Origin of the sequence: Altererythrobacter sp. KTW20L (assembly GCF_023501975.1) — a bacterium.
Lineage (GTDB): Bacteria > Pseudomonadota > Alphaproteobacteria > Sphingomonadales > Sphingomonadaceae > Alteraurantiacibacter.
In genome coordinates this window covers 1-54656 of record NZ_JAMFLH010000004.1, presented here as the reverse complement: position 1 = coordinate 54656, position 54656 = coordinate 1, and the positions used below count along the sequence as shown (strand labels likewise).

Annotated in this window: 57 protein-coding genes, 1 tRNA gene and 2 pseudogenes (1 of these 60 running past the window's edge); 24 read left to right on the top strand and 36 right to left on the bottom strand. The window is 64.8% G+C overall.

Going from position 1 to position 54656, the window contains the following annotated elements; genetic code table 11:
* Both M3P36_RS04715 and M3P36_RS04710 read left to right on the top strand, forming a co-directional pair.
* On the top strand, positions 1 to 74 hold the end of the coding sequence (locus M3P36_RS04715; protein WP_249702101.1) for a nuclear transport factor 2 family protein. 490 nt of this gene lie to the left of the window's left edge; 74 of the gene's 564 nt are visible here — the last part of the coding sequence; the start codon falls outside the window, past its left edge; its stop codon occupies positions 72 to 74.
* A gap of 2 nt (positions 75 to 76) precedes the next feature.
* Entirely contained in the window at positions 77 to 2242 is a 2166-nt protein-coding gene (locus tag M3P36_RS04710) for an outer membrane protein assembly factor BamB family protein (protein WP_249702100.1), read from the top strand.
* 12 nt (positions 2243 to 2254) lie between these two features.
* Here the strand turns inward: M3P36_RS04710 and M3P36_RS04705 are convergent, their stop codons facing one another.
* The 4 genes from M3P36_RS04705 to M3P36_RS04690 form a co-directional block, all read right to left on the bottom strand.
* On the bottom strand, positions 2255 to 2410 hold the full coding sequence (locus M3P36_RS04705) for a hypothetical protein (protein WP_249702099.1): 156 nt from the start codon (positions 2408 to 2410) through the stop codon (positions 2255 to 2257).
* Between the two features lie 327 nt (positions 2411 to 2737).
* On the bottom strand, positions 2738 to 4204 hold the full coding sequence (locus M3P36_RS04700) for an aldehyde dehydrogenase (RefSeq protein ID WP_249702098.1): 1467 nt from the start codon (positions 4202 to 4204) through the stop codon (positions 2738 to 2740).
* Between the two features lie 28 nt (positions 4205 to 4232).
* Positions 4233 to 6431, bottom strand: coding sequence for a PQQ-dependent dehydrogenase, methanol/ethanol family (locus M3P36_RS04695; protein WP_249702097.1), 2199 nt, complete (start codon positions 6429 to 6431; stop codon positions 4233 to 4235).
* A gap of 11 nt (positions 6432 to 6442) precedes the next feature.
* Complete coding sequence (locus M3P36_RS04690) at positions 6443 to 7357, bottom strand: SDR family oxidoreductase (protein WP_249702096.1); 915 nt, start codon at positions 7355 to 7357, stop codon at positions 6443 to 6445.
* A 73-nt stretch (positions 7358 to 7430) separates the two neighbouring features.
* On the opposite strand from M3P36_RS04690, the gene M3P36_RS04685 reads away from it, so the two are divergent.
* Entirely contained in the window at positions 7431 to 7928 is a 498-nt protein-coding gene (locus tag M3P36_RS04685) for a nuclear transport factor 2 family protein (RefSeq protein WP_249702095.1), read from the top strand.
* A gap of 171 nt (positions 7929 to 8099) precedes the next feature.
* Positions 8100 to 9677, top strand: coding sequence for a tannase/feruloyl esterase family alpha/beta hydrolase (locus M3P36_RS04680; RefSeq protein WP_249702094.1), 1578 nt, complete (start codon positions 8100 to 8102; stop codon positions 9675 to 9677).
* A gap of 67 nt (positions 9678 to 9744) precedes the next feature.
* Here M3P36_RS04680 and M3P36_RS04675 read toward each other — a convergent pair whose 3' ends face one another.
* From M3P36_RS04675 to M3P36_RS04660, 4 genes are read right to left on the bottom strand one after another with little or no spacing between them, the layout of a single operon-like run.
* Positions 9745 to 10275 (bottom strand): hypothetical protein, encoded by a 531-nt coding sequence (locus tag M3P36_RS04675; protein ID WP_249702093.1) that lies wholly within the window; start codon positions 10273 to 10275, stop codon positions 9745 to 9747.
* Positions 10272 to 10712 carry a c-type cytochrome gene (locus M3P36_RS04670; protein ID WP_249702092.1) on the bottom strand — a complete coding sequence of 147 codons (441 nt, stop codon included), beginning with the start codon at positions 10710 to 10712 and terminating at the stop codon, positions 10272 to 10274. Before M3P36_RS04670 ends, M3P36_RS04675 begins: the two co-directional genes overlap by 4 nt.
* A complete protein-coding gene (locus tag M3P36_RS04665) occupies positions 10709 to 12268 on the bottom strand; it encodes an FAD-binding oxidoreductase (RefSeq protein WP_249702091.1) in 1560 nt (519 codons plus the stop codon). Before M3P36_RS04665 ends, M3P36_RS04670 begins: the two co-directional genes overlap by 4 nt.
* Before the next feature lie 12 nt (positions 12269 to 12280).
* Positions 12281 to 13060 carry an SDR family NAD(P)-dependent oxidoreductase gene (locus M3P36_RS04660; RefSeq protein WP_249702090.1) on the bottom strand — a complete coding sequence of 260 codons (780 nt, stop codon included), beginning with the start codon at positions 13058 to 13060 and terminating at the stop codon, positions 12281 to 12283.
* Between the two features lie 93 nt (positions 13061 to 13153).
* Between M3P36_RS04660 and M3P36_RS04655 the strand changes: the two genes are divergently transcribed.
* Together M3P36_RS04655 and M3P36_RS04650 are read left to right on the top strand one after the other, a co-directional pair.
* Entirely contained in the window at positions 13154 to 14017 is an 864-nt protein-coding gene (locus M3P36_RS04655; protein ID WP_249702089.1) for a DUF8021 domain-containing protein, read from the top strand.
* A gap of 67 nt (positions 14018 to 14084) precedes the next feature.
* The gene (locus M3P36_RS04650; RefSeq protein ID WP_249702088.1) at positions 14085 to 15377 is read left to right on the top strand and encodes an MFS transporter; all 1293 of its coding nucleotides are present in this window, start codon (positions 14085 to 14087) and stop codon (positions 15375 to 15377) included.
* 263 nt (positions 15378 to 15640) lie between these two features.
* Here M3P36_RS04650 and M3P36_RS04645 read toward each other — a convergent pair whose 3' ends face one another.
* Both M3P36_RS04645 and M3P36_RS04640 read right to left on the bottom strand, forming a co-directional pair.
* Entirely contained in the window at positions 15641 to 16066 is a 426-nt protein-coding gene (locus tag M3P36_RS04645; protein WP_249702087.1) for a nuclear transport factor 2 family protein, read from the bottom strand.
* 5 nt (positions 16067 to 16071) lie between these two features.
* The gene (locus tag M3P36_RS04640; protein ID WP_249702086.1) at positions 16072 to 16551 is read right to left on the bottom strand and encodes a MarR family winged helix-turn-helix transcriptional regulator; all 480 of its coding nucleotides are present in this window, start codon (positions 16549 to 16551) and stop codon (positions 16072 to 16074) included.
* Between the two features lie 118 nt (positions 16552 to 16669).
* Between M3P36_RS04640 and nov2 the strand changes: the two genes are divergently transcribed.
* The 4 genes from nov2 to M3P36_RS04620 all read left to right on the top strand — a co-directional run bounded on the left by nov2 (position 16670) and on the right by M3P36_RS04620 (position 20791).
* Entirely contained in the window at positions 16670 to 18145 is a 1476-nt protein-coding gene (gene nov2, locus M3P36_RS04635; protein ID WP_249702085.1) for a lignostilbene-alpha,beta-dioxygenase NOV2, read from the top strand.
* A gap of 61 nt (positions 18146 to 18206) precedes the next feature.
* The gene (locus M3P36_RS04630) at positions 18207 to 19235 is read left to right on the top strand and encodes a hypothetical protein (protein WP_249702084.1); all 1029 of its coding nucleotides are present in this window, start codon (positions 18207 to 18209) and stop codon (positions 19233 to 19235) included.
* Positions 19232 to 19699 carry a DoxX family membrane protein gene (locus M3P36_RS04625; RefSeq protein WP_249702083.1) on the top strand — a complete coding sequence of 156 codons (468 nt, stop codon included), beginning with the start codon at positions 19232 to 19234 and terminating at the stop codon, positions 19697 to 19699. The genes M3P36_RS04630 and M3P36_RS04625 overlap by 4 nt, the downstream gene beginning before the upstream one ends.
* Before the next feature lie 108 nt (positions 19700 to 19807).
* Positions 19808 to 20791, top strand: coding sequence for a DUF8021 domain-containing protein (locus M3P36_RS04620; RefSeq protein WP_249702082.1), 984 nt, complete (start codon positions 19808 to 19810; stop codon positions 20789 to 20791).
* Positions 20792 to 20871: 80 nt separating this feature from the next.
* Here the strand turns inward: M3P36_RS04620 and M3P36_RS04615 are convergent, their stop codons facing one another.
* From M3P36_RS04615 to M3P36_RS04590, 6 genes are all read right to left on the bottom strand, one after another.
* On the bottom strand, positions 20872 to 21369 hold the full coding sequence (locus M3P36_RS04615; protein WP_249702081.1) for a DUF1097 domain-containing protein: 498 nt from the start codon (positions 21367 to 21369) through the stop codon (positions 20872 to 20874).
* A gap of 155 nt (positions 21370 to 21524) precedes the next feature.
* Entirely contained in the window at positions 21525 to 22136 is a 612-nt protein-coding gene (locus tag M3P36_RS04610) for a GyrI-like domain-containing protein (protein WP_249702080.1), read from the bottom strand.
* 92 nt (positions 22137 to 22228) lie between these two features.
* The gene (locus tag M3P36_RS04605) at positions 22229 to 22759 is read right to left on the bottom strand and encodes a DUF3237 domain-containing protein (RefSeq protein ID WP_249702079.1); all 531 of its coding nucleotides are present in this window, start codon (positions 22757 to 22759) and stop codon (positions 22229 to 22231) included.
* Positions 22759 to 23511 (bottom strand): SDR family oxidoreductase, encoded by a 753-nt coding sequence (locus M3P36_RS04600; protein WP_249702078.1) that lies wholly within the window; start codon positions 23509 to 23511, stop codon positions 22759 to 22761. The genes M3P36_RS04605 and M3P36_RS04600 overlap by 1 nt, the downstream gene beginning before the upstream one ends.
* 7 nt (positions 23512 to 23518) lie before the next feature.
* Positions 23519 to 23908 (bottom strand): nuclear transport factor 2 family protein, encoded by a 390-nt coding sequence (locus M3P36_RS04595; protein WP_249702077.1) that lies wholly within the window; start codon positions 23906 to 23908, stop codon positions 23519 to 23521.
* Complete coding sequence (locus M3P36_RS04590; RefSeq protein WP_249702076.1) at positions 23905 to 25548, bottom strand: GMC family oxidoreductase; 1644 nt, start codon at positions 25546 to 25548, stop codon at positions 23905 to 23907. Before M3P36_RS04590 ends, M3P36_RS04595 begins: the two co-directional genes overlap by 4 nt.
* 86 nt (positions 25549 to 25634) lie before the next feature.
* On the opposite strand from M3P36_RS04590, the gene M3P36_RS04585 reads away from it, so the two are divergent.
* The 3 genes from M3P36_RS04585 to M3P36_RS04575 all read left to right on the top strand — a co-directional run bounded on the left by M3P36_RS04585 (position 25635) and on the right by M3P36_RS04575 (position 28015).
* The gene (locus M3P36_RS04585) at positions 25635 to 26030 is read left to right on the top strand and encodes a nuclear transport factor 2 family protein (protein ID WP_249702073.1); all 396 of its coding nucleotides are present in this window, start codon (positions 25635 to 25637) and stop codon (positions 26028 to 26030) included.
* 69 nt (positions 26031 to 26099) lie between these two features.
* Positions 26100 to 27248, top strand: a complete 1149-nt coding sequence (locus M3P36_RS04580; protein WP_249702064.1) for a cobalamin-independent methionine synthase II family protein — start codon at positions 26100 to 26102, stop codon at positions 27246 to 27248.
* Positions 27248 to 28015 (top strand): IclR family transcriptional regulator, encoded by a 768-nt coding sequence (locus M3P36_RS04575; protein ID WP_249702058.1) that lies wholly within the window; start codon positions 27248 to 27250, stop codon positions 28013 to 28015. Before M3P36_RS04580 ends, M3P36_RS04575 begins: the two co-directional genes overlap by 1 nt.
* Before the next feature lie 12 nt (positions 28016 to 28027).
* On the opposite strand, the gene M3P36_RS04570 is transcribed toward M3P36_RS04575, so the two are convergent.
* The 3 genes from M3P36_RS04570 to M3P36_RS04560 all read right to left on the bottom strand — a co-directional run bounded on the left by M3P36_RS04570 (position 28028) and on the right by M3P36_RS04560 (position 30946).
* Positions 28028 to 28675 (bottom strand): hypothetical protein, encoded by a 648-nt coding sequence (locus M3P36_RS04570; protein ID WP_249702056.1) that lies wholly within the window; start codon positions 28673 to 28675, stop codon positions 28028 to 28030.
* A gap of 111 nt (positions 28676 to 28786) precedes the next feature.
* On the bottom strand, positions 28787 to 30211 hold the full coding sequence (gene desA / locus M3P36_RS04565) for a syringate O-demethylase (protein WP_249702055.1): 1425 nt from the start codon (positions 30209 to 30211) through the stop codon (positions 28787 to 28789).
* 33 nt (positions 30212 to 30244) lie between these two features.
* The gene (locus tag M3P36_RS04560; RefSeq protein WP_249702049.1) at positions 30245 to 30946 is read right to left on the bottom strand and encodes an alpha/beta fold hydrolase; all 702 of its coding nucleotides are present in this window, start codon (positions 30944 to 30946) and stop codon (positions 30245 to 30247) included.
* A 142-nt stretch (positions 30947 to 31088) separates the two neighbouring features.
* On the opposite strand from M3P36_RS04560, the gene M3P36_RS04555 reads away from it, so the two are divergent.
* The 4 genes from M3P36_RS04555 to M3P36_RS04540 all read left to right on the top strand — a co-directional run bounded on the left by M3P36_RS04555 (position 31089) and on the right by M3P36_RS04540 (position 35232).
* A complete protein-coding gene (locus tag M3P36_RS04555; RefSeq protein ID WP_249702043.1) occupies positions 31089 to 31961 on the top strand; it encodes a methylenetetrahydrofolate reductase in 873 nt (290 codons plus the stop codon).
* Between the two features lies 1 nt (position 31962).
* Positions 31963 to 32877: a bifunctional methylenetetrahydrofolate dehydrogenase/methenyltetrahydrofolate cyclohydrolase FolD gene (folD, locus tag M3P36_RS04550; RefSeq protein ID WP_249702041.1), complete on the top strand. Its 915-nt coding sequence runs from the start codon at positions 31963 to 31965 to the stop codon at positions 32875 to 32877.
* 84 nt (positions 32878 to 32961) lie between these two features.
* Complete coding sequence (locus tag M3P36_RS04545; protein ID WP_249702034.1) at positions 32962 to 34458, top strand: flavin-containing monooxygenase; 1497 nt, start codon at positions 32962 to 32964, stop codon at positions 34456 to 34458.
* Positions 34459 to 34467: 9 nt separating this feature from the next.
* Positions 34468 to 35232 (top strand): competence/damage-inducible protein A, encoded by a 765-nt coding sequence (locus tag M3P36_RS04540; protein ID WP_249702032.1) that lies wholly within the window; start codon positions 34468 to 34470, stop codon positions 35230 to 35232.
* Here the strand turns inward: M3P36_RS04540 and sthA are convergent.
* Positions 35213 to 36682, bottom strand: coding sequence for a Si-specific NAD(P)(+) transhydrogenase (sthA, locus tag M3P36_RS04535; RefSeq protein ID WP_249702025.1), 1470 nt, complete (start codon positions 36680 to 36682; stop codon positions 35213 to 35215). The two genes, M3P36_RS04540 and sthA, sit on opposite strands and share 20 nt — an antisense overlap.
* Positions 36683 to 37011: 329 nt before the next feature.
* Between sthA and M3P36_RS04530 the strand changes: the two genes are divergently transcribed.
* Complete coding sequence (locus tag M3P36_RS04530; protein WP_249702022.1) at positions 37012 to 37347, top strand: GIY-YIG nuclease family protein; 336 nt, start codon at positions 37012 to 37014, stop codon at positions 37345 to 37347.
* 436 nt (positions 37348 to 37783) lie between these two features.
* On the opposite strand, the gene rplA is transcribed toward M3P36_RS04530, so the two are convergent.
* From rplA to secE, 4 genes are all read right to left on the bottom strand, one after another.
* Complete coding sequence (rplA, locus tag M3P36_RS04525) at positions 37784 to 38476, bottom strand: 50S ribosomal protein L1 (RefSeq protein ID WP_249702013.1); 693 nt, start codon at positions 38474 to 38476, stop codon at positions 37784 to 37786.
* 4 nt (positions 38477 to 38480) lie between these two features.
* Positions 38481 to 38912: a 50S ribosomal protein L11 gene (gene rplK, locus M3P36_RS04520; RefSeq protein ID WP_249702012.1), complete on the bottom strand. Its 432-nt coding sequence runs from the start codon at positions 38910 to 38912 to the stop codon at positions 38481 to 38483.
* 237 nt (positions 38913 to 39149) lie between these two features.
* Positions 39150 to 39686 carry a transcription termination/antitermination protein NusG gene (nusG, locus tag M3P36_RS04515; RefSeq protein ID WP_249702011.1) on the bottom strand — a complete coding sequence of 179 codons (537 nt, stop codon included), beginning with the start codon at positions 39684 to 39686 and terminating at the stop codon, positions 39150 to 39152.
* 46 nt (positions 39687 to 39732) lie between these two features.
* Positions 39733 to 39939: a preprotein translocase subunit SecE gene (secE, locus tag M3P36_RS04510; protein ID WP_249702010.1), complete on the bottom strand. Its 207-nt coding sequence runs from the start codon at positions 39937 to 39939 to the stop codon at positions 39733 to 39735.
* A gap of 285 nt (positions 39940 to 40224) precedes the next feature.
* Between secE and M3P36_RS04505 the strand changes: the two genes are divergently transcribed.
* Positions 40225 to 41724, top strand: coding sequence for an alanine/glycine:cation symporter family protein (locus M3P36_RS04505; protein WP_249702006.1), 1500 nt, complete (start codon positions 40225 to 40227; stop codon positions 41722 to 41724).
* A gap of 35 nt (positions 41725 to 41759) precedes the next feature.
* On the opposite strand, the gene M3P36_RS04500 is transcribed toward M3P36_RS04505, so the two are convergent.
* Together M3P36_RS04500 and M3P36_RS04495 are read right to left on the bottom strand one after the other, a co-directional pair.
* A complete protein-coding gene (locus M3P36_RS04500; RefSeq protein WP_249702001.1) occupies positions 41760 to 41906 on the bottom strand; it encodes a hypothetical protein in 147 nt (48 codons plus the stop codon).
* A 227-nt stretch (positions 41907 to 42133) separates the two neighbouring features.
* Positions 42134 to 42209, bottom strand: a tRNA-Trp gene (locus M3P36_RS04495).
* Between the two features lie 114 nt (positions 42210 to 42323).
* Between M3P36_RS04495 and aat the strand changes: the two genes are divergently transcribed.
* Positions 42324 to 43103, top strand: a complete 780-nt coding sequence (gene aat / locus M3P36_RS04490) for a leucyl/phenylalanyl-tRNA--protein transferase (RefSeq protein WP_249701999.1) — start codon at positions 42324 to 42326, stop codon at positions 43101 to 43103.
* Positions 43104 to 43138: 35 nt separating this feature from the next.
* Here aat and M3P36_RS15240 read toward each other — a convergent pair.
* The 4 genes and pseudogenes from M3P36_RS15240 to M3P36_RS04470 all read right to left on the bottom strand — a co-directional run.
* Positions 43139 to 43321: pseudogene (locus tag M3P36_RS15240) on the bottom strand (DUF2155 domain-containing protein); the annotation flags it as partial.
* Between the two features lie 227 nt (positions 43322 to 43548).
* Positions 43549 to 43956: an NADH:ubiquinone oxidoreductase subunit NDUFA12 gene (locus tag M3P36_RS04480; RefSeq protein WP_249701987.1), complete on the bottom strand. Its 408-nt coding sequence runs from the start codon at positions 43954 to 43956 to the stop codon at positions 43549 to 43551.
* 51 nt (positions 43957 to 44007) lie between these two features.
* Positions 44008 to 44520 (bottom strand): DUF192 domain-containing protein, encoded by a 513-nt coding sequence (locus tag M3P36_RS04475; protein ID WP_249701985.1) that lies wholly within the window; start codon positions 44518 to 44520, stop codon positions 44008 to 44010.
* The gene (locus M3P36_RS04470; protein WP_249701983.1) at positions 44507 to 45091 is read right to left on the bottom strand and encodes a regulatory protein RecX; all 585 of its coding nucleotides are present in this window, start codon (positions 45089 to 45091) and stop codon (positions 44507 to 44509) included. Before M3P36_RS04470 ends, M3P36_RS04475 begins: the two co-directional genes overlap by 14 nt.
* Before the next feature lie 187 nt (positions 45092 to 45278).
* On the opposite strand from M3P36_RS04470, the gene M3P36_RS04465 reads away from it, so the two are divergent.
* Positions 45279 to 47012, top strand: coding sequence for a fatty acyl-AMP ligase (locus tag M3P36_RS04465; protein ID WP_249701978.1), 1734 nt, complete (start codon positions 45279 to 45281; stop codon positions 47010 to 47012).
* Between the two features lie 10 nt (positions 47013 to 47022).
* Here the strand turns inward: M3P36_RS04465 and M3P36_RS04460 are convergent, their stop codons facing one another.
* The 3 genes from M3P36_RS04460 to M3P36_RS04450 all read right to left on the bottom strand — a co-directional run bounded on the left by M3P36_RS04460 (position 47023) and on the right by M3P36_RS04450 (position 50219).
* On the bottom strand, positions 47023 to 47910 hold the full coding sequence (locus M3P36_RS04460; RefSeq protein WP_249701973.1) for a hypothetical protein: 888 nt from the start codon (positions 47908 to 47910) through the stop codon (positions 47023 to 47025).
* Positions 47911 to 48288: 378 nt separating this feature from the next.
* Positions 48289 to 48684 carry an MAPEG family protein gene (locus tag M3P36_RS04455; RefSeq protein WP_249702305.1) on the bottom strand — a complete coding sequence of 132 codons (396 nt, stop codon included), beginning with the start codon at positions 48682 to 48684 and terminating at the stop codon, positions 48289 to 48291.
* Positions 48685 to 48698: 14 nt separating this feature from the next.
* A complete protein-coding gene (locus tag M3P36_RS04450) occupies positions 48699 to 50219 on the bottom strand; it encodes a DUF389 domain-containing protein (protein ID WP_249701959.1) in 1521 nt (506 codons plus the stop codon).
* Positions 50220 to 50341: 122 nt separating this feature from the next.
* Here M3P36_RS04450 and M3P36_RS04445 point away from each other — a divergent pair, with 122 nt between their 5' ends.
* Genes M3P36_RS04445 through M3P36_RS04435 form a run of 3 tightly spaced genes read left to right on the top strand, consistent with a single transcriptional unit; the run spans position 50342 to position 52627 of the window.
* Positions 50342 to 51550: a toxic anion resistance protein gene (locus M3P36_RS04445; protein WP_249701946.1), complete on the top strand. Its 1209-nt coding sequence runs from the start codon at positions 50342 to 50344 to the stop codon at positions 51548 to 51550.
* A gap of 3 nt (positions 51551 to 51553) precedes the next feature.
* On the top strand, positions 51554 to 52318 hold the full coding sequence (locus M3P36_RS04440; protein WP_249701930.1) for a hypothetical protein: 765 nt from the start codon (positions 51554 to 51556) through the stop codon (positions 52316 to 52318).
* Positions 52319 to 52627 carry a polyhydroxyalkanoic acid system family protein gene (locus M3P36_RS04435; protein ID WP_249701917.1) on the top strand — a complete coding sequence of 103 codons (309 nt, stop codon included), beginning with the start codon at positions 52319 to 52321 and terminating at the stop codon, positions 52625 to 52627.
* 185 nt (positions 52628 to 52812) lie between these two features.
* Here M3P36_RS04435 and M3P36_RS04430 read toward each other — a convergent pair whose 3' ends face one another.
* The 3 genes and pseudogenes from M3P36_RS04430 to M3P36_RS04420 form a co-directional block, all read right to left on the bottom strand.
* Positions 52813 to 53253, bottom strand: coding sequence for a DUF2721 domain-containing protein (locus tag M3P36_RS04430; protein ID WP_249701902.1), 441 nt, complete (start codon positions 53251 to 53253; stop codon positions 52813 to 52815).
* 16 nt (positions 53254 to 53269) lie between these two features.
* On the bottom strand, positions 53270 to 54304 hold the full coding sequence (locus tag M3P36_RS04425; protein WP_249701885.1) for a mannose-1-phosphate guanylyltransferase: 1035 nt from the start codon (positions 54302 to 54304) through the stop codon (positions 53270 to 53272).
* Between the two features lie 50 nt (positions 54305 to 54354).
* Positions 54355 to 54656 (bottom strand): annotated as a pseudogene (locus M3P36_RS04420) (energy transducer TonB); the annotation flags it as partial.

Below are 54656 nucleotides of genomic sequence, written 5' to 3'. Positions count from 1 at the left end.
AGATCGCCGAGCATTGGGACCCGATGCTCAAGACCGACACGCCGATCGACCCCAACGACAAGCGGATCGACTGACCGTGCGCATCGGCAAATGGGCCATCGGCTGCGCCCTTGCAGCGCTGGCCCTGTCGCAGGCGGGCGCGCAGGAGGCTGCCCCGTTCGAGCCCGTCACCGATGCCGAAATCCAGCAGCCGGACCCGGCTGACTGGCTGAGCTGGCGGCGTACGCTGGATAGCTGGGGCCATTCGCCGCTGACCCAGATCGACCGCGGCAATGTCGGCACCCTGCGCATGGTCTGGGCGCGGCCGCTGCCGCCGGGGCACCAGGAAGGCACGCCGCTGGTCCACGACGGGGTGATCTATTTCCCCGGCCCCAGCGACGTGATCGAGGCGATCGATGCGCGGTCCGGTCAGCTCCTGTGGCAATACCGCCGGCAATTGCCCGAGGATATCGGCCAGTACCTTCCGGTCTATGACACCAACCGCAACCTCGCCATCTATGGCGACAGGATCATCGGGCAGTCGGCCGACAACTTCCTCTATGCGCTCGATGCCCGCACCGGCGAACTGGTGTGGGAAACGAAGATCGCCGACTATTCGAGCGGGGCAAAGATCAGCTCCGGCCCGATCATTGCCGATGGCCTCGCCATCACCGGCAGAAGCTGCGAGCCCGAGGGCGGCCCCGATGCCTGCGTGATCGTGGCACACGATGCCGTGACCGGCGCGGAGCGCTGGCGCACCTCGATCATCGCGCGGGGCGACGATCCAAACGATGCATCATGGGGCGGGCTTCCGCTGGAACAACGCCAGCAGGTCGGCGCGTGGATGATCGCCAGCTACGATCCGGAACTCAAGCTGATCTACATGGGCACCAGCGTCTCCGCGCCCGCGCCCAAGATCAGCCTTGCAGGTGTCGAGCACGACTACCTCTATCACAATTCCACCCTGGCGCTGGACGTGGCGACGGGGGAAATCCGCTGGCATTACCAGCACATGGTCGATCACTGGGATCTCGACCATCCCTTCGCCCGCATGCTGGTGGACCAGCAGGTCGCGCCCGATCCCGCCGCCGTGGCGTGGATGGCGCCCGATATCGAACAGGGACGCACCTATCGCACCGTCACCGGTATTCCCGGCAAGCCCGGCATAGTCACCACGCTGGACCGCGAAACGGGGCGCTTCCTGTGGGCGCGGCCGACCGTGCGCCAGACGGTGATCGAGCGGATTGACGGGGTGACGGGCCGCGCCCATCTCAATCCCGCCAGCGTGCCGCACGAATATGGCACGGTCCACGAGGTCTGCCCCGGCCCCACCGGCGGGGCGAACTACATGACCGGCAGCTACAGCCCGCTCACCCAGACGCTGTTCCTGCCGCTCGCCAACCTTTGCGCACAAATGACTGCAGTGGACCCGGCCAACAGCCCGGGCGTCTATGGCATGAGCCAGCAGATCTCGATCGTGCCCGAGGTCGAAGGCCTGCTCGGCAGCCTGTTCGCGGTCGATGCGGTGACCGGCGAAACGCGGTGGGAACACCGCCAGCGCGCTGGCTTTCAGTCGCTCATCACCACCGGCGGCGGACTGGTGTTTGCAGGTGACGCAGGCGGCTGGTTCATGGCGCTGGACCAGGCTACGGGCGAGGAGCTGTGGGCGATGAACTTGGGGTCCACGGTCAGCGGCTATCCCGCCAGCTTTGCGGTGGATGGCCAGCAATATGTCGCCGCCTCCACCGGGCGCTGGCTGTCGGATGCCTTCACCCCCGAACTGACCCACGGCACGCAAAACACGCTGTTCGTCTTCGCCCTGCCGGAGGCGGGGATCGGCGCACGGGGGCCGACGCGAGCCTTCCGCAGCAATGCACGAGGAGCGGGCTTTGACGATCCGGCGCTGGCCCAGGGCTTCACCCGCAGTGCCTCTGCCGGTGTGTTCAGCGCGGCACAGGCGATGGAGGGCCGCGGCGTCTACATGCGCGCCTGCGCCGCCTGCCACGGGGTGGATTTCCAGCCTGCGCCGGGATCGCCGGTGGTGAAGGGCGCGGCCTTCATGGCCAACTGGCGGGGCAAATCGGTGGGCGAGCTGTTCGCCTATACCCGCCAGACCATGCCGGTGGGCATGGGCGGATCGCTGCCCGATGCACAATATGTGGCAGCGATTGCCTACCTGCTCAGCGAAAACGGTTTTCCGGCAGGCGACACGCCGCTCGATTCCGATGAAGCATTATTGCGTTCGATCGGGATCGAGAGCTGACGTTCTTTCCGGTCAGTCCACCATCGTGGCGACCAGCTGGCGCAGTTCAGCCGTGCTGAGGCGCGAGGCGCAATGCTGTTCGCCGATGGCAGTGGCACGGGGCGGGATGCCCGCAATGGATTGCGGGAAGGTGCGGCGCAGGGCGCTCGCGATAGTCTGAATTGTCATGGTATTCCTCTGCGGGCGGCGCCTCGCGCCTGCCCTGATTAAAAGTCAAAGTCCGAAGTTCCCGGCCTTGCGCCCATTGGATGATCCGGCGCGGACAGTGTCGCGCGGTTCAAATCAGGTTGCGTAGGTGGCGGGAAAGTCGGGCCGGTCGTTCAGACCGGCAGCGATTCCATGGCGACGAAAATTCGGGCGCCGGGATATCGGTTGAAAGAAATGTAGGAGCGAGGCGCACAAATACAAGGGGCTCGGCCGGCCCGTCTATCGTCGCGCGATTTCAACAGCGGCGGGGGCAGGCCGGGAATGGCCGCCCCCGCATCCGTGCAAGGTTCAGGCAGGCGCGCCGTCGAGCAGGATGGTCTTGGTCTCCGTGTAGGCCCAGACGCCCTCGTCCCCGCCTTCGCGGCCGATGCCCGATTTCTTGTAGCCGCCGAACGGCGCGGTCCATTCCATGCGCATGCCGTTCTGGCCCACCACGCCGGTCCGCACGCGGCGGGCGATGTCGTAGGCGGCCTGCGGATCACTGGTCAGCACGCTGCCGTTGAGGCCGAAGTCGCTCTCGTTGGCGATGCGGATCGCGTCTTCCTCGTCCTCTGCCGGGATCAGGCACAGGACCGGGCCGAAGATTTCCTCCTGCGCGATCTTGCTGCGGTTATCGACATTGGCGAACAGTGTGGGCTCGATGTAATAGCCCTTGTTCATATGCGCCGGACGCCCGCCGCCGGTGATGAGGTCCGCGCCCGACTGGCGGCCTGCCTCGATATACATCTCCACCCGGTCCAACTGGCGCTTCATGGCGAGCGGGCCAAGCTGGGTGTCGGCAGCTTCCGGATGGCCGATCTTCACCCCCTGCATGACGCGGGCGATGGCTTCGGCCAGCTCGTCATGCCGCGCCCGGGGCACGATGGCGCGGCTGAGCATGGCGCAGACCTGTCCGCTCATCACGGTAATGGTATTGCCGAGGATGCCGGCGGCTGCCTCGATGGGGAAATCGTCGCGGATGATCGCCGCGCTCTTGCCGCCCAGTTCCAGCGTGCAGCGGGTCAGCTTGGACCCGCAGACGCTGGCGATGTGCATGCCCGCCGCGCTGGAGCCGGTGAAAGTCACCTTGTCGATGCCGGTGCTGTGGACCAGGTGGTCGGCCGCCTCGCGATCGCTCGGCACCAGGTTGACCGTGCCCGGCGGCAGGCCAGCCGCTTCGGCTGCTTCGGCCAGGATATAGGCCTCCAGCGGGGTTTCGGGGCTGGGCTTCATGATTACCGGGCAACCGGCGATCAGGGCATAGAACACCTTGTTGGCCATGATCGGGAACGGTCCGTTCCACGGCGCGATGGCGGCGACAACGCCCACCGGCTCGCGCAGGATACACACGGTATCCACCGCCATGCCGGGGCGGCGTTCCTCCCACTGGAACCGCTCGCCCAAAGACGCGATGCCGCGCAGGCCCATCACCGAACCGCCGTGCATCGGCCCTGCGGCAGAGGCGAGACCGCCGATCTGCGCTGTCCAGGCAGCAGCCAGTTCGGGCACGCGCTTTTCCAGCTCGTCGATCATCTGCATCAGTTTTGCCTGCCGCTCCAGCGGGGGCGTAGTGGGCCATGGGCCGTTGTCGAACGCGGCGCGGGCGGCGGCCACGGCGCGGTCCATGTCCTCGTTATCGGCATGGGCCACGCGAGCGATTACTTCCTCGCTGGCGGGGTTCACCACTTCGATCTGGGCGGTGCCGTGGGGCTGCACCCATTCGCCGCCGATGAACAGCTTGTCGGGGTGTTTGATGTTCACGCCTTGGGGGGTCATGGTTCTCTCCTTGGAAATTCGACAGGCCTCAGAAATTCGACAATATGGTCAGGGCCTGGGTATCGAGCGGCAGGCCGCGCCGTTGCAGTTCGAGTTCGCGCCGCCGCAACTGGCCTTGCGTATCGATCAAGAAGGCGTGGATCGCCTTGACCTCATCGGGGCTCAAGCGGTCATCCCATTTCGGCATTCCGCGCGGCACCAGCAGGCCGCCAAGCACGATCTGTTCGAAGCCCGAATGTACCCCCTCGCTCATCCGCCGCAAGTCCGGCAGGGGCGCGCGCGGCTGGTTGGAATGGCAGATGGAGCAGTTGCCGGTGAACAGCCCGCTGCCCAGCGCAACCATTTCCGGCGTGGCATCGGCATATTGCGCGGGCGGCTCGGGCGCAGGTTCCAGCGCGGGGAGATCGGCCGGAATCGGTACTTCGCCGCCGCCCAGCCGGAAGACCAGCAGGCGGTTGGCATTGCCCTTGGAATAGGCGGCGGAATAGCCTGGGACGAAGCCCCAGCCGCCGCCGCCCCAGCCGGTCTGCACGGCGACATATTGCACGCCGTCCACCGCATAGGTCATCGGCGCGGCCATGATCGAGGAGCCGGTTTCCGCCCGCCACAGTTCCTCGCCCGTATCGGCATCGCGCGCAAACAGCGTGCCCGCCAGGTTGCCGTGGAACACGATCCCGCTCTGCGTGGCGAGCGCGCCGTGGCGATCCTGCCAGCCCAGCGAGGGGACAGCCCACTTGGTGGCGCCGGTCATCGGGTCGATGGCGCGCAGTTCGCTGGTGAACGGCTGGTCCTTGACCCACTGCCAGTGCGGATGGCTTTCCACCGCCTCGCGCACTGGCGGCGGCAGGGTAGGCGCAGCGGCCTCAAGATCGGGCGTAAACAGGATCGCCGCGCCTGCATTGAGGAAATTCACCTGCCGTTCGACAGCGTCAACCGGCCCCGGCAGCCACATGAGGTTGCCCATGTCGAGCACGTGGGCGAAATAGGTGTTGCGGGTGGGATCGTAGGCGGCAGGATACCAGTTCCTCGCGCCCGGCGAGCCGGGAAACACGATCTTGGGGCCGGTGGTATAGTCGGCCGCCGCCATGTTGAGGTTCGGTCGCTGGGTTTCGAGGTTCCAGCTATCCGCCCAGTTCACCCGCACGATGGGATTGGCGGCCAGTGCCCGGCCGGTTTCACGGTCGATCACGAAGAAGAAGCCGTTCTTGGGCGTGTGCAGCACGACGGGGCGCAGCTCGCCGTCCACTTCCATTTCGGCAAGGGTCATCGGCTGGGTGGCGGTGAGGTCCCAGTTGTCCTGCGGGGTTTCCTGGAAGTGCCAGTTCATGCGGCCCGTCTTGCGGTCCAGCGCCACCAGCGAATTCAAATAGAGGTTGTCGCCCCCGCCGGGCGAACGGATCGCCTGCGGGTATGGTCCGCCGTTGCCAGTGCCGATGATGACCTGGTCGAACACCGGATCATAGTTGATCGCATCCCACACCGTGCCACCGCCGCCGATATCCCAGCGCGTGTCCTCGCTCCAGGTCTCCAGCGCGGCGTCGAGTTCGGCGTGTTCCTGCGGGCCCTCTGCCGGATCGCGCGGTACGGTCCAGAAGCGCCATGCCTCGGCCCCGTTGGCGAGGTTATAGGCCGTGACGTAGCCGCGGGTATCGTATTCCGCCCCGGCATTGCCGATCACCACCACATCGCCCGCCACTTCGGGCGCGCCGGTCACGGTATAGGCGCGGGTCTTGTCTACCACGGTATCGACCGACCAGACGATGGCGCCGGTCGCGGCATCGAGCGCGTAAAGCTGCCCATCGAGCGCGGCGACCAGCACTTTCCCATCCGCGACAGCCAGCCCGCGATTGGCCCAGTCACAGCAGGCGGACCGCGCCACCTGCATGTCCATCTCGGGCACGAAGCTCCACAGTTCCTCGCCCGTGACGGCATTGAGCGCATAGACCCGGCCGAGGTTGCCGCTGGCGTACATTACCCCGTCGATCACCAGCGGTGTCGATTCCTGCACCCGCGCCGTGCCGAGGTCATATTCCCACGCCAGCCCTAGTTCGCCCACGTTGGCTGGCGTCAGCCCGTCCAGCCGCGAGAAATGGCTGCCCGCCCAATCGCCGCCGGTCGTCTCCCAGTTCTCGCCCGCACCATAGGTGGAGGTGTCCACCTCGGGCGCATCGGCCCCGCAGGCGGCCAGCGCCAGTGCGGCCAGCCCGATTGCCAGACGCTGCATCATTGCGGCCCGGATCATTGCGGCCATGTGTGCTGGAACTGCTCGAACACGCTGCGCAGGGAGCGCGGCTTCCTGCCGGTGATATTCTCGACATCCTGGCTCAGTACATCGAAGAACCCTTCGCGGATCGACTGGCCGAAGGTCACCATGCCTTCGCTCGCCCAGGGGATCGGACCATCGGGCACCACGTCCGATGCCTTGCGCGGCACACCCAGCGAATCGAAATAGAGGTACATGCCTTCATCATCGACATGCTGCAGGTCGATCGGCTTGCCCGCCATTTCGGCAATCAGCGCCACGGCTTCCGGCACCGACCACAGGTCCGGCCCGGTGATGTCATAGGCCTTGTTGCGATGCCCGTCCTGCGTCAGCACGCCGACCGCCGCTGCCACGCAATCGTCGCGGCTGACGATGGCGACCTTGCCGTGACCGGCGTTGTCGGGCTTGGTCCCCGCCATCAGCGCGGGGATCGCCATGGCCGTGGCCACGGCTTCGGCATAGAGGCTGTTGCGCAGGAAGGTGAAATCGGCGCCCGACTCGCGGATGAGCTGTTCGGTTTCGTAATGGTCCTTCTGCTCCACCCCCGGATGGTCCGCCAGCCCGCCGCCGACGACCGAGGTATAGACGATATGGTCCACGCCATTGGCCCGCGCCGCTTCCACCGCGGCGCGGTGTTGTTCGACCCGCGTGCCTACGCGCAAGGTGGAGATGAGCAGCATCTTTTCGCCGCCTTTCATTGCCGCCGCAAGCGATGCCGGATCGTCGAAATCGGCAAAGCGCACGTCCGCGCCCAGCGCCGCAAGGTCCGCCAGCTTGTCGGGCGTGCGGCTGAGGCACACTACGTCCTGCGGATTGCACAGGTCCAGCAACTGCCTGGCCGCTGCATGGCCGAATTGTCCGGACGCGCCGGTCACGATGATCTTGCCCAAGATTCCCTCTCCTCTTCTTGGCCGCGATACTAACGAGTGTTACGGTCGAGGCAACACAAGAGAGGGAGAGACCATGAGCAAACTGTCAATCGAAGACCGCCTGGGCTTGCAGGACCTGATCGCCGACTATTCCTGGGCGCTGGATACCGGCGATGCCGATGCCCTGGTCGAATGCTTCACCGAAGACTGCCTGATGAGCGAGGAAGTGTTCGATGATCCCGACATCTGGAACGGTCATGATGGCATCCGCGGGCTGATGAAGCACTATGCCAATGCCCCCGGCTTTTCCGGCCGCCAGCACCACGTGACCCAGGTGAAGTATTTCCCGCAAGCCGACGGATCGGTCCGCCTGAAAAGCTTCGCCTTCGTCACCGAATGCGAGGGCGAACCGCCCTACACGCTGCGCTTTGCCGGCTGGTACGATGACCATGCGGTCAAGAATGCGGAGGGCAAGTGGCGCTTCCAGACCCGCATCGTGCGGCTGTGGGACGGCGAAGTGCTGAAGAACTTCCCCGGCCGCGGCCAGTGGGTGCCGAGGAAGAGGCCGGATTCGCTGATTATCAAGCGCTAGTAGTCGCTGCGGAACAACAGGCCCTCCCCTAACCCCTCCCGCAGGCGGGAGGGGGATAGCACAGGCTGGTCGCTCCCCTCCCGCTTGCGGGAGGGGCCGGGGGTGGGTCTGTCCCGGCTTGCCGCGAGGCCAAACCCTCGTCAAAAGGACTCCCAAACAGGGAGAGACCACATGCACGCAAAAACCATCCTCGCCATTGGCGGTTCGCTCGCCGCGCTTGCCCTTTCCAGCCCGGCACTTGCCGCCTGCGAAGACCTGGCGGGGATGCGGATTGCCGATGGGCGGGTGGACAGCGCGCAGGTGGTCGATGCGGGCGGGTTTACCCCGCCTGCCAGCGGCATGGGACCGCCGCCGGGCGTGGCGGCATCGCCCTATGCCGATGTGCCGGCCTTCTGCCGCGTCCGGCTGACCCTCACCCCCTCCAGCGATTCCGACATCAAGAGCGAGGTCTGGCTGCCGCTCAACGGCTGGAACGGCAAATATGTCGGCGTAGGCAACGGCATCTGGGCGGGCACGATCTCGTTCACCGAGATGGGCCGCAACGTGGTGCGCAGCTATGCCACAGCGGCCACCGATACCGGCCACACCGGCAGCGGCATGACTGCCGAATGGGCCATCGGCCACCCGGAAAAGCTGGTCGATTTCGGCCACCGCGCGGTCCATGTCACCACGGTTGCCGCCAAGGCCGTGGTCGAGCAGTTTTATGGCCGCGCGCCGACGCAATCCTACTGGAGTTCATGCTCCACCGGCGGACGGCAGGGGCTGATGGCGGCATACCGCTATCCGAACGATTTTGACGCGATCAGCGCCATGGCCCCGGCCAACCCGATGACCGACCTGATGACGCAGAGCATGTGGCAGGGATGGCAGCCGCACCGCTTCGGCGTGCAGATCACCCCGGCGGTGCTGGGCCTGGTCAACAGCGCTGTCACCCGCCAGTGCGATGCGCTGGACGGGGTGGAGGATGGCCTGATCGCCAATCCCATGAAGTGCAGCTTCAACCCCGCCAGCCTGCAATGCGCGCCCGGCCAGACGGAAGGCTGCCTGAGCACCGGACAGGTCCAGGCAGTCGCCAATATCTACGGCGGCGTGCGGGCCAATGATGGCACGCTGCTGCTTCCGGGCTGGCCCTATTCCAGCGAAATGCAGCTGGCCGCGCTGGTCATGGGGCAGGAACCCTTCCCCGTGGCGATGAGCTATTTCCGCGACCTGGTGTACCAGGGCCGCACCGACTGGAACTGGCGCACCACCGATTATCGCGAATATACCAATGTGGGCCGCGAATATGGCGCCGACATCCTCAACGTGCCCGCTGACGGGCTGTCCGCCTTCTTCGCGCGCGGCGGCAAGCTGCTGCTCAGCCATGGCTGGGCCGACGGGCTGATCCCCGCGACCAACACGCTGGCCTTCCACCACGGGCTATACAACGCGCTGCCTGCGACACAGGCACAGAACCAGCTCCGCATGTTCTTTGCCCCGGGCATGGGCCACTGTTCGGGCGGCGACGGCCCCAGCGAGTTCGACGTGCTGGGCACGATCGACGACTGGGCGACGACCGGCAAGGCGCCCGATCGCATCCTCGCCACCCGTCCCACCCAGGGCGGCGGCGGCTTCGGTGCCCCTCCCGGCCCGCCCCGCGCACCGATGCAGCGCCCGCTGTGCGCCTGGCCGATGGAAGCGGTGTACGATGGTGTGGGGGATACCGCCGTGGCGGCCAGCTTCCAGTGCCGGGTTCCGGGGAGCGCATGAGGCAGGCCGGTCACCTGTGAGTCCTACCAAGTCACCCCGGGTGGTAGGGTGGTGGCGTAATTCCGCCCTACCCGCGCGGGACCAGCAGCCAGCCCAAGGCCATCTCGCGGTCGGTGAACCAGCCTCCACTGGCCGGTTCCGGCAGCACCTGGCCTTGCGGGTTGGCGGCCCAGGTGGCGAAAGCCTCGGCCCACATGCCGCCAGCGCCGACGGCCATGCGGGTGAGCGCGACGAGGCCGCTCTGGCAGGTGTTGCCGCTGCATCCCGCATCGTTGCCGCTGAGTTCGGCGGCCAGCACATAGCCCGCCTCTGCAGCGACATCGGCGATCAGCACCGCGTCGGCCTGGCGGGTTACGCCGGCGATCAGGGAGGGCGCGGTGGCGACGAGGTCGCGGGCGAAGCGGATCCTGTCGCCGTGGACTTCCATGCTCGCCCTGCCCGCAGCCGACCCGGCTTCGGCAAATCGGCGTCCGGCGGCCAGGCTGCCATCGTGGACCAGGCCGGTGTGGCTGCCGTGCTGCCAGCGCCAGCGGGCGAGGCCCGCCACGGTCGGCACGGCCAGCGCGCCTGCTATCATGGTACGGCGGGTAACTTTCATGGCGCGACTCCGTGCGGTCCTGCGGCCAGATATTCGGCAATCGCCTGCATCTGCTCGTCACTCACCTCGCCGCGCGGAATGGAGGGCATGTTGCCGATGCCGTTGCGTGCTGCGGTGACATAGAATGCGGCAGGCAGGCCGCTGCGCATTTCCAGCAGCGGCTCGGGCCGACCAGCGCGTTCGAGCAGGCCGGTGCCCATGCCGTTGGGGCCGTGGCACACCATGCAATGCTCGATATAGAGCGCCTCGCCGCCGGTGGCCGCGGGGCGCTTTGCCATGGTGATCGGCTGCGGCATCCCCGGCGGGGGACCGGCAGGCGGCGGAGTGGCCGGAGCGACATCCTGGAGGGCATCGGGCGCGTTCTGGGCGACAGCCACTCCCGCACATCCGGCCAGCACCAGCCCGGCCAGCGCGGTAAAGGCAACAGTCCTGCTCATGCTCCGCGCTCCCCTGAATAGGTACCCCAGATGCCGCTCTTGCCCGGGGCGATGATGCCGTTGGGGTCGAGCGCGTTCTTCACCTTCTCGTTCAACCGCCGCATCGCGCCGTTGTTGAAATCATAGCTGTCGGCAACCAGGTCCATATAGTCGAGATGGGTGCGGTATTCGCCATAGCCGTGCTCCTTCGCATCGGCCACCAGCGTGCGGAAGAACGGATCGACCTTGGCCATCATCGCCGGATCGTCCTTGTTGAACACCATGGCGTTGACATTGGTCAGGTGCCGCTCGCCAAAGGCGAAGCTGCCCTGGTAGTCCATGCCGTATTCCTGGTAGCGGGCATAGGTGCGGTTGAACTGGGCCAGCGCCGCATCGCCGTCCTGCGGGATGATGGGCGAAAAGCCGATATGCCCGCCGCGTCCGCCGTACCAGTTCACGTTCTGCATGGGGAAGGTCATCGGCGTGCCGGTCCAGCCGGTATATTCCAGCGGCTCGCCCCGGCGCCAGGTGGTCGGCTGGATGGCCATCGGCCTGGCATTGCCCATCGCGGTCTCAAGAATCTTGTAGGCCGCCTTGTTCACATCCTCGCGGCCATAGAGCCTGAGCGATACGCCCCACCAGCCGATGTTGAAGCGCTGGCGGATGGCGTCGATCACGTCATCGGTGATGGCACCGGGCTTGTCGGTCCAGTCGGTCCGGCGGGTGAGCACGGCGGCGGCGCGCATCCAGTTGCCGATGGAGGGGCTCTGGGTCAGCACCCGCTCGCGCCGCAACGGCGCGATGGTATCGACCATGACCTTCAGGTCTTCCGGCCGGTCGAATTCGACATCCATGCCCATCAGGCTTTCGGGCTCGGGCATCAGCCACATGCCCATCTTGGTGACGATGCCGAAGTTCGATTGCACGAACATCTGGTCCCACCCCGGCCCGAAGCCGAAGGGATAGGCCTGCCACGTCGGCGCATTGGTGAAAGCGCCCATGCCGGTGCGCACCAGGTCGCCATCGGGCATGACCACTTCCATGCCGCAGATGTTCTTCACATGCTCGCCATAGGGAGTGTAGCCGACCCCGCGATCGAGTGCGTTGCCCATCACACTGCCCCAGGAATTGCCGGGGGTGGACAGCCAGTAGGGCAGGTTGTTGCGCTGGATATAGTCGTACAGGTCATAGAACCCGACGCCCGGTTCCAGCACCACGGTGCCGAGTTCCGCATCGAACTCGATCTTCTTCATGCGCGACAGGTCGAGCACGACCGAGCCCGCCATCACCGGCGCGCTGCCGCCATAGCCCAGGTTCTTGCCGCGGCTGATGGGGAACAGCGGCAGGCGGTACTGGTTGGCGATCCGCACCACCGCCTGGACTTCCTCCACGCTTTCGCAGGCCACCGCGCCCGCCGGATGGTGCAGGCTGTCATCGACCGAGAACTTGTCCTGATAGGTCAGCCGGTCGAGGTCTTCGAAGAACACCTTGCTCGCACCCAGCACGGCCTCCAGCGCGCGGCGCGCCTGGTCCATCTTCTGCGTGGTGAAATCGGGAGGAAGGGGGATATCGGCCATTGTCTATTGTCCTTACTGGCCAGAAGCCGAATTTGATGCCCATTGTGTCCGGGCGGGCGGTCGCGCCCCGCCATCCAGCCGCAACACTTCGCCGTTTACCAGCGGCGTGCGGATGAGGAAATCGACCGCGGCGGCAAAATCCTCTGCCGTGCCGGCGCGCTTGGGAAATTCCACGTCGCGCAGCAGTTCTTCCACGAAATCGGGCGGCAGCATGGCCACCATCGGCGTTGCCATGAAGCCCGGCGCCACGCCACACACGCGGATCGCATGGCGCGACAGGTCGCGCGCCCAGACCAGCGTCAGCTCCTTCAGCGCAGACTTGGCGGCGGTATAGGCGCCCATGCCTTCCTGCCCTTCGAAGCTGGCGATGGAGCAGGAATTGACGATCACCCCGCGCTCGCCATCCGGCCCGCTGGGGTGGTTACCGGTCATGCGGTGCGCCACGTGGGCCGCCACGTTCACCGCGCCCATCAGGTTGACCGCGATCACGCGCGAGAACGCCTCCAGGTCGCCCGGACCTTCCGCCGTGGCAATCGGCCCGATCCCGCCGATCCCGGCATTGTTGAGCAGGATATGGATTTCGCCGAACCGTTCCACCACTTCGGCCACGGCAGCTTTCACCGATGCCGCATCGCTGACGTCGCATTGGATGAAATGCGCGCCTGCAGGAGCGTCGTCCGCCACATCGAGGCTGATCACGGTCGCGCCATCGGCCAGCAGGCGACGGGCAGCGCCCTCGCCCAGTCCCGAATTGCCGCCGGTCACGACGGCCAGTTTCCCACGCGGATCCATCAGCTCTCCAAATCTGCGCGATTCTGCGTCGCGACTTTAACGAACGTTACTTTTGAGGTAGCAGGCTATGAAGTCAAGGAGAGGGAGACAATCTTGGCCACCCGCGAAGAACTCTACGCCGTGCTCGATGCCTGGCTGGCGGCGCTGGCAACGCGCGACATATCCGCCGCCCCGCTGGCCGCTGGCGCTTTCATGACCGAGAACAACGTGGTGCTGGAACCCGGCGACGGCTGCTGGAACACCGTGACCGCGCTCCACCCCTACCAGTTGCGGGTGGCCGAACCGGACGCCCGGCAGGTTGCCGTGTTCACCGCCATCGAGGAGACCGATTCGCTCAATCCGTGCTGCATCAGGCTGGAGGTGGGCGAGGACGGCCTTGTAACCGGGGTGGAAACCGTGGTCGCCCGCAACAAGGACGAAGGCTTCCCCTTCGGTCCGCAGTTCTTCGAAACCAAGCCCGTCATGGAAGCCGAAATCCCCGCAGCCGAGCGCGCCAGCCGCGACGAGCTGGTACGCGTGGCCAACGGCTATTTCGAAACGATCGAGCGCAACGACGGGACCATCGCCACGAAGTTCTGGCCGCAGTGCAACCGGGTGGAAAACGGCGTGCAGACCACCAACAACGCCGATTTTCCGCTGCCCATCGCCAAACTAGGTTGCGAGGAACAGTTCGCGCTTGGCTGGTACCGCTATGACGACGACTTGCGCGCCCGCCGCTTCCCGCTGGTGGACGTCGAACGCGGCACCGTGCTGGCCTATGGCTTCATCGACCATTCGGGCCGCCTGGGCGACTACACCCTGACCGACGGCACGCCTGCCCGCAGCCCGGTGCGCCGCCCGCACAGCTATTACCTTGCCGAAGCCTTCCGCATCAGGGACCATGCCATCGAGCAGGTCGAGGCCGATTTCCTTACCGTGCCCTATCGCATGCCCAGTCCTTGGGATAATCGGAGCTGACAACACAATAACAGCCGCTCGCCCCGAGCTTGTCGAAGGGCGCCGAGCGGGAGGGGAGAGATAAGGGATGTTTTCAAGGCGCAACCTGGTCGCGCTCGGCCTGATGACGGGCGTGTTCGTGATGGAAGGCTTCGATATTGCCGCCATGGGACTGGTCGTCCCGCGGCTCGAAGGCCCGCTGGGCATTCCGCCGGAAAACTTCGGCTGGGTCTTCACCGCGATCCTGCTGGGGCTTGGTATCGGCGGGGCGACGATTGCGCCGCTGGGAGACCGTTTCGGCAGGCGCGCGCTGATCGTGGCCGGGTGCCTCGCCACCGGCCTTGTCACCCTGGCAACGGCAACATCCACCACGACGACCGAATTCCTGATCTGGCGCTTCCTCACCGGCCTTGCCCTGGGAGCCTGCCTGCCCAACGTCAGCGCCCTGTCGAGCGAACTGGCACCGGCCGGGATGCGCGCGACGATCATGGCCGTGGTTTCCGCAGGCATCCCGGTGGGCCTGGCCCTGGCCGGATTTGCCGCCCCGGCGATCATCGGCCTGATCGAATGGCAGGGCCTGTTCTACGTCCCCGGCATAACCGCGATAACCCTGGCCTTCCTGCTGTGGTTCATGCTCGATGGCGGAGTTCCGCAATCGTCCGAACCCAAGGTGGTGCCAAGCACTGCCAGTGAAGATGCAGGTGGAGATCCCGCCACTGCCACCAAGCCCGCCGGGGGCCTGGTCGGCAAGTTGCCGCAACTGGGGCTGTTCCTCAGCCCCTGGGCTTTTCCGTTCGCGGTATTCGCCTCGATGCTGGCGCTCAATGCGATGGTGCTGTGGAAGCTCAATTCCTGGCTGCCGACCATCCTTCCGCAAGCGGGTCTGTCGCTCGACGTGGCAGCGCAGGTGGCGGGCGTGGCGAACCTTGCGGGCCTGGTCATCGGCATCGGGGCGTCCATGCTGATGGATCGCTGGAAGAAGGGCCTCACCCTGATGCTGCTGTTCGGATCGATGACGGCCAGCTTTGCCGTGATCGCCCTGACTGCGCCAGACACCACCCGGTGGACGCTGATGCTGATGGTCGGCGTGGGCGGAGCCAATGCCGGTGGCATGGTCCTGCCGGGGCTGGCCGCCTACCTGTTCCCCGCGCGGCTGCTGTCGAGCGCGGTCGGCATGGGCGTGCTGGTGGCGCGACTGGGGGCCTTTGCCGGGCCGCCGCTGGGTGCCGCGATGATCGGGGCCGGGATGCCCGCCCAGACGATCATCGGCGTGGCCGCTTTCCCCGCAGTAGCCTGCGTGGTGGTGGCGCTGCTGGTGAGCCGGGCACTGCTGGTAAAGGGGCGCGAGGAAGCCCGCGTTGCTGCATCCGCAACAGGCTGACAGGGCACTTTCCTACACGGGGCCGGTGTGCACAGGGTGCACCGGCTCTTTCACACCGTCGATCCTCTCGTTTCTATCGCGGGCCATGCTGCTGGCTCGTGCGGGAAATTATCCTGCACAGCCGGCACGGAATCTGTCGCGCTCCCCGGGGGTGTGTCACTTTGTCCCCACTCAGGTTTCAGCAAGTTTTTCCGGTAGTTAGGGCCAGATGCGAAAGTGACACCCTGTCACTTGTGTCACCTTTGTCCGGTGTGCAAGCGAGCCTAGGGCCGGAAGTCCAGCCCGCCCACCCGCTCGGCAAAGCGCCAGCCTTCGGTCGTCCTGACGCACAGGTCGGTGAAGGTGCCGACCAGCGGGCTTTTCACATCCTGCACGGGAAGGCCATCGGGTGCAGCGTCGCCCATGTAGAGCACGATCACGCTGCGGGCGCGGGCGGTATTCTCGTCCACCACGTCCACCAGCACATTGGCAATGGCATGGCGCTGGACCCGCGGCGCGCGGGCGAGGAAGCCTGCCAGGATTGCCTCGCGCCCGACAATGGCCTCGCCCCCGCTGGGGCGGCTGAACCGGGCATTGTCGGTGTAGAGTGCGGCGCAGGCGTGCCAGTCGGCATCGTCGTTGGCCCAGGTGTAGGCGTGGATCAGCCGCGTAACATCGGCCTCGATCGCGCGGCGCTGCCCCTCGTCCATCGTGCTCAATCCTCTTCAGGCCGGGTCACTTCGAGGAAGCGCGTGCGGCCCTTCTCGTCGGTCGCTTCCAGCCGGTCGGTCAGCCGTTCGACAAGGTTGGCCAGATTGGCCAGTTCGTCCTTGTCGAGCCCGTCGAACAGGTAGTCTGCCACCTTGTCGCTTTGCGGGCGCATGACCTCATACAGGCGCTGGCCCTCCTCGGTCAGGGTCAGCCATTTGCGCCGGCGGTTGGCTTCGTCGCGCACCACCTCTACCCGGTCGCTCCGCTGCAGTGTTGCGACCGCGCGGCTCACGCTCATCACGTTGACGCCGGTCAGGTCGGCCACCTCGTGGCTGGCAGTGCGGCCCAGTGCGCCGATGGTCATCAGCAGGCGGAATTCGTTGAGGCTGATGCGGTAGCGGTGCGACAGGTGCGTGCTGAACGGGGCCATCAGCCGGTTGTTCAATTTCAGCATGTCGTGCAGCAACTTTGCCTTGCCCGTCATGTCGTCCCCTGCCCTGTCCACTCTGCTTGTGCCCCTAAACATGCCGAAACGCTGTTTCCGCCCACCATAACACCTGTTAGCATTATGGCGAGGAATCAAAAGAGAGGACAAGAGGGCCATGACTGCCTTTCCGCAGACAATCCATTTTATCGGCACCAACACCCCGCGGCGGGTGGAAATGTCGGTTCGCGACCTCGCCGTGGAAGGCACGATCCCGGCCGATGTCGAAGGCGCTTTCTTCCGCGCCGTGCCCGACAATGCCCATGCGCCGATGTTCGACGATGACATTGCGTTGAACGCCGACGGGATGATCGCCAAGTTCGACTTTTCCGGCGGCGCGGTCGATTTCGCTATCCGGTATGTCGAGACCGAACGCTACAAGCTGGAGCGCGAGGCGCGGCGGGCGCTGTTCGGGCAGTACCGCAATCCCTTCACCGACGATCCGGCGGCAGAGGGCAAGGACCGCACCGTCGCCAACACCACGCCGGTATGGCACGCCGGCCGCCTGTTCATGACCAAGGAAGACGGGCGCGGTTACGAGGTGAACCCCCACACGCTGGAGACTGTCGGCAAGTGGGACTATGAAGGAAAGCTGCGCAGCCAGACCTTCACCGCACACCCCCGCGTCGATCCGGTCACGGGCGAGCTGTTCTTCTTCGGCTATGAAGCGGGCGGACTGTGCGATCCCAACGTGGCCTATTGCATCGCCGATGCGCAAGGCAACCTGGTCAAGGAACAGTGGTTCGAGCAGCCCTACCTTTCCACCATCCACGACTTCGTGATTACCGAGAATTACGCGATCTTCCCCATCTTCCCGACTCTGGCCGATCTCGACCGCTTGAGGGCTGGCGGCGCGCACTGGGCGCATCATCAGGACAAGCCATCCTATATCGGCATCATGCCGCGCTATGGCGATGTGAGCGAGATGAAGTGGATCGAAGGGCCGGTCGGCGTGTCATGCTTCCACGAGGTCAACGCCTACGATGACGGCGACCTGGTCCACATCGACCTGTGCCTCACCGATACCAATGCCTTTGCCTTCATGCGCGAGGCGGGTGGCATCCACCGCGACCAGCGCGAGATCCAGGGCGCGCTGACCCGCTGGACGATCGACATGGGCAAGGACGCGCCCGCTATCGAGGAACGCCCCATCGGCCCTCCCGGCGACCTCTGCCGCCTGGCCGATGCCGACCAAGGCCGCCCGTACAACCGGGCCTGGTATCTCTCGATGAACCCGCAAGCCAAGGGTCCGCCGATGCTGGGCGGCCCGGTGGGCGCCAATTTCAATGCCCTGCTCAGGATCGAGCCGGGCAATGGCCGGGTGACCATGATGGAACTGCCGCCCGGCGCAGGCATCAGCGAACCGGCGCACGTGCCGTCGAGCGAGGCGGGCCACGGCGGCTGGCTGCTCACCGTGGTGGACGTGCCCAACAGCCCCAACCCGGCGGACTATTCCAGCGAGGTCTGGATCGTGGAAGCCGATGCGGTGGAGAACGGGCCGGTAGCGAAAGTCAAAACGGGCCTTGCCCTGCGCAGCCAGGTCCACGGCACCTGGGTCAGCCGCGAGCGGCTGGATGGTAGCCGGGTCAAGTAGCGTCGCGCACTTGCCACGGGGCATGCCTCGGGCATAGTCTGGCGCAGAGGGGAGAGATGCGATGAACAAGCGATTGCTCGCGGCCGCGATCTGTCTGGCGCTGGCCCTGCCCTCCGCGCCGAGTCTGGCGCAGGATGCCAGTGTGGAGGAACAGATGGCGGCCCGCTTCCAGCCGCCACCGCCCGGCTGGCAGATGCCGCGCACCCAATGGGGCGATCCCGACCTGCGCGGCAAGTGGCCGGTCGATTACCTCGGCCAGACCCCGCGCGAGCGGGCGGCCCATTTCGGCACCCGCGCCTTCTTCACCGACCAGGAATACAACGCCGCCTTCCGCGACGCTCAGGAACAGCTCGACCGCTATGACGAGGAGATCGAGGTCGGCGTGATGTCCATGGGCCACTGGGCCGAGCGCGGCCACCCGCTGCGCCAGAACTCGATGGTGGTGGAACCCGCCAACGGCCGCTACCCGCCGCTCACCGCCATCGGCCAGCAATGGCGCAGCGAAGAGCGGACCAGCTGGAATACCGAGGTGTTCGAGGACATGAACGACTTCGGCATCTTCGACCGCTGCCTGACCCGCGGCATGCCAAGCTCGATGCTGCCCGGTGCCTACAACGGCGGGATCCAGATTTTCCAGTCGCCCGGCCTCGTGGTGATCAGCCTGGAGATGATCCACGAGACGCGGATGGTCCATCTGGATGGACGCGCCCCGCCGCCGCCCGAAGTGCAGTTCGACCTCGGCTATTCGGTTGGTCGCTGGGAAGGCGATACCCTGGTGATCGAGACGACCAATTTCCGCCCCGGCATGTCGATGGGGCCCGCGCCCAATTCGGACCAGCTCAAGGTTGTCGAACACCTGACACTGATGAACCCCGACCAGGTGCGCTATGAAGCCTGGGTAAGCGATCCGGTGGTGATGGAAGGCCACTACAAGCTCGACCTGCCGTGGCTGCGCGAATCCGATTACGGCATGTTCGAATATGCCTGCCACGAAGGCAACGTGCAGGTGCGCGGCTATATCATGTCGACCTCGCCCCGGTTCGAGGAACATCGCCAGGCAGTCTGGGCAGCGCAAGGAGGCGGACAATGACGCGAGAACAGCAAATCCCGGACGAACTGCCGGGTCCGACAATCAAGTGGATCTACCACCTCAGCCGGATCATCTTCGGCGGCTGGTGGCTCTATTCCGGCGTGATGCCGTTCATCAATCCGGCATGGCAGCCGCTGGGGCAAGAGCAGCCGGCGATCGATTTCAGCGTGGCGATGATCGACAGCGGCCTGATGACCTGGGTCAAGGTGGCCGAGATCGTGCTCGGCCTGCTGATCCTGGCCAACCGGATGATGCCGCTGGCGGCAGCCGCGATCATCCCGATCAACTTTGTCATCATCTACTGGAACTTCGTGCTCGACGAAGGGATCGTGGAATGGACCTTTGGCGGGCTGACGATCCTGTTCAATGCGATCCTGCTGTGGCCGTGGCGGCGCTATTACTGGCCGCTGCTGGCATGGCGCGGGCGGCCGGACTTCTCGACCAAGCCGGGAATACAGGATTGATCGAAAGCCCGCACTGGCGGGACGCTTTATCCTGGATCAAAGCAATCGGGCCGACGGAGGGGCATCGCAAGCCTGTGTGACGACACTTCGTTTCAAAGGGGAGGCTGAATGATGAAGTCGATGACCGCAGGCTTGCTGGCCGCCAGCGCAATAGTGCTGGCCCTGCCCGCTACCGCCCAGGCGCAGTCCGGGGCGCAATCCTGCGACCGGGACTGCCTGATCGCGCTGGCCGACAGCTATGCCCAGGCGCTGATCGATGACGAACCGGGCGCGGTGCGTTGGGCGCCAGGCGCGGTGGTGATGGAAAACCTCGCTCCGTCCAGCGCGGGGGCCGGGGCCTTCGACACGATCACCGGCGATGGTGAAGACAACTATGCCATCCACGTGCCCGATCCGGTCAGCCAGCAGGTCGGCCTGCTCAAGATGATGGTCGAAGGCGATGCGCCGGTGCTGGTGGGTATTCGCCTCAAGCTGGATGCCAGCGGCGCGATCAGCGAGGCCGAACACCTGGTGGCGCGCAACCTGACGGAAGGCCAGCTCGCCAACCTGCAAAGCCCGCGCGTGCAGATCATGATGCCGGTGCCCGAAGCCTATGCCGACAGCCGGGCGCGCCTGCTGTGGCTGGGCCGTGCCTATTACGATGCGCTGGATCTCAACAACTCGCGCCTGACAGTGATGGCCGACGACTGCGTGCGGCACGAAAACGGCTACCAGACCGCCCGCAACAGCTTCACCCGGCCCGGGCAGGTGTTTTCCGACAGCGAGTTCGCCTATCTCGGCGGGCTCGGCTGCGCGGCGCAGATGGACACCAACATGTGGGAGTACATCGACACGATCGAGAACCGCCGCGTGGATATCGTCGATCCGGTTACCGGCCTGGTCTGGGGGATGAGCCATTTCCACCACGCGATGGACAAGGACCACACGCCGCTGCTTGGCGTGCCGTGGTTCGAAAGCCGCGACATGAGCAGGTTCAATGCCTTCGATATGCCCGCGATCCACATCTACAAGGTGTGGGGCGGCGCGATCCACGAGATCGAGGCGTTGGGCCTGGTCATGCCCTACCAGTCGGAGCACAGCTTCTCGGACTAGGCCCCTGCGGCAGGGCACAAAAAAGGGCGGGGAAGCAGCACGCTTCCCCGCCCTTTTTGTTGGCGGTCACTGGAAGACGATCAGGCCTTCTTGGTCAGCGCATTGGCGAGCAGTTCGGACACATAACCGAATACCGCACCGATAATGATTGCGACGATGGTTGGCAGCACGGCTTCTTCCGGGGCCTTTCCGGCCAGGACCATCGAACCGGCAATGGAAGCAAAACCATAGACGCTGGCCGGAATGGTCGAGAGCAGCGGAACCTTGCTCGACAGGCAGATCACTGCCGCGCCGATGCCGACGGCAATTGCCAGGGCGACCGGTACGTCGAGACCGCCCAGCGGGCCGTTGGCCAGCATCACCGATGCCATCCCGACAACCGCACCCCATGACATGCAGGCAACGGTGGTCGTCGCCCCTTTGGTGCCGCCGCCCGAATGGTAAAAGCAACCCCAGGCGATAAAGGAAACCCAGACCAGCCCGGCGACCAGCGTGGCCGACAGCGGCCCGAAGAACAGCCAGGTATCGAGTACGGCCAGCAAGCCGACCGAAACTGCAAGCGCGAGATATGCAGACATAAAGTAATCCCTCCCGAAACGATTATCTGTTCGTTCAACCGCTCCGGTTCCCCCCGGATGCAGGCGCAGGAAGGTAGATCAGGTCTGTCGTGGCGACAATAGTGCTGGTGGATAAATCCTACACTCGAACAACAGCGACATGGATCATCCGCAGTTCAAAGGCGCCGGACAGGTTGCCGCAAGATGGTCTTCAGCTTCTCGGGCACGGTGCGGCGCGGATCGGACAGGTAGATTTCGTGGTGCTGGCCATTGAAGGCATATCCGCCCTGCGGGATCAGTTCGTGGTGGAGCCGGTGGAGCACCGGGGCTTCGTCGGCAAAAGGTCCGAGATGCAGCCTCGACAGGGATAGCCCTTCATCCAGCCGCCCCATTCGCACCATCGACAGGTCCATCCCGTACTTGGCGGCTCGCGCCTCGGCGACATGTTCGCCTTCGATCCAGTCGGGCAGCATCAGCATCAGGGTCCAGCGCCATTCGTCGCGCCTTCCCGGCTGGGTATAGGCCGCCATGTCATGGGCAAACCACAGTCCTTCGAGAGGTGGCACTACATAATCCCGCCCCAGCGCTGCCTTGCTGAGAAACTTGGTTGCATAGGCAAGCGGGTAGAGTGCTTCCAGCGCCTGGCGGTATTCGGCCGAATCCCCCGGCGAGCCCTGGCCGTCCACCATCAAATAGCTGTAAGGACGGAATATGCCTTCGGCGAAGTCGGCAACAGGAGCACTGAAGTAGTCCTTCTCGGCCCGCTTTAGATCGGTTTTGTCCGCCATTTTGCTGCCCCCTCACCCAAGGGGAACTACGGGAGGCACCTGCCCGATCAAGCTGCGCTGCGCCAGGCCGCAATCAACTTACGACAAACCGCTCACACAAGCGCGTAATACCGCAGGCAGTTGCCGTCGCTGCGCCGCTCGCCCACGCCGATGAACACGTGGCGGGTCAGCCAGTCGTGCTTGCCCACGGCGCATTCGAAGGTGGGGTTGCCGCGCAAGTAATAGTCCTCGTGCGGGACCGGCGCGCCGCCGTTGAAGGCCCAGTCGCGCAGGCGGGCCATGGTGTCGGGCTTGCGGCCCCACAGGAAGCCCTTGTTGTGCAGCAGGATCACCGTGCCGTCGTCCTCCTCCAGCAGGTAGCGCGCATCGAACACGGCGGTATCGTCGGGCCGGAAATAGGCATAGTCGCCGCCCGATCCCGGAATGGCGCGGCCCTTCAGATGCGGGCCTTCGAAAGTGCCGCCCTGGACCAGCACCGCGCTGCGCATTCCGCCATTAGGGTGCGGGGCCATGGTATAGACTTCGGGGAAGGTCAGCCGCACTTCCATCACGAATTCGAGGCGCGGGTTGTCGATTTCCGAGAACGGCGGGGTGAACGGAGTGGTGTCGGAAAACTGGGTCATCAGCTCAACTCTATCAGGCCGCCATCGACCAGGAGGTCGGTGCCGGTAATGAAACTGGCATCGCTGCTGGCAAGGAACAGGACGGCTTTGGCCACCTCGTCACTCTCGCCCATGCGGCGCATCGGGATATTGGCGATCATCATGTCCTTCAGCCGCGCCACATCGTCCGGCCCCATGCCGGGATTGCGGTGGAGCAGCGGGGTGTCGATCGGACCGGGCGAGACCATGTTTAGGCGGATCTTGCGCGGCAGCAGTTCCTTCGCAAACACTTTCATGGCCATGGCAAGCCCGGCCTTGGCGGCGGCATAGGTGCCGTTGCCTTCAAGCGGACCATGCGCGCCGATGGACCCTGTCACCACGATCGCGCCGCCCTCGCCCATGATCCGAACCGCCTTTTGCAGCGCGAAGACACAGCCTTTCAGGTTGATGGAGTGGACATGGTCCCAGTCGGCCTCGGTAATGCCTTCGAGCGGCGCGAAGCCGCCGACCCCGGCATTGATGAACAACACGTCGATCCGGCCGTGGGCCTGTTCGACCGCGCGAACTACCTGTTCGGTCGCGGGGATGTCGGCGATGTCGGACATGTGGCCCGTAGCGCCGGGAATGGACGCCACGGCCTCGTCGATCGTCGCCCGGTTCCGGCCCGTCAGGTGGACCGTCGCACCTTCCGCCGCAAAGGCCTGCGCCGCCGCCAGCCCGATGCCGCTGTTGCCGCCCAGTACCAGCACGATCTTGTCGGTGAATCGCATCATTCTCTCCTCAGAAGGGCGAGGCGGGATTGGGTCCGCCCTCGACCACATCCTGCATCACGTCCCAGTGTTCGGCGATCATGCCGTTCTCGATGCGGAAAATGTCGATCACCGCCCAGCCAAGGTCATCCGGCCAGCGGCGTACGTGGTAATGGACCGTCACATGGTCGCCATCGACGAAGGCGCGCTTCACATCGTGGACGGCTTCGGGCGTTGCCGCGCGGATCATGTCGAGGAAGCGCTTGAGCCCCTCACGCCCCGGCTCGGCGGCCTGGTTGTGCTGGATGTAACCGGGCGCGATGAACCGGTCCACTGCACCTGAATCCATCGGGTTCAAAACATGGGCGAACATGTCGAGCACCAGCGCGAGGTTTGCTTCTTCCTGCGGGGTGCGGCTCATGCGGCGGCCTCCGCCAGCTCGGCAGCGGGCAATTGCCGCCCGCGCATCATGTCGGCCGCCTTTTCCGCCACCATAGTGACCGGCAGGGCGGTATTGCCTCCGGGCACGGTGGGCATGACGCTGGCATCGACCACGCGCAGGCCTTCCACGCCAATCACGCGGCACTGCTCATCCACCACCGACCGCGCGCCCATGGCCATGGCGCAGGTGCTGGTGGGGTGCATGCCGACATAGCAGTTGGCGCGGATCAAGGCGTCGAGTTCGTCGTCGGTCTCCGCCCCGGCACTCGGCGCGCGTTCGGCACCGATCAGGCTGGCCATCGGCTCGGTGCGGTAGATCAGCCTCGCGGTGCGGATCGCGCGGCGCATCTGCACAAGGTCCGCCTCCTCCGACATGATGTTGAGCGTCACGGCAGCGACCTCGTTTGGATCGGCGCTTTTCAGCTCCACCCAGCCGCGGCTTTCAGGATGGAGCTGGACGATCCCGGCCCAGAACACGTGGTCCTGTTCCGCCCTGATCCCGGGGAACCACGGGGCGGCATCGAAGCGGATGGGGTTGACCATGATCTGCATGTCGGGCCGATCAAGGTGGTCTGCGGTGCGCACCACCACGTTACAACTGTTGAGCTGGCTCGCCATCGTGCCGGTGCCGGTGACAGCCCAGCGCGCGGCGTTGAACAGGATGCGGTCCCACCTCAGCTGGCGCAGGAAGGTGACCTTCTCCTTCGCTTCGAATTCGAGGCTGGCGGTGGGATGTTCCTGCAGGTTGCGGCCCACACCGGGGCTGTCATGCACCACCGCGATGCCATGGTCTTTCAGGTGCGAAGCGGGGCCAACGCCCGACAGCATCAGCAGGTGCGGCGAATTGTAGGCCCCGCCCGACAGCACCACCTCGCGCCGCGCGCGGAAAAGCTGCGGACCGGCGGGGGTATCAACCTCGACACCCACCGCCCGCTTGCCTTCGAATACCACACGCCGCACCAGCACGCCCTGGCGCACATCGAGGTTCCGGCGACCCAGCGCGGGCCTGATATAGGCCGATGCCGAGCTGACCCGGCGGCCCCGCTCGTCCACCGTCTGCTCGCCGCGGGCAAAGCCTTCGGGGTTGGCACCGCCGAGATCGTCGGTCGTGGCAAAACCGGCGTTGGCGGCGGTTTCCATCATCTCTTCGTGCAGCAGGTGGGGGCTGTCGATCGGGCGGATCTTCACCGGCCCGCCGGTCCCGTGGTACTCGCTGTCGCCGCGCCAGCTGTCCTCCATCTTGCGGAAATAGGGCAGGCAGTCGGCGTAGGACCAGCCGCGCGCGCCCATCTGCGCCCACTGGTCATAGTCCGCCGGGTGTCCGCGCATGGCGAACATGCCGTTGATGGAGCCCGATCCGCCCATCACCTTGCCACGCGGCAGGGGCATGCGGCGCCCGTCCAGATGCGGTTCGGGTTCGGTCCAGTAGGTCCAGTTGAGTGAAGGCAGGACCATGGCGCGCAGGAAGCCCAGCGGCATACGGATAAAGGGATGGTCGTCACTGCCGCCGGCTTCCAGCAGCAGGACATTGTCCTTGCCGTCCTCGCTCAGCCGCGCGGCCATCACGCAGCCCGCGCTGCCGCCGCCCACGACGATATAATCGAATTGCGCTTCGTCCATGCTGGCAAACCTCTCCTTGCCGCATTGCTAACGCCCGTTACAATCCTATGCAAGGACAGGCGCATGCAAGCAATGGGAGCCAATCCATGACCCGCGAGGACTATGAACACTATGTCGCCGCCTTCAACGCGCGCGACTATGATGCCGTGTTCGATTTCTATGCCGAGGCCCCGCGCATGGCCTTCTTCGGGATCGAGATCACCACGCGCGAACAGCTGAAGGCGTTCTACACCTTCCTCCATTCCTATGTCACCGAGACCGTCACGATCGAGAAGTTCGCTTCCTCGGATGACCTGGCGGCGGTGGAAGGGATCATCCGCATCGAAGCCATCCGCGACCTCACCCGCGAGGACCTCGACGCCAACGGGATGGAGCAGTTCTTCCCCATCGCCAAAGGCGAGGTCCAGGAGATGCGGCAGTACATCCACTACCACCTCGATGGCGGCAAGATTGCATCGGTCGGCTGCGCAGTGGTTCCCTGAGCTATTTCATACTTGCGTTAATTTCGCATATCTGAAAGAACAGAACGCACCGCAGGAGGGCATCCACCAGTGATCGAAACTACCCACGTCGGCAGCCTTCCCCGAGGCCCCGAGCTTGTTCCCCTGTTGCTCGCACGCGACCGCGGCGATGTCTATGATGAAGATGAATTCGACCGCGTGGTCCAGGCTGCAGTGGACGAAGGCGTTCGGCGGCAGGTTGAAGCGGGGGTTTCCATCGTATCCGATGGCGAACTGGGCAAGGTCGGCTATTCGACCTATATTATCGAGCGTTTGTCGGGCTTTGGCGGCCATACGCCGCGCAAGCCGGCACAGGATCTGGCAGCCGTGCCCGATCTTGCCAAGAAACTGGCGCACATCATGGGCGCGCAGGAATTCACCCGCGCCAGCGCCATCGCCAAGGTCGAGCTCGTCAACCTCCAGCCGCTGCACGACGAAGTGCGCCGGTTCCGCAATGCACTGGACGATCACGGCACGGTTCGCGGCAAGCGGGTGCGGTCATTCCTCAACACCGCCTCGCCCGGCCTGATCACCGCCTTCCAGCCCAACCAGTTCTATCCCAGCCACGAAGCCTACCTGGCCGACCTGGTCACGGCGATGAGCCCGGAATACCACGCCATCGTCGATGCCGGATTCGAAGTGCAGTTCGATTGCCCCGACCTGGCGATGAGCCGCCACACCGGCTACCAGGACATGACCGAGGACCAGTTCCTCGGCACGATCCAGGCCAATGTCGATGCGCTCAACCAGGCCACGGCGGATATTGCCCCCGAAGCCATGCGGATGCACGTGTGCTGGGGCAATTACGAAGGCCCGCATGATTTCGATATTCCGCTGGAACGGATCATCGACGTGGTCCTGTCGGCCCGCCCCGCCACGATCCTGTTCGAACACGCCAATCCGCGCCATGAACACGAGTGGAAGGTGTGGCGCGATGCCGCCGAGGCGGGCAAGCTCGATGGCAAGATCCTCGCCCCCGGCTTCATCGACAGCTGTTCCAACTATCTCGAAACGCCCGAACTGATCGCCCAGCGGATCGAGCGGTTTGCCGACTTTTTCGGAAAGGACCGGGTGATCGCCAGCAGTGACTGCGGGTTCGGCACCTTTGCCGGCTATGGCAAGATCGACCCCGCCGTGGCCTGGAAAAAGCTGGCCGCCCTGCGTGCAGGCGCTGACATCGCGGAGGCCAGATTGCGGTGATGGACTTGGGCACCCTGGGAGGCAATCCTGCGGCCAATTCGCAGGTCAAGTCGGCCACCCGGACGCTCGACATCATCGAATATGTCGTCGCCGCCGGGCGACCGCTGGTGGCGCAGGAAATCGCCACGGCGCTGGGCATCCCCGTTTCCAGCCTGTCCTACCTGCTGTCCACCCTGGTCGAGCGGCAATACCTGGTGCGCGAAGGCCGCCGCTATTCAGCGGGGCCTGGGTTGGCAAAGCTGCAGACATCCAGCGCCGGCTTCACCCTGGCCGACCGCGTCGCGCCGCTGGTACGCACCTTGCGGGTCCAGCTGGACGAGACCACAAGTTTCTTTGTGCGCGATGGGTGGGAGATCGAGGCGATCGTCACCGAATCGAGCGAGCAGGCCTTGCGCTATTCTGTGCCGCAGGGCCGCCGCCTGCCGATGCACGCGTTGGCCGCGGGCAAAGCCCTGCTGGCCGCCCTCGCACCTGAGGAAATCGACCGCTATTTCGCCGAGAGCGAGCGCCGCCGCTTTTCCGAAGCGACCATTATCGACGAAGCGCCGCTGCGCCGCCAACTAAACGAGGCCCGCCGCACCGGCTTTGCCATGACCGACGAGGAATTCTCGCTCGGCATCGTCGGCATCGCGCGGCTGGTGACCATCGGCGGCATCCCCGTCGGCTCGATGAGCGTGGCCGTGCCCAAGGTGCGGTTCGATGATGACCTGCATGCCCGGGTGGCCGACCTGCTAGACCGCGCAGCCGACCTGTTGGAAGGCAGCTAGAAGCGCCCTTCTCTAAAATCCTTCGAGGAAATCCGCCTCGATCCGGGAGCGCTCCTGCGGCTCCTCCGGAGCTTGCTCGACAGCGGGTACAGGTCCTGCAGGCGTGGCCAGCGCGCGTCCGGCAAGGTCGAAATCTATCTGCCCGGCCCCTGCTGCGGTGTCCCCTTCATTGCCCGATTGCGGCACCTCCCGCCGGTAGATGCGCGCAGCATCCCACGGTCCCATCGCGTCGTCTGCACTTGCCCGCACCAGCGCATAGGGCGCAAGGTCGGTGCCGACATAGACCATCTCGGCGCTGTCCGGTCCGGTCAGCCGGAAACTGAAGATGTCGGGGATGGCTCCGGGCCGCGGATCGTCAAACCCCAGCTCCACCGTATCGCCGACGGTCAGCGCGGTCATGCTGGTGGTGGCCCTGGTCCCGCCGCGGATATTGTAGAACGCGTTGCCATCGGAATTGAAAGTCTCGGGCCGCAGCCAGCGTCCCTGCCATTCGCCATTGGCCGCCTGCCCGATTTCGAAACGGAAAACCGTGGTGCCGTCTGCTTGCAAGTCCCACGCGCCCTCGATTCCCTGGTCGGGAGCCTGATCGGCAGGTTGCGCCTGCACCGCCAGCGGCAGGAGCAGGGTGAGGAAGGCGAGTACGAGACGGAGCAGGGTCATCACCCGTTCTTCCTGCGGGCGGGCCTGCAACGCAAGCAAAACAGTCTGGACGCGAAAAGGGCGACCAGTTGCCTGGCCGCCCCTTCCCTCCTCTCCCGAAGGAAAAGCGTCTTAGCTGTTGGCGCCGACACCGGTCGCACGCCACGAATCCGCATAGGCGGTGCGGGCGACGTTCGAGTAGGGCACGGGGCTGATGACAGCCTTGATCTCGGTCTGGACGTGCGGCTCGACAGTGGGCTTCGAGGTGCCGCCGTTGGGCTCGCCCCAGACCAGCTTCACTTCCTTGCCCATTTCCACTTCGGCCGGATCGATCATCGCCAGCGTCAGCATCTTGCCTTCGTTCGACGAGTAGCCGACCCAGGTCGACACGCCGATCACCTTGCCATCTGCATTCCGCACTTCATCGAAGGGGTGCATGGCATAAACGGCGCTGGGGAATTCGAAGTACTTGGCACGGTCGCCATTGGCATAGAGCGACGAGAGCACGCGCAGCATGTCCTCGTTGTCGAGCGCCAGGGTGACCTTCTGCTTGTGGGTTTCGCCGGCCATCTTTTCGAGGGCTTCACGGCCCACGAAATCATGGTCAAACTTGACGATGTGGCCATAACCGATGTCCCACGGCGTCAGGTAGTAGCCCTCGATGGAGTCGGGCACGTAGCTGCCGCCGATCGAGCACTTGCCGGCATAGCTGTCGGCACCGGCCCAGGCGCGGAAGTCCTTCATCATCTGGCTGTCGCCGGTGAAGAAGGCGGGCAGCGGCGAAGGCAGCCAGCCCGATTCCAGGGTGTTCGACGAATAGGCACGGCCGCCGACCAGTTCGAGGCCGTATTCCTTGCCGGCTTCGACCAGCGCGCCGTGGACGGTCTTGTAGTCGGCCCAGGGACCGAACAGCTCGTAGCCCGGCTGGCCGGCCATGCCGTGACGCAGCGCGATCACGTCCTTGCCGCTGATGTCGACGTGGGCCATGTTGAAGAACTTGAGGTCCGGAGCGTCGGTGCCCATGGCCTTCGACAGGATCTTCATCGCATTCGGGCCCTGGAGCTGGAAGCGATAGTTCTTGCGAACGCCGTCCGAACGCATCGCGGTGCGCTCGTCACGCTCCACGGTCACGTTCCACTTGGAGCCGTCGGGCTTGGGATACTGGGCGTGGAATTCGACCCATTCGATGGCGGGCGCACGGCCGACGAGGCTGAATTCTTCCTCGGCCAGGTAGAACAGGATCACGTCGCCGATGACATAGCCTTCGGGCGTGACCGGCACGTACTGCTTGGCCTTGTTGACGGCGAAGCCCTTGAAGCTGTTGATGGCGGTGTATTCCAGCAGCGCCATGGCTTCCGGACCGCGCACGTAGAGCTCGACCATGTGGTACGACTGGTTGAACAGCACGGCGGTCTTGGCCCAAGCGCGCTGCTCGTTGCGCCAGTTGGAATATTCTGCCGGAACGCCGGGATAGACGTTCGGACCAGCCTGCTGGTTGCGCAGGAAATCGACTACGCTGGACTGGCCGTCCAGCTTCTGTTGCAGGTTGTCACTCATGGTCTTTCCTCTCCTCGAGGGCTTGCGGGGTGGTCAGGATGCGGGCGTGGAACGCCAGCGGGTTATTGCTTCGTTGACCGCTTCGGGTGCTTCGAACTGGACCATGTGGCCAGCACCCGGAACGATAACGAGGTGCGAATCAGGAATGGCAGCGGCGATCTGCTCGTGCTGCGAAGGGGGCGCCCAGGCGTCGAGTTCGCCGGTCATCACCAGCGTCGGGCAGGCAATCTGCCCCAGCAGGCTGTCCAGCTCGGGCCGGGTGACCAGCGCATTGATCTGTGCATCGAACGTGGCCTGGTCCATTGACAGACACATGGCGCGCAAGGGAGGATAGATCGCCGGATCGGCGCGGCCTGCATCGGCCACCATCGGCGGCAGCCATGTATCAACCAGCACCTCGAAACCGTTCTTGTGGCCCACCGCCTTCAACGCCTCGCGCTTGGCCGGTTCATCAGCGCCAACTGGGTGGACACCGGTGGAAACCAGCGCCAGCCGCTGCACGCGGTCGGGTGCCATGCGGAACACTTCGAGCGCCACGCGGCCACCCATCGAATGGCCGAACAGGTCGAATCGCTCGGCCCCCAGGCGGTCCGCCTCGGCCAGCGCGATGCGCGCCATCTCGACCAGCGAATCGGCTGAACCATAGGAGTTCACCACATGCGAATCGGCAAAGGCCGCCACTTGCGGCGCATAGATGCGCGCATCGCAGATCAGGCCTGGCAGCATCAGCAGCATGGGTTGGAGGGGACTCTCACCTTGTTCGCTCTTATGAAATTTTCGTCTATACGAATAAAGCGCCCTGCGCTAGGGGCTTTCTGACGACGCGCACTAGGCGTAAAGCCCCGCGCGAGAAGCGAGCTTGAGAGGAGAAGATTCGATGTCCTACGCAGCGATTCACCCGAACTGGGAAAAGAACCCCGACAACATGGTGGACGGCTATTCGCTGGAAATGACGGCGAAGGAGATCGAAGGCCTGCGTGAAGCAGCCCCGCTGATCCGCCCCGGCACCCAGGTCGCCGTGACCTTCCTGCCGGGCGAAGAACTGTCGCAGCGGGTCGAAGCCGCCGTGCTGGTGCGCGAACTGGGGTTCGAGCCGATCGTCCACCTTTCCGCACGCCGCATCGAAAGCGCCGAGCAGCTCAACTGGTATCTGGGCGAAATCACCACCAAGGCCCAGGTGAAGCGCGTCTTCATCATCGCCGGTGACCCGCCCGAGCCCGAAGGCCCCTATTCCGATTCGCTGCAGATCATCGAAAGCGGCCTGCTGGAAAAGCACGGCATCGAAATCGTCGGCGTCGGCGGCCACCCGGAAGGCCACCCCAACAACACTCCCGCCGATCTGTGGATCTGGATGGAAAAGAAGATCGCGGCAGTGCGCGCCCACGGCATGACCCCGCTGGTCGTCACCCAGTTCGCTTTCGACGACGATGCCATTGTCGAATGGCTGGCCGAGATGCGCCAGCGCGGCATCGACGTGCCGGTGCGCCTCGGCGTCCCTGGCCCGGCCGGCATCAAGCGTCTGCTCGGCTTTGCCAAACGCTGCGGCGTTGGCGCGTCGGCCAGCGTGATGAAGAAGTACGGCATCAGCATCACCAACCTGATCGGCAGCGCCGGTCCGGACAAGCTGGTGAACTCGCTGGGCGACAAGCTGAACGACAGCCACGGCCGCGTTCGCCTGCACTTCTACCCGTTCGGCGCGCTCACCGCGTCGGCCGAATGGATCAACGCCTACCACGCCAAGCACTCGTAAGATGGCGGAGCTGATCGACGGCAAGGCGGTCGCCAACAGCCTTGACGAAAAGACCAAGGCCCAGGTGGACGAGATGGTCGCTGCAGGCATGCAGCGGCCCGGCCTCGCCGTGATCCTGGTGGGCGACGATGGCGCGAGCCAGGTCTATGTCCGCCGCAAGATCAAGGCCTGCCAGAAGGTCGGCGTGACCTCGATCGAACGCCGCCTGCCCGCCGATACGAGCCAGGAAGACCTGCTGGCCATCGTCCACGAAATGAATGCCGATCCGGCGATCCACGGCATCCTGTGCCAGGTTCCCCTGCCCGACCATATCGACACGCGGCTGGTGCTGCGCTCGATCAGCCCGGACAAGGACGTGGACGGCTTCCACCCGGTCAACGTGGGCCGCTTGTCCACCGGCACCGGCGGCATCGTGCCCTGCACCCCGCTGGGCGTGATGATCCTGCTCCAGTCGGTGATCGACGATTTCAAGGGCAAGGACGCGGTGGTGATCGGCAAGTCGAACATCGTCGGCAAGCCAGTGGCGAACCTGCTGCTCGATGCCGAATGCACCGTGACCGTGACCCACATCTACACCGCCAACCTGTCCGAGATCTGCCGCAAGGCCGATATCATCGTGGCCGCCGCGGGCGCTCCTCAGTTGGTCAAGGGAAGCTGGGTGAAGGACGGCGCGGTGATCATCGATGTCGGCATCACCCGCGTGATGGGCGATGATGGCAAGGAGAAGCTGCTGGGCGATGTCGCGTTCGACGAATGCCAGCACGCCAAGGCGATCACGCCCGTGCCCGGCGGCGTCGGCCCGATGACCATCGCCTGCCTGCTCGCCAACACCGTCCAGGCGGCCAAGGCGCTGCAAGCGGGGAACGGCGCGGCCAACGACTATGCCGACGCGCCTGACCGCAGCATGTTCAAGTAATTCGGGGTTCAAGGGATCCGGGCGGGCATCAGGTCCGCCCGATCTTTTGGTGACAGGCCGTGCGCCGACTGGCAATCCAGCGGCATGGAACACCCTGTCGATGTCCTGATTGTCGGAGCGGGGATTGGCGGCATATCGATGGCCGCGCACCTGCAGGACCTGTGCCCGCAACGCAGCTTTGCCATTATCGAGGCGCGGGACCGCCCGGGCGGCACCTGGGACCTGTTCCGCTATCCCGGCGTGCGTTCCGATTCGGACATGCACACGCTGGGCTTTTCCTTCGCCCCGTGGCGCGGGGCCAAGGCGATTGCCGATGGCGAGGACATCCTCGCCTATCTCGACCGGATCATCGCCGAACGCGGGCTGGACCGGCACACCCGCTATGGCACCCGCGTGATCGCGGCCGACTGGCGCGAGGCGGACGCGCTGTGGCACGTGACGCTGGAGGATGCCGCCGGGCGCCACACCATGACCGCGCGCTTCCTCTATCTTGCCTCGGGTTATTACGATTACTACCAGCCGCACCGGGCGGACATTCCCGGTCTCGAGCAGTTTGCAGGAGCCGTAGTCCATCCGCAGTTCTGGCCGCAGGATCTCGACTGGTCTGGCCGCCGCGTGGTGGTGATCGGATCGGGCGCGACTGCCGTTACCCTCGTGCCTGCACTTGCCGGGCAGGCGGTCCACGTCACCATGCTCCAGCGCACGCCGACATGGATGGTTGCCCAGCCTTCGGTGGACCGGCTGGCGCGGAGCTTGCGCAGCCTGCTGCCGGAGAAGCTCGCCTACCGCGTGACCCGCTTCATCAACACGCGGCTCCATGCGCTCATCTTCCGCCGCGCCCGTTCCAATCCGGCCAGGGTGGCTGCCTTCCTCACCCGCAGGCTGAAGCGCCAGCTCGGCGAGGCTTACGATCCGCAGCATTTCCTCCCGCCCTATGGCCCATGGGAGCAGCGGCTGTGCCTGGTGCCCGATGGCGACCTGTTCCGCGCCATCCGGCAGGGCAAGGCCTCTGTCGCCACCGGCCACATCGCGCGGGTGGAGGCAGACGGCGTGGTGCTGGACGATGGCGCGCGCCTTGCCGCCGACATGCTGGTTACGGCCACCGGGCTGACGCTCGCCATCGGCGGCGGGATCGCGGTGACGCTGGATGGCGTGGCGGTGCACTGGGAGGACCGCTGGTTCTATCGCAACTGCATGTTCTCCAATGTGCCGAACCTGGCCGTGGTGTTCGGCTATCTCAACGCCAGCTGGACCTTGCGGGCCGACATGACCGCGCAATACGCCTGCCGGGTTCTGAACGAGATGACCGCGCGCGGTGCCACCGTGGCCCGCCCGGTGAGGGAGCACGACGATCCGGACACGGCGGTCGATCCCTCGTTCGGCTTCTCGTCCGGCTATATTCGCCGTGCCGCAGGGCTGATGCCGAAGAGCGAGGCCGCTCTGCCCTGGCGGCTCAACATGGATTACCTCGCCGACTTGGCCGATTACCGCGACAGGCCGGTGGACGACGGGGTGCTTGCCTTCACCCCCGCCCCCACCCCCGCCCAAAGTCCGGTGGCGCGGGCGGGTGAATTGGCCTAACTCCCCGCCATGACAGCAACAACCCGCATCTACACCGCCGGCATGGTGGTGATCGGCGACGAGATCCTCTCGGGCCGGACCCATGACAAGAACATCGCCCAGGTGGCGAGCTGGCTGCAGGTGCAGGGCATCCGCCTTACCGAAGTGCGCGTGGTGGCCGACGACATGGAAGCCATCGCCGCTGCGGTGAACGCGCTGCGGACCCAGCACGATTACCTCTTCACCACCGGCGGCATCGGCCCGACCCACGATGACATCACCGTCGATGCCGTGGCCCTGGCCTTGGGCGTTCCTGTCATTGTCCATCCCGAAGCCCACGCGATCCTGGCGGACTACTACAAGGACAAGGAAGGCGGCCTGACCGAGGCCCGCCTTCGCATGGCCCGTACGCCTGAAGGCGCGGACCTCATCCCCAACCGCATGTCGGGTGCGCCGGGGATCAAGGTGGCGAACGTATTCCTGATGGCTGGCGTGCCGGGCATTACCGCGCAGATGCTGGAGGCGCTGACCGGCACGCTGGAGGGCGGGCTGCCGCTGCTGACCGATACGGTCGGCGGGTGGATCAAGGAAAGCGAAGTGGCCGACCTTTTGCGCGCAACCGAAAAGGCCCATCCCGGCTGCCAGATCGGCTCATACCCCTTCTTCCGCGAAGGCCGCACCGGGGCCAACTTCGTGGTCCGTTCGACCGACGCCGCGCTGCTCGCCGTCTGCATGGACGCGCTGTGCCTGGGGCTGGAGGAACGCGGGTTCGCCTTCACGCGCGGCGGGATCTAGGCCGCGCCGGGCGGGCCGCAGCAACCGGCAGCTCTACCACATCCGCCGCCTGGGCCTGCAGCCTGTTCCACACATCTAGCGCGGCAATCTTGTAGCCTTCGGCGAGCGTCGGATAGTTGAAGCTGTTCTCCACGAAATAGTCCACCGTCCCGCCCAGGTTGATCACCGCCTGCCCGATGTGGATCAGCTCGCTCGCCCCTTCGCCGATGATGTGGACGCCCAGCACCTTGCGCGTATCGCGCGCGCAGATCATCTTCAGCACGCCATAGTCCATGCCCATGATGTGTCCGCGGCTGGTCTCGCGGAACCGCGCCACGCCGCATTCGTAGGCAATGTCGGCCTCGCGCACCTGCTCTTCCGACATGCCGACCGCGGAGAGTTCCGGCACCGAATAGACGCCGTAGGGGTTCGACTTCCCCTCGGTGCTGTAAGGCGCATCAAAAGCATGGCAGGCGGCAGAGCGGCCCTGTTCCATCGAGACCGAGGCAAGGCAGGGGAAGCCCACCACGTCGCCCGCCGCATAGATGCCGGCCACGCTGGTCTGGAAGGTGGTGCGGTCCACCTCCAGATAGCCGCGCCGGTCCACCTTCAGCCCGACCGTATCGAGGCCGAGCGAGCCGGTTGCGCCCGAACGGCCTGCGGTGAACAGCACGACTTCAGCCGAGACCTGCCGCCCGTCCTCCAGCATGCAGACCGGATTGCCGTTGGCGGCGAAGCGGATCTTGTCGACCATGCCGCCCAGCCGCAGGGTCATGCCGTTGTCGCGCATCAGGTGGACGAGGTTGTCCACGATCTCGCCATCGAGGAAATCGAGCAGCCGGGCGCGCGGATCGATCAGGGTGACGGGTACGTCGAGGGCGGAGAAGATCGTGGCATATTCCACCCCGATCACCCCGCCCCCGACGACTGCCAGGCTGCGCGGCAAGCGCGGCCGGGCGATGAAACTGTCGCTATCGAACACATTGGTATCGTTGAACGGGATATGGGCCGGGCGATGCGGCTGGGTGCCGACCGCGATCAGCACCTTGCCCGCTTCGACCACCTCCTCGAAATTGCGGCCTTCCTCGCGCCGCTCCACCACGATCCTGCCGGGTCCATCGAACCGCCCGCGCCCGACCATGGTCTTAACCCCGTTGCGGGCGAACTGGTGTTCAAGCACGGCGACTTCGTATTCGCAGGTCCGCGCCATGCGCATCGACAGGTCTTCCGACACGATATCGCCCTTGGCGCGATAGGACCGGCCATAGAAGCCCCGCTCGCGCCAGCCCGACAGGTTGAGCGCCGTTTCCCGCAGGGTCTTGGACGGGATCGTGCCGGTGTGGACCGAGACGCCGCCCACCTTGGAGCGGTCATCGACCACCAGCACGCTTTTGCCCAGCTTGGCCGCCTGGATCGCCGCCCGCCGCCCCGCAGGCCCGCTGCCCAGCACCACGAAATCGAAACGCGCCATATGCCCATGCTCCCTTGCAAGGGTAGAACGGGGCGGGCGGTGTCGGGTTAACCCTGCGGGAAATACGGACCGAGGGGCTGACAAAGGTGACAGAAGTGACAGGGTGTCACCTTTGTTTCGGGCCCGAAAATGGCGGATTTGTGCGGGCTTGCGGGGGTGGGTGACAAAGTGACACCCTGCCGGGAGAAACGCGCTGGAGGGGTGTGCGGTGGCCATGAGCCGGGGGTGGCATGGCTGGGGGGCTGTAGGAAAGTCGGGCCCGTCTTACGCAAACACCAACCGTCATCCTGAACTTGTTTCAGGATCCATCGGGCGGCACACTCGGAGCCATGCCGCGCGAACGCCACCCTTGCGTCTATCTTCTTGCCAGCAAGCCCTTCGGCGCAATCTATATCGGCGTGACATCCGAACTGGTGGGCCGGATGTTCCAACATCGGACCGGAGTGAGTGGTGGCTTCACCAGCCGATATTCCGTCTATCGTTTGGTCCGTTTCGAAGAATTTGGCACGATGGACCTGGCCATCACCCGCGAGAAGCAATTGAAAAACTGGCACCGCCAATGGAAGATCAACCTGATCCAGAGCGACAACCCTGATTGGCACGACCTTGCCCCAGGGATCGGCCTGCCCCCGCTTGCTCCGCGCAAACCGAGGGATGGATCCTGAAACAAGTTCAGGATGACGAATGGGAGAAGGGTCGCGGTGATCGCACACTGACCGCAAACGCCCCCATTGCGGACGTTGCCCACACCTGCCAACCTCGGCACTATCAAGTCGATAGTGAGGGACTGATTGGTGGATGCGGTGCTCGAAAGGTTAACTTCAATGCTTGTCGGGGCAGGGATAACCTTGCTGATCCTGGATTGGGCATTTGGCTATCATGAGATGACAACTTGGTGGGGTGCCATATGCGTTGCTGCCGGCATTCTGGTCGCGTCTCTGCATTGGAGGAAGGCTCGCAAGGCAGTCCATAATCACGACTGACCGGGGAAAGCTCCGTTAAGCGGCTTCTTTCCACCCCCGCTCCAGCCCCAATACAAAACAAAAAGGCCGGCAGGATCGCTCCCGCCGGCCTCTTGAATAATCCCGAAGGAAGGCTCGCTTACGCGCCTTCAACCTCGGCCAGGTCCAGCTTCAGGCCCGGGCCCATCGACGAGGTGATCGACACCTTGCGGACGTACTTGCCCTTCGAGCCCGAGGGCTTGGCCTTGACCACGGCCTGGGTCAGCGCGGTGAAGTTGGCTTTCAGCGCATCGTCGGCGAACGACAGCTTGCCGATGCCCGAATGGATGATGCCCTGCTTTTCAACGCGGAATTCGACCTGGCCGCCCTTGGCGTCCTTCACGGCCTGGGCCACGTTGGGAGTGACAGTGCCGAGCTTCGGGTTCGGCATCAGGCCCTTGGGGCCGAGCGTCTTGCCGAGGCGGCCCACCACGCCCATCATGTCCGGCGAGGCAATCACGCGGTCATAATCGAGGTTGCCGGCCAGCATGTCTTCCATCAGGTCTTCCGCACCGACCTTGTCGGCACCGGCAGCCAGCGCCTTTTCGGCGTTCTCGCCACGGGCGAACACGGCAACCTTCACGTCCTTGCCGGTGCCCGAGGGCAGCGACACCATGCCGCGGACCATCTGGTCGGCATGGCGCGGATCGACGCCCAGGTTCATCGCCACTTCGACGGTTTCGTCGAACTTGGCGGCGTGGGTGCGCAGCAGGGCGATTGCCTCGTCAACCGTGTAGAGCTTCTCGCGGTCAAGGGTGGCCAGAACCTTGTTCTTCTTGGTCAGCTTTGCCATGTTCTTAGCCCTCCACCACATCGAGGCCCATCGAACGGGCAGTGCCTTCGATGATCTTCATGGCCTGGTCGATCGTATTTGCATTGAGGTTCGCCATCTTGGTTTCGGCGATCTCGCGCACCTGGGTCTTGGTGACCGTGGCGGCCACGACCTTGCCCGGTTCCTTCGAACCCGACTTCAGGCCCGCAGCCTTCTTCAGCAGGTAGCTGGCAGGCGGGGTCTTGGTGATGAAGGTGAAGCTGCGATCGCCATAGACGGTGATCTTGACGGGAATCGGCATGCCCTTTTCCATGTCGCCGGTGGCGGCGTTGAAGGCCTTGCAGAATTCCATGATGTTGACGCCGCGCTGGCCCAGGGCCGGGCCGATCGGCGGCGACGGAGTGGCAGAGCCCGCGGGCACCTGCAGGTTGATATAACCTTCGATCTTCTTGGCCATGTGGCCGCTCCTTTTCTCACTGTCGGGCGCAGTTTCCAGCAACCCTCATGGTAAGCGGTCAAACAGCTCCTGACGGAGCCTCCCGCACGGTTTACCTTTCGGGCCACCTTGATGGCCTGTCAGGAATGCGCGTGCCTAGTGGAAAGACGCGCGAAACTCAAGCAATTCGTGGCACAACCACGATGGATCCCGGATCAAGTCCGGGATGACGGCGGCGGACCAGGGTCCGCCAGTCCGTCACTTCGTCAGTTCGACCTCGTCGAAGCCCATTTCCACCTGGGTGGCGCGGCCGAAGATGGACACGGCGACCTTCACGCGGCTCTTTTCGAAATCCAGTTCCTCGACAATGCCGTTGAAGCTGGCGAAGGGGCCGGCGTTGACCTTGACGCTGTCGCCGATCTCGTAATCGATGTTGATTTCGCGCTTGGGCGCGGCCTGGGCTGCGGCGACGCCGCCGAAATAGCGGGCGGCCTCCTTCTCGGAAATCGGCTGCGGCTTGCTGCCCGAACCGAGGAAGCCGGTGACCTTGGAGGTGTTCTTGACGAGGTGGTACACGTCATCGGTCAGCTGCAGCTTGGCCAGGACATAGCCCGGCATGAACTTGCGTTCGACCTGTACCTTCTTGCCGCGCTTGATCTCGGTCACGGTCTCGGTCGGCACTTCGACCGCTTCGACGCCATCGGACAGGCCCAGCCGCTCGGCCTCGGACAGGATCGAATCGCGCACCTTGTTCTCGAAGCCGGAATAGGCGTGGATGATGTACCAGCGGGCCATATGTGTCTTTCGTGTCTGGATTCGATTGAAAAGCGGTAAGGGCCGGTCAGGAGGCCAGCGACAGCAGCCAGGCCACCACGGCGCCGAACACCGAATCGACCGCCAGGAAGAACAGCGCCATGATCACCACCAGGATGAACACGAAGATCGCGGTACGGATCGTTTCTTCGCGGCTGGGCCACGAAACCTTGGAGGTTTCGGCTTTTACCTGCTTGAAGAACTCGCCCGGAGACGACTTGCCTTCCTTGGCCATCGCTTAATCGCCTTCTTGTCATCCGGCCGAGAATCCGGCCGATCCTGCACAACGCCTTTCGCCATAGGACCATCGCCGCCCCGGTCAAGGTGACCGGGAGGGGCGTTGATGCTCCGATGTCGGTGAGCGAACGGCTATTTAGGGCCATGGTGCGCGAATGGCAAGACTGCCTCGACCCGCGGCAAGTGCGCGCCACTTTGTTGCGAATGTAACATCGGGGCTGGTCAGCCGCTGGTCTTGCCGATAGCGTCGCACGCCTGAGGGAATTTGCAGGGGATTGCTCGCTTGGCACAGGCAGAAAACACGGTCGCGTTCCTGGACGAGATTACCAATGTCTCGGATTTCATCTGGGCCGGCCTGTGGAACGGGGAGCAGGTGCTGCCCTTCCCGCCGATGGTGATCGTGCTGTTCGGCGTGGGCATGTGGATGATGGTGGGCCTCAGGTTCTACCCTGTCGTCAAGCTTGGCGCGGCCTTTTCCGGACTGTTCAAGGGCAGGAAGAACCAGGGTTCGGGCGAGATCAGCCCCTTTGCCGCCCTGTCCACCGCGCTTTCAGGCCAGGTCGGCACCGGCAACCTGGCGGGCGTGGCCACGGCCATCACCCTTGGCGGACCCGGCGCGATCTTCTGGATGTGGATCACCGCCTTGATCGGCATGGCGCTGGCCTTTGGCGAAGGCGCGCTGGCCATCCGTTACCGCGAGAAGACCAGCGCCGGCACCTGGCGCGGCGGCCCGATGAGCTACATCATGATGGGTCTGGGCCCCAAATGGACCTGGCTGGCCATCGTGTTTTGCCTGGGCACTTTGGCTTCCGCGCTGGTCACCGGAAACATGATTCAAGCCAATGCCATGGCCGACGGGATGACCGAACTGTTCGGCATAGAGGACTGGATCGGCGGCCTGGTCACCGCCGTCCTGGTATTGATCGTTATCCTTGGCGGCATCCGTTCGATCGGCAATGTGGCGGAAAAGATCGTGCCGTTCATGGCCGCGGCCTATCTGGTGATGGCGGCAGTCGCCATCATCCTGGACTACCAGGACCTCCCCGAAACATTCGGCCGCATCTTCCATGGCGCCTTCAACCCGCAGGCGGCGACCGGCGGCTTCCTGGGCGCGGCAATCATCATGGCGATACGCGCCGGTGTGGCGCGCGGCCTGTTTTCCAACGAGGCGGGGCAGGGCTCCACCCCGATCGCCCACGCCGTGGCCCAGACAGACGATCCCGAACAGCAGGGCCGCATGGCCATGCTCGGCACCTTCATCGACACCATCGTGATCTGCACCATGACCGCGCTGGTCATCCTGACGGTGGAGGGCAACTTCACCGCGGGCGGCCAGCCGGTGCTGCACGCCTGGCAATCGGACCTGAACGGCTTTGCCATGACATCGGGTGCCTTTGCGGCGGCATTCCCCTTCACCATCGCCTCGATCCCGGTCGGAACGCTGATCGCCAGCCTGGCGCTTATCCTGTTCGTCTTCACCACGCTGCTGACATGGTCATATTATGGCGAGCGGGCGATCACCTTCATCTACGACCGGGTGCCCGGCTCCACCCTGGCGGGCGAGAAGCGACTGCACCTGTCATGGCGGGTACTGTGGTGCCTGGTGATCTATTTCGGCAGCTTCCAGAACCTGGAAGTGGTGTGGCGGCTGGGAGATATCTCCAACGCGGCGATGGCCCTGCCCAACCTGGTGGCGCTGGCGCTGCTGTCGGGCGTGGTGTTCAAGCTGGCGCGCGGTGATCGCAAGGCCGGGCCGGAACATCCGGTGCAGACGCCAAAATAGCCCGATAGCGGACAAGTCGCGTCCAGCGGGCCTGTTCAGCGGGAATTGAACAGGCGGGCAAACAGGCCCGGCTGCTCCATCGGCAGGATCGGCGTGGACGCCAGCGAGCGCAATTCAGCCTCGCTCGACGAACGCGGCAGGATCGCGCCATGGCGACGTGTAGTGCGGAGGAAACGCATCATCCGATTGCTCCTTATGACCCCTGTTCATGCCAAGGGTGATAACGGCAGATAGGGTCAAAAGTTCCTGAAACCCGATGAGTGGAGTTCGCAGCTGGTGCGCAACCCCGTTCGGCGACCAGTCGAACCAGAGGGCAACCGCCCGCCCGCAGGTGCCCCGCAATGAAGCGTAGCGAAATGTAGGGATCAGCGCCGAGGACGTGAGCCCGGATGGGCTCACGCAAGAAAACTGGCAGGGGTGTGCGGACTCGAACCGCAGGCCCTCGGTTTTGGAGACCGATGCTCTACCAACTGAGCTACACCCCTGCAGGTTCGCGGGCCTCTATAATGGCTTTGCCGCGATGGCAAGCGCCTGCTCGGCATGGCGGCACGGATCACACATTCATGGCTGGCACACTTCCTCCGTGCTAGGGAGCCGCGATGCACGGCACCGTTCCCGCTATCCTGCCGCCCGAACTGTTGCTGCGGGCCTATCGCGGCGGGGTGTTCCCGATGGCCGATTCGCGCGATGACACCGATGTCTTCTGGGTCGAACCGCGGACCCGCGCGGTGTTCCCGCTGGAGACATTCCGCCCCTCGCGCTCGCTGGCCAAGGTGCTCCGGCAGGACCGCTTCACCGTCACCTGCAACCGCGATTTCGCCGGCGTGATCCGCGCCTGCGCCGAGCCGCGCCCCGATCATCCGGACACCTGGATCAGCCACCGGATCGAAGCGAGCTACATTGCCCTGCACCACGCGGGCCATGCCCATTCGATCGAATGCTGGCTGGACGGCGCGCTGGCGGGCGGGCTCTACGGTGTCAGCTTCGGGCGGGTGTTCTGCGGCGAATCGATGTTCAGCCGGGCCGACAATGCCAGCAAGGTGGCGCTTGCCTGGCTGGTGGCCCTGATGCGGCTGGCGCAATACCGCGTGCTCGACTGCCAGTTCATGACCGACCACCTGGGATCACTGGGTGCGGTGGAAGTAAAGCGCGATCTTTACCGCAAACTGGTGGACCAAGCCTGTGCAGACGGGTTCCAGGCGGACCTGGAGGCTGCGTGGAATCAGGCGGTGGGAGCTTCGGGGGCCGGAGCGGTCGCCGGTTCGGCAGGAGCAGCCGGAGCCGCAGCGGGAGCGCCCCCCGCAGACGGGGCAGACCGGCGCAGCGCCTCTTCTTCGCCCGGGAAAGTCATCGCGCAGTCCTTCACCCACACGTCATAGATCGGGTGTTCGACCACGTTGACGGCGGGCGCTTCCTTGTACAGCCAGCCGGAAAACACGCCGCGCCATTCGGGGTCGGACTGGGCATCGGCCCGATCCTGCACAATAACCTGCACGAAGGCGCCGGTCAGCGGAGGGTTTTCCCACGGCGGGGTCCGCTCGCAGCTCGACAGGCGGATAATGACATCGTCGATCCGCCGCGCCTCGCCCGGCTTCATCTCGATATCGCGGGTGATATTGTTGCGCTTGTTGATCAGCCCCAGCGTGGCCACCCGTTCGGCCAGCGGCGTGCCAAGGCTGTCCTCCACCTCGATCTGGGGCAGCGGAGCGGCGGCAATATCGTCAGGAATCTCGGTTTCCTCGGCCACCGGTGCCGGGGCCTCGGACGTGCAGGCTGCCAGCCCGAACAGGCCGGCCCCCGCCACCAGTGCGAGGCGGAAAGGTCTCAAGCGTCGGGTGTCCAGGATTCGTAATCGCCGGTGGCGCGCGCCCGCTTTCCGCCACGCTCCAGCGCGCCGGCCGGACGATAGGCCGTGACCGTGCCGGTGGCATTGGGGCTGTAATCGGCTTCCCAGATGCGCGGCGGCGGAAGGTGGCTTTCTGGCAGCTCGTCATAGGACGAATGGAGCCAGCCGTGCCATTCGCTCGGCACGCGGCTGGCATCGTTGGGGCCATTGTACAGCACCCAGCGGCGTTCGCGTCCGCCGTTGCCCCGGTCCTTGCCCGGTTTGGAGCGGTAGTAGCGGTTGCCCAGCCCGTCCGTGCCGACGTGCTCGCCCTTGCGGGCCGACCACAGGAGGGTGCCGATGGTCGCGCCATCCCACCAGGTGAAGATTTTTCCGAACAAACCCATGGCCGCGCGGTTAGCCCTTTTCGGGGGTGGAGCGCAAGCTTGTGTGTGGCCCTACCACGTGACCAGATCGCCCGGCGCGATGCCCAGTTCGGCCGCCCGGCCGCCGTTCAGTTCGAGCACGGCCTTGGCCGGGGCATCTGACGGCACGGGGCTTTCCGAATAGGGCACGGTATTGGCGGCAATGTTGATGATCCGGTTGTCCGGCCCGATGAAGATGATGTCGAGCGGGATCACCGTGTTGCGCATCCAGAAGCTGGCCATGCGGACCTGCGCGAGCGGGAAGATCATCCCTTCATCCGGCCCCAATTCCGTGCGGAACATCAGCCCGCGCTGCTGTTCCTGCGGGGTGGCGGCCACTTCGACGCGGAAGTTGCGCGGTCCGGCGCTGGTGGTGACACTGAGGTCGATGACCTCCAGTCCCGATTCGGGGTGGACCGAGGGGCTCTGTGCGGCAGAGGTGGAGGCGGCATCGGGTGCCGCCTGGGTGGAACAGGCGGACAGCGCGATGATGGCGGGCAGCAATATTGCCCGGCGCAGGAATTTCAGCACACTAGCTGTCGTCACCCAATTCGTCCTCATCCAGTTCATGCGCCCATTCCTCGGCGCGCTCGATGGTAGAGGCATTGACCATTTCGCGCGCAAAGTCGAGGCTGTGGCCTGCCCGCAGCATGGCCGATAGCTGCTTTTCGCGCCGCTCCTTTTCTGGCGGCTCCCCACCGAAGGGGCCGAAACGGCGGCGCGAGGCCATGGCAAGGGCTGCCTGGCGCAATTGCGCTTCGCTGGCGGCCACTGCGCTCCTGATTTCGGGCGCGATACCGTCCTGCCCCAACGCCTGGTCAACCCGCCGCGCGCCATAGCCGCGCCGCAGCAGGCTGGACGATCGCGCCTGCGCAAAACCCCGATCATCGACATAGCCAAGCCCGGCATAGGTCTCTACCAGCGCCGCCACATCGGGCTGGCGATCCTCGTCGGCCCAGCCGAACTCGCGCAGTTTGCGCTTCAGGTAGCGTTCAAGCCGCGCACCCGAAGTGGCGTAACGGGCGACGTAGGACAGCGCCAGATCGCGCAATCGCGCGTCGTCGAGCGGGGTTTTTGCCCGCTTGGGTTGCTTACACTCTTGTTTATAGGTGCCCATTGGCCTTATTCGTGCCATACTTCATGACAAATGGGAAAGTTTGTCGCGGGAAAATAAATCGCGGGATCGCTCGTTGCGGGTTCGGGGGGATGCCGTATCCGATGATGCCAGGAGGGGAAGCGCAGATCGCGGGCTCCAGCGAAGCCGCGGCGCGCTCAGTTGAAGGGTTGCCCTTACTTCCATGACCATGTTGAATCCTAAGCTCGTTGCCACGCCGAACGATTGCGCCCTGCCGCGCATCCGGGCCGATTTCGCCACTTTCAACGATGCGATCGACTATGCCGCGCGCAGCGCAAAGGGCATGAACTTCCACGACATGCGTGGCGAGCTGGAGGTCGTCTATCCCTATGCGCAAATGCGCGAGGATGCGCTGGCCATGGCTTACCGGCTGGCCGCCAGCGGCGTCGTCAAGGATGACCGCGTTGCCCTGATAGCCGAGACCGGCCCTGATTTCGCCGCGCTGTTCTGCGCCTGCACGCTGGTCGGCGCATGGCCGGTGCCGCTGCCGCTGCCGACCACATTCGGCGGCAAGGAAAGCTATATCGACCAGCTTTCCGTCCAGCTTTCCAGCGCCGACCCGAAAATGCTGATCTATCCGCCCGAAATTGCCGAGATGGCAAAGGCGGCGGCCGACCGGCAGGGTTGCGAGGGGATCGACTGGTCTACCCTGGGCGATCGCCCGGCCCCGGCGGTGGATCTGCCCAAGGCCCATCCCGACGACATCTGCTACCTGCAGTATTCCAGCGGCTCGACCCGCTTCCCCCAGGGCGTGGCGGTGACCCACAAGGCCTTGCTGCATAACCTCTATGGCCATGCTGCATCCATGGAAATCGGCAGCAACGACCGGGTGGTGTCCTGGCTTCCGTGGTATCACGACATGGGCCTGGTCGGCTGTTTCCTGTCGCTGATCGCCAACCAGGTGAGCGTCGATTACCTCAAGACCGAACATTTCGCCCGCCGTCCGCTCGCCTGGCTCGACCTGATCAGCCGCAACAAGGGCACCACGCTCTCCTATTCCCCCACCTTCGGCTATGACATCTGCGCCCGGCGCATTTCCAGCCAGTCGAGCGTGTCCGACCGGTTCGACCTGTCGCGCTGGCGGCTGGCGGGCAACGGGGCGGACATGATCCGGCCAGACGTGATGCAGAATTTCGTCAACGCCTTTGCCCCTGCCGGGTTCAAGGCATCGGCCTTCACTCCCAGCTATGGCCTGGCCGAAGCGACGCTGGCGGTCACCGTGATGCCGCCGGGCGAGGGTATTCGCGTGGAACTGGTCGAGGAGGAGCGCCTGTCGGGCAGCCGCCGCGACCTGTCGCGCCCCGCCCGCTATCGCGCCATCGTCAACTGCGGCAAGCCGCTGCCCGACATGGATGTCGAGATCAGGGGCGAAGGCGGCCAGGTCAAGGCGGACCACCAGATCGGCAAGGTCTGGTGCCGCGGCCCCAGCGTGATGCATTCCTATTTCCGCAACCCGGAAGCGACCGCCGAATGCCTGGTCGATGGCTGGCTGGACACCGGCGACATGGGCTACATGCACGAAGGCTACCTGTTCATCGTCGGCCGGGCGAAGGACATGATCATCATCAACGGCAAGAACCACTGGCCGCAGGATATCGAGTGGGCGGTGGAACAACTGCCCGGCTTCAACCACGGCGATATCGCCGCTTTCGCGGTGGAAACCGAGAACGGCGAGGAAGCCCCCGCCGTGCTGGTCCACTGCCGCGTGTCGGACCCCGATGAACGCATCAAGCTGCGCAACGATATCCGCGACAAGGTGCGGGCCATCACCGGCATGAACTGCGTGGTCGAACTCGTCCCCCCGCGCACCCTGCCGCGCACGTCCTCCGGCAAGCTGAGCCGGGCGAAAGCGCGCAAGATGTACCTCGCAGGCGAGATCGAGCCTTACCTGGTCGCGGCCTGAGGGTTTTTGGCTAGAACTTGCTGACAAAGTTGAGTCTTGGGCCGACGTCGAAAACACTGTAAGATTTGCCCGCAACATTGGACCAGTTGCGCTGGAATTTTGCAGCGATCGTCAAGTTGACGAGATCAGGCACGAGTGCCCGGCTATAGGCGCCGACGAGGATGATCTGTTCATCGTCCCGACCGTCGGATGCCCCACCGGTAAAGCCGGCCCAGAATGCCTGTGCCTGGACCTGAAAACTCGACGTGGCATCGATCTGCTGGCTCAATGTCGTGCTTGCCGTGAAGCGCCACTGTTCGACGGTGGCAAGACTTGCCTCGCGCCGCGTTACGTTGGCATCGACCGACAACTTCGTTCCCACGGCCAGACCGACGGTGCGACCGAACCCGCCCGTAAAACTGTGAGTGCTGACTTTGTGGTCACCGAACTGGTCCGAATAGAGGGAAGTGAAGGAGTAGGAAGCGTAGGGCGCCCACCCCTTGGTTGCGTCACCCAAGCTGATTTTCGCGCTGCTGCCGAGCGAGGACTGGTCAGCGGCAGTCTCGTCGAAATAGGCGTCCAGCGTTGATAAAGCCGAGATTTCGAGCGCCACCCCGCCCCCCATAGGGCGGGTATAGCTCAGCGCCAGACTTGGAGCCGAGTGAAAATCGGACAAGGCACCAGTCTCTGCGTTGGCAACGTTCGAGTTGAAAGCGATCGGGGCCCCGACCGTCAGCTTCCAGCGCTGTGGAGCCTCCTCGATGAAGGCGGGGTCCAACTGGGTGAAGTCGAACTGCAGGTCGAGGAGGTTAAGATCGATCCTTTCGATGTCCTGGTCTATGGTTGACGACTGGGCGCGTAGCTCCGTCGGATTCGACAGCATCACCCCTGCTGCTGTCAGGATCAGGATTCTCTTCATCTGTGCTACCCCCCGGTACCGGGCAATCTAGGTCCTCCGCGTCAGATGGATGCCGTACCACTCGCCTGGCCAAAGGCTCAACCGGGTCAATATCCGGGAGAGAATTCAGTTCAATTCGCGAAATATCCGCATTTATGTCGGGGACGTCCGAATCTTGCCCATGAACCGGACTACTCACCAAATTGCCGCAAGTAATCGCTAACAGCAATAGGAAATTCGTTTCTAGGAAATTTACTTTATTTGACTTGATTGCCACGTCCAAGTCTCCAGTTCTGTCATCCCGTTGAGGCTCATCTGGGGATGCCCATGCAATCTTGGTCTCACATTAAACCATCGATTCCCTACGCCCGCTGAACGTGACGTGCCGGGCATAGCCCCCTACCCCACCAGCGCCGCGCCCAGCACCACCAGCAGGGCGAGCAGGCTGACGGTCCACACCAGGGTGCGGACCTTGGGTACGCCAGTCCAGTAGAGCGGCAGGTAGATCACCCGCGCGGCGAGCCAGGTCCACGCGGCCATCTCGGTCAGCAGGCTCGATTTGTCCGCCAGCGTCACCGCCAGCAGCGCCACGATGGCCACCGGGAATGTCTCGGCAAAGTTGTCGCGCGCGCGTTCGAGCCTTCCGGCCACGGGATTGAGCGGAGGCAGGCTTTCATCCCGCGCGCCCATGTTCCAGTCCTTGCCATACTGGCGGGTCTTGAAATGGACGGCCAGCATGATGTGCACCACCAGCAGCAGGGCACCCAGGGCAAGGACTGTCAGTTCGCTGGTCATTCCGGTTACTCCGATCATTCGGCCCCGTCGGGCATGACCCACAAGGCCCGCACTGCGCCGAAGCCGTTGCCTGCGGGAGAAACCTGCGGTTCGATGCCGCGTTCCTGCAAGGCTTCGCGCACCAGCGCCACCGAACCGCCCGGCCCTTCCAGCCTGACGGGCAGCTGCGAGCGCCGGGCAGCCCATTCGATCAGCACGACCGTGCGGTATCCGGCAGTGGAAATTCCCTCGTCCTCCATGGCGACCGCTGGCATCGACAGCAGCGGCGGAATCAGCCGGATTTCCCACCCTTCGCCCGCCGTGGCGCGGATGCGGCGCTCCAGTTCGTAATAGGTCCGCAAGCTTGCGTCCGGCAGGGCCAGCGCGGTTACCGTGGCGCGGCGACGCGCGCGGTCAACCGTCACCTGTTCGGGCGAAACGCCGGCCACCAGCGCCAGCCGCTCGGCCAGTTCGTCCGCCCGTTCGGCCGCCGCCCGCTCACTGGCGAGGGCAGAGGAGAGCTGCGCTTCTTCGGCTGCCTGGGCATTGGTGCCGACCCGGTACTGGGTGATCGCCACGTCCACCGGACGACCGAGACTGCGGGTCATCGCCCGTTCGGCCGCGCTTTCGGCATTGGGTTTCAATTCGGGCGTCAGGACTGTTGCGGTAATGCGGATGGGCTCTGCGTCAAAGTTATAGTCAATCTGCGACAGGCGGGCATTGTCGTCAAACGCTTCCAGCACCATCGAGCGGGTCAGCCGGGTGGCATTGGCTTCCCACGCGATATCCCGCAGCGACAGGAACAGCGGGATTGCCAGGGCCACGAAAGAGGTCAGGATCATCACCGTCTGCCAGGTGGTCTGCCGTTCGGACAGGTTGGTCGAAAAGCCATAGAGCCGGGCCATTACCGCGGCCGTCAGGGCAATGGTCATCAGGTTGGTGAAGTAGAGGCCGAGCGCGCCCGAAAAGACTGTCCAGTTCAGCGTGGCCAGACCAAAGCCGACCGTGGCCAGCGGCGGCATCAAGGCCGTGGCGATGGCCACGCCGACGATGGTCCCCTCGCGCCCGCGGATCATCGCATAGGCGCCGGCGATGGCGGAAAAGAATGCGATCAGCAGGTCGAACAGGTTGGGCTTGGTGCGCGCCGCGATCTCCGATGTCACAGTTTGCAAAGGCGAAAGGAACACCACGATAGCGCAGAACAGCACCGCAAACACCGTGCCGATGGCCAGCGACCGGGCCGACTGGCGCATCCATTTGTAATCTCCGGTGGCGATGGAGAAGCCCAGCCCCATGATCGGATCCATCAGCGGCGACAGCAGCATGGCCCCGATCACCACGGCAGGAGAGGACAGCAGCAGTCCGAGGATGGCAATGCCCGCCGACATGCCGAGCATCAGCAGGTAGCGCGAACTGACCCCGCTTTCCGCACGCCGCCTGGCGATGACATCTGCCTGATCGACTGTCGCCTTGACCGAATTATGCCACCAGCCGCGCCAGCTGTGGATCACATCGCCGAATGTGTGCCTGCCCGGTGCGGGAGCCTGTGTCGCCATTGTTATCGTCTCCTGATCGGATCAGGGGTATAGACAACGAGGCGCGCAGGGGAACGCTTGAAAAGCGTGTCTTGCCTGCCTAATACAGTTAGCTGAAGCACTTGCGGGGTGAGGAATAGCCGATGGCCACGAACAACCAGACGACCACAGCAGTCGAAACCGAACTGAAGCTCACCCCGCCTGATCCAGTGCCTGCGATCTCGGTGGACCGCGCCGCAGGTCTGGTGCCGGTCGCTGCCGAAAAGCGCTCGGCGCTGGATGAAAAGGTCGATGGCTTCGTCGATGAACTGATCGCGCTGGATGCCAAGTCGCCCGATTTCGGCCAGAAGGTGGACCAGATTACCAACATGGGCCGCAAGGAAATCATGGCGGCCGCCGGCATGTCCAACCGCTTCCTCGACCGCCCGGTGCGGGCGATGGACCAGGAAGGCGGCGTGGGCACCGATCTGGCCGAATTGCGCCGCACGGTGGAGGATCTCGATCCCGGCCGCCAGGGCAAGCTGACCGGGCGCAAGCTGTTCGGCATCATCCCCTTCGGCAACAAGCTGAAGAACTATTTCGACAGCTATACCAGCGCGCAAAGCCACATCCAGGCGATCCTCGCCCGCCTGGCCAGCGGCAAGGACGAACTGCTGATGGACAATGCCGCCATCGACGTGGAGCGGCAGAAGCTGTGGGACGCGATGGGCAACCTGGAGCAGATGATCCACATCGCCCGCACACTGGATGAACGGCTGGAGGAACGCGCGGCAGACCTGGACGCGACCGATCCCGAAAAGGCCAAGGCGATCCGTGAGACCGCGCTGTTCTATGTCCGCCAGCGCACGCAGGACCTGCTGACGCAGATGGCGGTATCGGTGCAGGGTTACCTCGCACTGGACCTGGTGAAGAAGAACAACGTCGAACTGGTGAAGGGTGTCGATCGCGCCAGCACCACCACGGTGGGCGCACTGCGCACCGCCGTGACCGTGGCCCAGGCCATGACCAACCAGCGGCTGGTGCTGGGGCAGATCACCGCGCTCAACACCACCACCGCCAACATCATCGATTCCACCGGCAAGCTGCTGCGCGAGAATACCGCGCAGATCCACGAGCAGGCGGCCAGCTCGACAATCCCGCTGGAAACGCTGCAACGCGCTTTCCAGAACATCTATGACACGATGGACGAGGTGGACAGTTTCAAGCTGCGCGCACTCGATTCCATGAAGCAGACCGTCACCGTGCTGACCGACGAGGTGGAGAAGTCCAAGGGCTATATCGCCCGCGCCGAAGGGCAGGCCCAGGCTTCGAAGGCTGCTGCTACTCCGAGCCTGCTGAGCCTTGATGCCTGATCAATGTCCGACCTGACCAGAGATAGCGAACGCCTGCTGGCCGAAGCCAAATCGGTCCTGCGCGACAACCAGACGGGCGGCAGGCACCGGCTGGTGAAGAGCGGTCCGCCCATCGGCGAAGGCTCGCGGCGCATGCGCAAAAACAACTGGGCGACGCGGCTGAAGCTGATGGCGGCGGCCGTCGTGGCGATCCTGCTGGCATCTTCCGTCGCCGGGCTGGTGCTGCAGGGGATCGGCTTCATCGGCGTGGTGGTGACATTCCTTGCCATTGTCACCGCCGTGGTGGTGTTCGGCAACTATCCCAAGGTGCGCCTGCCCAGCCGCATGGATCTGACCCGCACGCAGGATGCGCGCCAACTGGTCGCCCGCACCGAGCTGTGGCTGGAACAGCAGCGCCCCGCCCTGCCTGCGCCTGCGGTGCGCATTGTCGAGGATATCGGCGTGCAACTGGATGCGCTGGGCGCGCAACTGGCCCATGTTGATCCGGCGCACCCGGCGGCGAGCGAAACCCGCAAGCTGGTGGGTGAAGTCCTGCCCGAGATGATCGACTCCTATCGCAAGATACCCGCCAACCTGCGCACGGAAGAACGTGGCGGCTCCACGCCGGACCGGCAGCTGGTCGATAGCCTGGGCAAGATTTCGAAAGAGATCGATCACGTGACGCGGCAACTGGCCGAAGGCTCGCTGGACGATCTCGCCATCCGCAACCGTTACCTCGATTACCGCTATGGCGATGCCCAATCGCTGCCTTCACCGGAGAACACATAAATGCAGGTCGCCATTCCCCATCAGCTAGGCCGCGAGGAAGTGCGCCGCCGGCTGGCATCGTCCACCCACCAGATCGCCGATGCGATTCCCGGCGGCATGGCCGATGTGGAAACCGAATGGGTGGGCGAGGATTCGCTATCGCTGGCGATCACCGCCATGGGCCAGGTGATGCAGGGCCGGATCGACATTCGCGATACCGAAGTGCTGTTCGACATCGACCTGCCGCCCGCGCTGGGCTTCATCAAACCGATCGTCGAAGGCACGATCCGGCAGGCAGGGCAGAAGCTGCTGGCGCCGCCTTCGGCTTAGGTAAGGATTTTGCGTTTTTCCCGTCATCCTGAACTTGTTTCAGGATCCATCGTGCAGAGCGACACGGAGCCATCGGGATTGGCGGGGCGCCACCGTCCTGCTGCCGAACAAGACCCGGCTTTGGCGGAGGAATGGATCCTGAAACAAGTTCAGGATGACGAATGGATAAGCAGGCTTGGGTCCGCCTAAAGCTTCCGGTCCAGCTCCAGGAAATCGCGCGGGATGCGCAGGGCCTCGGTCGCCTCGCGGGTTTCGCGCAGGAACAGCAACAACGCCGCCATCAACAAGGCGATGGCTACGATGAACACGCCCGCCGCGAATGGCTGCAGGCTGGTGGCGGCGAATTCCTCCAGGAACAGCAGCGCCACGGTCAGGCCGATGGCGAGGCCCGACAGCACCAGCAACAGCAGCGCCCGCCCGATCAGCTTGATGCGGTTGTCGGTCATGCGGATTTCGCGCACCACGGCATCGTGTTCCGCGCCTTCGGTCTCGCGGTGGCGCTGTTGCAGCACGCGGCTGCGATCGACCACGCGGCCAAGGCGGCTGGACAGGATGTTCATGATGTTGCCGATCGCCACCAGCACGAACACCGGGGCCAGCGCCAACTGGATGGTCTGCGCGATCATGAACCCGTAACGCCCCTTATTGCTGCGCGGCTCCAGTCAGTTTGCCCACCAGTTGCGCGCCTTCCATCGTGGTAACCAGTACGTCGTCACCATCCACGATCACCGCCACGTCGGCAAGGCCGATGATGGATATGCGCGGGCCATCGGTGCGAGCGAGCACGTTGGTGCAGCCGACCAGTTCCACGCGTCCTTCGGCCCGGTTGCCAGCTTCGTCACCTGGCAGGGCATCGCGCAGGGCCTGCCAGTTGCCGATATCTGACCAGCCCATTGCCACCGGCACCATGGCCGCGCGCGCCGTCTTTTCCATCACCGCATAGTCAACCGATTCGCCCTTGATCGCGGCGATGGCGGCGGGGTCGGGATGGAACAGGTGGCCGTCCTCCTGCCCCTGTTCCACCGCGCGGCGCACGGCCTCGGAAATGTCGGGGCGATGCTGGCCAAGTTCGGCCAGGAAGGCCCCGGCGCGGAAGGCGAAGATCCCGCCGTTCCAGCTATAGCCGCCGCTGGCGAGGAACTGCGTGGCCGTGGCAAGGTCGGGCTTTTCGACGAACCGCTCCACCCGGTAGCCGCCGGGCAGTTCATCTCCGCGCAGGATATAGCCGAAGCCGGTTTCGGGCGCGGTTGGCGCGATGCCGAAGCTGACCAGCCAGTCGTCCGCCGCCAGGGCTGCCGCTGCCCGCGCCGCTGCGGCAAAGGCGGGCACGTCGGCGATGTGGTGATCGCTCGGGCAGACCAGCATCACGGCATCTTCGGGCAGCAGTTCGGCGGCCAGCGCGATGGCGGCGGCAGTGTTCTTCGCCTCGGGCTCGACCACGATCCTGGCATCGGGAAATCCGCCCAGTTGCGCCCCCACATGGGCAAGGTGCTGCGTGCCCGCCACCACGGTGGGCGCGGCGAACAGCGTGCGGTCGCCGCAGCGGTCCAGCGTGGCTTCGAACAGGGTGCGATTCCCCACCAGCGGCAGGAACGGTTTGGGACAGGACTTGCGGCTGACCGGCCACAGGCGCGTGCCGCTGCCACCGCACAGGATCACGGGATGAATAAGGGTCATCGGCTGCATTTACTCCGGCGGGGCGGGCACGTTCCTTCACTTACAGCAAATTATTGCCGGCGGAAGAAATCCTGGCGCCAGCCATAACGTGCAGGCACCGGATTGCCATCGGCATCGCGCGCCGGGTTGAAGCGGATGCGTTCCACCACCAGCGGGCAGACCAGGGCATTGGTCGCCGGGTCCGGTCCCGCACGGCTGACGCTGCAATCGCGCGCGCGGCCATCCACCCCCACGGTAAACACCACGGTGACGGAGGTTCCGTCGCGCACCTGCCGCCCGCCTTCGGGAATGGGGAAGTCGCGCGCGGCATCGATCCGGCCCGACAGCACCGTGGGGCCGCTGGCGATCCCGC

Coding starts and splice junctions, on each gene's coding strand:
- sthA (WP_249702025.1), bottom strand. CDS start 36,682: ATGGCGCGTTTCGATTTCGTGGTGCTGGGCAGCGGGCCTGCGGGGCGG.
- aat (WP_249701999.1), top strand. CDS start 42,324: ATGCACGGCACCGTTCCCGCTATCCTGCCGCCCGAACTGTTGCTGCGG.
- folD (WP_249702041.1), top strand. CDS start 31,963: ATGGCGGAGCTGATCGACGGCAAGGCGGTCGCCAACAGCCTTGACGAA.
- M3P36_RS04640 (WP_249702086.1), bottom strand. CDS start 16,551: ATGACGGGCAAGGCAAAGTTGCTGCACGACATGCTGAAATTGAACAAC.
- M3P36_RS04500 (WP_249702001.1), bottom strand. CDS start 41,906: ATGATGCGTTTCCTCCGCACTACACGTCGCCATGGCGCGATCCTGCCG.
- M3P36_RS04620 (WP_249702082.1), top strand. CDS start 19,808: ATGATGAAGTCGATGACCGCAGGCTTGCTGGCCGCCAGCGCAATAGTG.
- secE (WP_249702010.1), bottom strand. CDS start 39,939: ATGGCCAAGGAAGGCAAGTCGTCTCCGGGCGAGTTCTTCAAGCAGGTA.
- M3P36_RS04555 (WP_249702043.1), top strand. CDS start 31,089: ATGTCCTACGCAGCGATTCACCCGAACTGGGAAAAGAACCCCGACAAC.
- M3P36_RS04445 (WP_249701946.1), top strand. CDS start 50,342: ATGGCCACGAACAACCAGACGACCACAGCAGTCGAAACCGAACTGAAG.
- rplA (WP_249702013.1), bottom strand. CDS start 38,476: ATGGCAAAGCTGACCAAGAAGAACAAGGTTCTGGCCACCCTTGACCGC.
- M3P36_RS04455 (WP_249702305.1), bottom strand. CDS start 48,684: ATGACCAGCGAACTGACAGTCCTTGCCCTGGGTGCCCTGCTGCTGGTG.
- M3P36_RS04610 (WP_249702080.1), bottom strand. CDS start 22,136: ATGGCGGACAAAACCGATCTAAAGCGGGCCGAGAAGGACTACTTCAGT.
- M3P36_RS04450 (WP_249701959.1), bottom strand. CDS start 50,219: ATGGCGACACAGGCTCCCGCACCGGGCAGGCACACATTCGGCGATGTG.
- M3P36_RS04600 (WP_249702078.1), bottom strand. CDS start 23,511: ATGATGCGATTCACCGACAAGATCGTGCTGGTACTGGGCGGCAACAGC.
- M3P36_RS04660 (WP_249702090.1), bottom strand. CDS start 13,060: ATGGATCCGCGTGGGAAACTGGCCGTCGTGACCGGCGGCAATTCGGGA.
- M3P36_RS04470 (WP_249701983.1), bottom strand. CDS start 45,091: ATGGGCACCTATAAACAAGAGTGTAAGCAACCCAAGCGGGCAAAAACC.
- M3P36_RS04465 (WP_249701978.1), top strand. CDS start 45,279: ATGTTGAATCCTAAGCTCGTTGCCACGCCGAACGATTGCGCCCTGCCG.
- M3P36_RS04705 (WP_249702099.1), bottom strand. CDS start 2,410: ATGACAATTCAGACTATCGCGAGCGCCCTGCGCCGCACCTTCCCGCAA.
- M3P36_RS04605 (WP_249702079.1), bottom strand. CDS start 22,759: ATGACCCAGTTTTCCGACACCACTCCGTTCACCCCGCCGTTCTCGGAA.
- M3P36_RS04480 (WP_249701987.1), bottom strand. CDS start 43,956: ATGGGTTTGTTCGGAAAAATCTTCACCTGGTGGGATGGCGCGACCATC.
- M3P36_RS04585 (WP_249702073.1), top strand. CDS start 25,635: ATGACCCGCGAGGACTATGAACACTATGTCGCCGCCTTCAACGCGCGC.
- M3P36_RS04425 (WP_249701885.1), bottom strand. CDS start 54,304: ATGACCCTTATTCATCCCGTGATCCTGTGCGGTGGCAGCGGCACGCGC.
- M3P36_RS04560 (WP_249702049.1), bottom strand. CDS start 30,946: ATGCTGCTGATGCTGCCAGGCCTGATCTGCGATGCGCGCATCTATGCG.
- M3P36_RS04675 (WP_249702093.1), bottom strand. CDS start 10,275: ATGAAAGTTACCCGCCGTACCATGATAGCAGGCGCGCTGGCCGTGCCG.
- M3P36_RS04435 (WP_249701917.1), top strand. CDS start 52,319: ATGCAGGTCGCCATTCCCCATCAGCTAGGCCGCGAGGAAGTGCGCCGC.
- M3P36_RS04685 (WP_249702095.1), top strand. CDS start 7,431: ATGAGCAAACTGTCAATCGAAGACCGCCTGGGCTTGCAGGACCTGATC.
- M3P36_RS04570 (WP_249702056.1), bottom strand. CDS start 28,675: ATGACCCTGCTCCGTCTCGTACTCGCCTTCCTCACCCTGCTCCTGCCG.
- M3P36_RS04430 (WP_249701902.1), bottom strand. CDS start 53,253: ATGATCGCGCAGACCATCCAGTTGGCGCTGGCCCCGGTGTTCGTGCTG.
- M3P36_RS04670 (WP_249702092.1), bottom strand. CDS start 10,712: ATGAGCAGGACTGTTGCCTTTACCGCGCTGGCCGGGCTGGTGCTGGCC.
- M3P36_RS04590 (WP_249702076.1), bottom strand. CDS start 25,548: ATGGACGAAGCGCAATTCGATTATATCGTCGTGGGCGGCGGCAGCGCG.
- M3P36_RS04440 (WP_249701930.1), top strand. CDS start 51,554: ATGTCCGACCTGACCAGAGATAGCGAACGCCTGCTGGCCGAAGCCAAA.
- M3P36_RS04650 (WP_249702088.1), top strand. CDS start 14,085: ATGTTTTCAAGGCGCAACCTGGTCGCGCTCGGCCTGATGACGGGCGTG.
- M3P36_RS04530 (WP_249702022.1), top strand. CDS start 37,012: ATGCCGCGCGAACGCCACCCTTGCGTCTATCTTCTTGCCAGCAAGCCC.
- rplK (WP_249702012.1), bottom strand. CDS start 38,912: ATGGCCAAGAAGATCGAAGGTTATATCAACCTGCAGGTGCCCGCGGGC.
- M3P36_RS04545 (WP_249702034.1), top strand. CDS start 32,962: ATGGAACACCCTGTCGATGTCCTGATTGTCGGAGCGGGGATTGGCGGC.
- M3P36_RS04630 (WP_249702084.1), top strand. CDS start 18,207: ATGAACAAGCGATTGCTCGCGGCCGCGATCTGTCTGGCGCTGGCCCTG.
- M3P36_RS04625 (WP_249702083.1), top strand. CDS start 19,232: ATGACGCGAGAACAGCAAATCCCGGACGAACTGCCGGGTCCGACAATC.
- M3P36_RS04695 (WP_249702097.1), bottom strand. CDS start 6,431: ATGATGCAGCGTCTGGCAATCGGGCTGGCCGCACTGGCGCTGGCCGCC.
- M3P36_RS04540 (WP_249702032.1), top strand. CDS start 34,468: ATGACAGCAACAACCCGCATCTACACCGCCGGCATGGTGGTGATCGGC.
- M3P36_RS04575 (WP_249702058.1), top strand. CDS start 27,248: ATGGACTTGGGCACCCTGGGAGGCAATCCTGCGGCCAATTCGCAGGTC.
- nov2 (WP_249702085.1), top strand. CDS start 16,670: ATGACTGCCTTTCCGCAGACAATCCATTTTATCGGCACCAACACCCCG.
- M3P36_RS04665 (WP_249702091.1), bottom strand. CDS start 12,268: ATGGCCGATATCCCCCTTCCTCCCGATTTCACCACGCAGAAGATGGAC.
- nusG (WP_249702011.1), bottom strand. CDS start 39,686: ATGGCCCGCTGGTACATCATCCACGCCTATTCCGGCTTCGAGAACAAG.
- M3P36_RS04680 (WP_249702094.1), top strand. CDS start 8,100: ATGCACGCAAAAACCATCCTCGCCATTGGCGGTTCGCTCGCCGCGCTT.
- M3P36_RS04700 (WP_249702098.1), bottom strand. CDS start 4,204: ATGACCCCCCAAGGCGTGAACATCAAACACCCCGACAAGCTGTTCATC.
- M3P36_RS04645 (WP_249702087.1), bottom strand. CDS start 16,066: ATGGACGAGGGGCAGCGCCGCGCGATCGAGGCCGATGTTACGCGGCTG.
- M3P36_RS04615 (WP_249702081.1), bottom strand. CDS start 21,369: ATGTCTGCATATCTCGCGCTTGCAGTTTCGGTCGGCTTGCTGGCCGTA.
- desA (WP_249702055.1), bottom strand. CDS start 30,211: ATGAGTGACAACCTGCAACAGAAGCTGGACGGCCAGTCCAGCGTAGTC.
- M3P36_RS04460 (WP_249701973.1), bottom strand. CDS start 47,910: ATGAAGAGAATCCTGATCCTGACAGCAGCAGGGGTGATGCTGTCGAAT.
- M3P36_RS04595 (WP_249702077.1), bottom strand. CDS start 23,908: ATGAGCCGCACCCCGCAGGAAGAAGCAAACCTCGCGCTGGTGCTCGAC.